Origin of the sequence: Pseudomonas sp. NPDC087346 (genome assembly GCF_044744235.1) — a bacterium.
In the GTDB taxonomy this organism is placed as follows: domain Bacteria; phylum Pseudomonadota; class Gammaproteobacteria; order Pseudomonadales; family Pseudomonadaceae; genus Aquipseudomonas.
The window spans coordinates 5,366-62,024 of the sequence record NZ_JBIUXX010000028.1; the positions used below are offsets into that span (position 1 = coordinate 5,366).

At 60.0% G+C, this 56,659-nt stretch carries 50 protein-coding genes and 2 pseudogenes (2 of these 52 cut by a window edge); 27 read left to right on the forward strand and 25 right to left on the reverse strand.

Annotated features, from left to right (window positions below; all coding sequences use genetic code 11):
• The 3 genes and pseudogenes from aroQ to gcbA all read right to left on the reverse strand — a co-directional run.
• Positions 1-409, reverse strand: a pseudogene (gene aroQ / locus ACIOZM_RS17505) (type II 3-dehydroquinate dehydratase); its annotated part reaches 29 nt to the left of the window's first position; the annotation flags it as partial.
• Between the two features lie 241 nt (positions 410-650).
• Positions 651-1,157, reverse strand: a pseudogene (locus ACIOZM_RS17510) (methyl-accepting chemotaxis protein); the annotation flags it as partial.
• A 1,491-nt stretch (positions 1,158-2,648) separates the two neighbouring features.
• A complete protein-coding gene (gene gcbA / locus ACIOZM_RS17515) occupies positions 2,649-4,319 on the reverse strand; it encodes a diguanylate cyclase GcbA (RefSeq protein ID WP_401216060.1) in 1,671 nt (556 codons plus the stop codon).
• Between the two features lie 424 nt (positions 4,320-4,743).
• Between gcbA and ACIOZM_RS17520 the strand changes: the two genes are divergently transcribed.
• From ACIOZM_RS17520 to ACIOZM_RS17550, 7 genes are all read left to right on the forward strand, one after another.
• The gene (locus ACIOZM_RS17520; protein ID WP_401216061.1) at positions 4,744-5,811 is read left to right on the forward strand and encodes a DUF2333 family protein; all 1,068 of its coding nucleotides are present in this window, start codon (positions 4,744-4,746) and stop codon (positions 5,809-5,811) included.
• A gap of 3 nt (positions 5,812-5,814) precedes the next feature.
• A complete protein-coding gene (locus ACIOZM_RS17525) occupies positions 5,815-6,372 on the forward strand; it encodes an NUDIX hydrolase (RefSeq protein WP_401216062.1) in 558 nt (185 codons plus the stop codon).
• A gap of 179 nt (positions 6,373-6,551) precedes the next feature.
• Positions 6,552-6,923 (forward strand): translation initiation factor Sui1, encoded by a 372-nt coding sequence (locus ACIOZM_RS17530; RefSeq protein WP_401216063.1) that lies wholly within the window; start codon positions 6,552-6,554, stop codon positions 6,921-6,923.
• Positions 6,924-7,142: 219 nt separating this feature from the next.
• On the forward strand, positions 7,143-9,056 hold the full coding sequence (gene speA / locus ACIOZM_RS17535; RefSeq protein WP_401216064.1) for an arginine decarboxylase: 1,914 nt from the start codon (positions 7,143-7,145) through the stop codon (positions 9,054-9,056).
• A 233-nt stretch (positions 9,057-9,289) separates the two neighbouring features.
• A complete protein-coding gene (locus ACIOZM_RS17540; protein ID WP_401216065.1) occupies positions 9,290-10,621 on the forward strand; it encodes a type VI secretion system Vgr family protein in 1,332 nt (443 codons plus the stop codon).
• Positions 10,618-11,412, forward strand: a complete 795-nt coding sequence (locus ACIOZM_RS17545) for a DUF4123 domain-containing protein (protein WP_401216066.1) — start codon at positions 10,618-10,620, stop codon at positions 11,410-11,412. Before ACIOZM_RS17540 ends, ACIOZM_RS17545 begins: the two co-directional genes overlap by 4 nt.
• A gap of 18 nt (positions 11,413-11,430) precedes the next feature.
• Positions 11,431-12,348 (forward strand): alpha/beta hydrolase, encoded by a 918-nt coding sequence (locus ACIOZM_RS17550; protein ID WP_401216067.1) that lies wholly within the window; start codon positions 11,431-11,433, stop codon positions 12,346-12,348.
• Here ACIOZM_RS17550 and ACIOZM_RS17555 read toward each other — a convergent pair.
• Complete coding sequence (locus tag ACIOZM_RS17555; RefSeq protein WP_401216068.1) at positions 12,301-13,650, reverse strand: MATE family efflux transporter; 1,350 nt, start codon at positions 13,648-13,650, stop codon at positions 12,301-12,303. The genes ACIOZM_RS17550 and ACIOZM_RS17555 overlap by 48 nt on opposite strands.
• 160 nt (positions 13,651-13,810) lie before the next feature.
• On the reverse strand, positions 13,811-14,104 hold the full coding sequence (locus ACIOZM_RS17560) for a hypothetical protein (RefSeq protein ID WP_401216069.1): 294 nt from the start codon (positions 14,102-14,104) through the stop codon (positions 13,811-13,813).
• A gap of 244 nt (positions 14,105-14,348) precedes the next feature.
• Here ACIOZM_RS17560 and ACIOZM_RS17565 point away from each other — a divergent pair, with 244 nt between their 5' ends.
• From ACIOZM_RS17565 to ACIOZM_RS17585, 5 genes are all read left to right on the forward strand, one after another.
• Positions 14,349-14,651: a MazG-like family protein gene (locus ACIOZM_RS17565; RefSeq protein WP_007951009.1), complete on the forward strand. Its 303-nt coding sequence runs from the start codon at positions 14,349-14,351 to the stop codon at positions 14,649-14,651.
• Positions 14,651-15,400, forward strand: coding sequence for a methyltransferase domain-containing protein (locus tag ACIOZM_RS17570; protein ID WP_401216070.1), 750 nt, complete (start codon positions 14,651-14,653; stop codon positions 15,398-15,400). The genes ACIOZM_RS17565 and ACIOZM_RS17570 overlap by 1 nt, the downstream gene beginning before the upstream one ends.
• 12 nt (positions 15,401-15,412) lie before the next feature.
• Positions 15,413-16,024 carry a DUF4136 domain-containing protein gene (locus ACIOZM_RS17575; protein WP_401216071.1) on the forward strand — a complete coding sequence of 204 codons (612 nt, stop codon included), beginning with the start codon at positions 15,413-15,415 and terminating at the stop codon, positions 16,022-16,024.
• A 52-nt stretch (positions 16,025-16,076) separates the two neighbouring features.
• Positions 16,077-16,634, forward strand: a complete 558-nt coding sequence (locus ACIOZM_RS17580; protein WP_401216072.1) for a DUF4136 domain-containing protein — start codon at positions 16,077-16,079, stop codon at positions 16,632-16,634.
• A gap of 257 nt (positions 16,635-16,891) precedes the next feature.
• Positions 16,892-18,892 carry a pilus assembly protein TadG-related protein gene (locus ACIOZM_RS17585; protein WP_401216073.1) on the forward strand — a complete coding sequence of 667 codons (2,001 nt, stop codon included), beginning with the start codon at positions 16,892-16,894 and terminating at the stop codon, positions 18,890-18,892.
• Here ACIOZM_RS17585 and ACIOZM_RS17590 read toward each other — a convergent pair.
• Positions 18,889-21,642, reverse strand: coding sequence for a PAS domain-containing protein (locus ACIOZM_RS17590; protein ID WP_401216074.1), 2,754 nt, complete (start codon positions 21,640-21,642; stop codon positions 18,889-18,891). The genes ACIOZM_RS17585 and ACIOZM_RS17590 overlap by 4 nt on opposite strands.
• Positions 21,639-22,100, reverse strand: coding sequence for a TadE/TadG family type IV pilus assembly protein (locus ACIOZM_RS17595; RefSeq protein WP_401216075.1), 462 nt, complete (start codon positions 22,098-22,100; stop codon positions 21,639-21,641). The genes ACIOZM_RS17590 and ACIOZM_RS17595 overlap by 4 nt, the downstream gene beginning before the upstream one ends.
• Positions 22,101-22,175: 75 nt before the next feature.
• Here ACIOZM_RS17595 and ACIOZM_RS17600 point away from each other — a divergent pair, with 75 nt between their 5' ends.
• From ACIOZM_RS17600 to ACIOZM_RS17610, 3 genes are all read left to right on the forward strand, one after another.
• Complete coding sequence (locus ACIOZM_RS17600) at positions 22,176-22,646, forward strand: prepilin peptidase (protein ID WP_401216076.1); 471 nt, start codon at positions 22,176-22,178, stop codon at positions 22,644-22,646.
• Between the two features lie 126 nt (positions 22,647-22,772).
• On the forward strand, positions 22,773-23,561 hold the full coding sequence (locus ACIOZM_RS17605) for a response regulator transcription factor (protein WP_401216077.1): 789 nt from the start codon (positions 22,773-22,775) through the stop codon (positions 23,559-23,561).
• 612 nt (positions 23,562-24,173) lie between these two features.
• On the forward strand, positions 24,174-24,536 hold the full coding sequence (locus ACIOZM_RS17610) for a DUF6124 family protein (RefSeq protein ID WP_401216078.1): 363 nt from the start codon (positions 24,174-24,176) through the stop codon (positions 24,534-24,536).
• 99 nt (positions 24,537-24,635) lie between these two features.
• Here ACIOZM_RS17610 and ACIOZM_RS17615 read toward each other — a convergent pair whose 3' ends face one another.
• Genes ACIOZM_RS17615 through cpaB form a run of 8 tightly spaced genes read right to left on the reverse strand, consistent with a single transcriptional unit; the run spans position 24,636 to position 32,083 of the window.
• The gene (locus ACIOZM_RS17615; protein WP_401216079.1) at positions 24,636-24,908 is read right to left on the reverse strand and encodes a DUF3613 domain-containing protein; all 273 of its coding nucleotides are present in this window, start codon (positions 24,906-24,908) and stop codon (positions 24,636-24,638) included.
• Positions 24,909-24,918: 10 nt separating this feature from the next.
• Positions 24,919-25,641 (reverse strand): hypothetical protein, encoded by a 723-nt coding sequence (locus ACIOZM_RS17620; RefSeq protein ID WP_401216080.1) that lies wholly within the window; start codon positions 25,639-25,641, stop codon positions 24,919-24,921.
• 22 nt (positions 25,642-25,663) lie between these two features.
• A complete protein-coding gene (locus tag ACIOZM_RS17625) occupies positions 25,664-26,548 on the reverse strand; it encodes a type II secretion system F family protein (RefSeq protein ID WP_401216081.1) in 885 nt (294 codons plus the stop codon).
• Positions 26,549-27,433 (reverse strand): type II secretion system F family protein, encoded by an 885-nt coding sequence (locus tag ACIOZM_RS17630; RefSeq protein ID WP_401216082.1) that lies wholly within the window; start codon positions 27,431-27,433, stop codon positions 26,549-26,551.
• 18 nt (positions 27,434-27,451) lie between these two features.
• Complete coding sequence (locus ACIOZM_RS17635; protein WP_401216083.1) at positions 27,452-28,720, reverse strand: CpaF family protein; 1,269 nt, start codon at positions 28,718-28,720, stop codon at positions 27,452-27,454.
• Positions 28,717-29,907: a CpaE family protein gene (locus ACIOZM_RS17640; protein WP_401216084.1), complete on the reverse strand. Its 1,191-nt coding sequence runs from the start codon at positions 29,905-29,907 to the stop codon at positions 28,717-28,719. Before ACIOZM_RS17640 ends, ACIOZM_RS17635 begins: the two co-directional genes overlap by 4 nt.
• Positions 29,904-31,127: a type II and III secretion system protein family protein gene (locus ACIOZM_RS17645; protein WP_401216085.1), complete on the reverse strand. Its 1,224-nt coding sequence runs from the start codon at positions 31,125-31,127 to the stop codon at positions 29,904-29,906. Before ACIOZM_RS17645 ends, ACIOZM_RS17640 begins: the two co-directional genes overlap by 4 nt.
• A 20-nt stretch (positions 31,128-31,147) precedes the next feature.
• The gene (cpaB, locus tag ACIOZM_RS17650; RefSeq protein ID WP_401216086.1) at positions 31,148-32,083 is read right to left on the reverse strand and encodes a Flp pilus assembly protein CpaB; all 936 of its coding nucleotides are present in this window, start codon (positions 32,081-32,083) and stop codon (positions 31,148-31,150) included.
• A gap of 340 nt (positions 32,084-32,423) precedes the next feature.
• Between cpaB and ACIOZM_RS17655 the strand changes: the two genes are divergently transcribed.
• The 4 genes from ACIOZM_RS17655 (at position 32,424) to ACIOZM_RS17670 (ending at position 36,498) form a co-directional block, all read left to right on the forward strand.
• A complete protein-coding gene (locus ACIOZM_RS17655) occupies positions 32,424-32,633 on the forward strand; it encodes a Flp family type IVb pilin (protein ID WP_401216124.1) in 210 nt (69 codons plus the stop codon).
• Between the two features lie 121 nt (positions 32,634-32,754).
• The gene (locus tag ACIOZM_RS17660; protein ID WP_401216087.1) at positions 32,755-32,967 is read left to right on the forward strand and encodes a Flp family type IVb pilin; all 213 of its coding nucleotides are present in this window, start codon (positions 32,755-32,757) and stop codon (positions 32,965-32,967) included.
• 69 nt (positions 32,968-33,036) lie between these two features.
• On the forward strand, positions 33,037-33,447 hold the full coding sequence (locus ACIOZM_RS17665; protein ID WP_401216088.1) for a response regulator: 411 nt from the start codon (positions 33,037-33,039) through the stop codon (positions 33,445-33,447).
• Positions 33,448-34,104: 657 nt separating this feature from the next.
• Positions 34,105-36,498, forward strand: a complete 2,394-nt coding sequence (locus tag ACIOZM_RS17670; RefSeq protein ID WP_401216089.1) for an autotransporter outer membrane beta-barrel domain-containing protein — start codon at positions 34,105-34,107, stop codon at positions 36,496-36,498.
• Positions 36,499-36,584: 86 nt separating this feature from the next.
• Here the strand turns inward: ACIOZM_RS17670 and ACIOZM_RS17675 are convergent, their stop codons facing one another.
• The 4 genes from ACIOZM_RS17675 to ACIOZM_RS17690 all read right to left on the reverse strand — a co-directional run bounded on the left by ACIOZM_RS17675 (position 36,585) and on the right by ACIOZM_RS17690 (position 42,641).
• A complete protein-coding gene (locus ACIOZM_RS17675) occupies positions 36,585-38,255 on the reverse strand; it encodes a ShlB/FhaC/HecB family hemolysin secretion/activation protein (protein WP_401216090.1) in 1,671 nt (556 codons plus the stop codon).
• A gap of 134 nt (positions 38,256-38,389) precedes the next feature.
• Positions 38,390-39,982: a collagen-like triple helix repeat-containing protein gene (locus ACIOZM_RS17680; RefSeq protein WP_401216091.1), complete on the reverse strand. Its 1,593-nt coding sequence runs from the start codon at positions 39,980-39,982 to the stop codon at positions 38,390-38,392.
• Positions 39,983-40,431: 449 nt separating this feature from the next.
• Positions 40,432-41,286, reverse strand: a complete 855-nt coding sequence (locus ACIOZM_RS17685) for a MaoC/PaaZ C-terminal domain-containing protein (protein ID WP_401216092.1) — start codon at positions 41,284-41,286, stop codon at positions 40,432-40,434.
• A gap of 2 nt (positions 41,287-41,288) precedes the next feature.
• On the reverse strand, positions 41,289-42,641 hold the full coding sequence (locus ACIOZM_RS17690) for a 3-oxoacyl-ACP reductase (protein ID WP_401216093.1): 1,353 nt from the start codon (positions 42,639-42,641) through the stop codon (positions 41,289-41,291).
• Positions 42,642-42,914: 273 nt separating this feature from the next.
• Here ACIOZM_RS17690 and ACIOZM_RS17695 point away from each other — a divergent pair, with 273 nt between their 5' ends.
• The 3 genes from ACIOZM_RS17695 to ACIOZM_RS17705 all read left to right on the forward strand — a co-directional run bounded on the left by ACIOZM_RS17695 (position 42,915) and on the right by ACIOZM_RS17705 (position 46,725).
• Positions 42,915-44,192 (forward strand): acetyl-CoA C-acetyltransferase, encoded by a 1,278-nt coding sequence (locus ACIOZM_RS17695; RefSeq protein ID WP_401216094.1) that lies wholly within the window; start codon positions 42,915-42,917, stop codon positions 44,190-44,192.
• 252 nt (positions 44,193-44,444) lie between these two features.
• The gene (locus ACIOZM_RS17700) at positions 44,445-45,341 is read left to right on the forward strand and encodes a PA4780 family RIO1-like protein kinase (RefSeq protein ID WP_401216095.1); all 897 of its coding nucleotides are present in this window, start codon (positions 44,445-44,447) and stop codon (positions 45,339-45,341) included.
• A 169-nt stretch (positions 45,342-45,510) separates the two neighbouring features.
• Positions 45,511-46,725, forward strand: a complete 1,215-nt coding sequence (locus ACIOZM_RS17705; RefSeq protein WP_401216096.1) for an MFS transporter — start codon at positions 45,511-45,513, stop codon at positions 46,723-46,725.
• Here the strand turns inward: ACIOZM_RS17705 and cueR are convergent.
• From cueR to ACIOZM_RS17720, 3 genes are all read right to left on the reverse strand, one after another.
• The gene (gene cueR / locus ACIOZM_RS17710) at positions 46,679-47,092 is read right to left on the reverse strand and encodes a Cu(I)-responsive transcriptional regulator (protein ID WP_401216097.1); all 414 of its coding nucleotides are present in this window, start codon (positions 47,090-47,092) and stop codon (positions 46,679-46,681) included. The genes ACIOZM_RS17705 and cueR overlap by 47 nt on opposite strands.
• Positions 47,089-49,482, reverse strand: coding sequence for a heavy metal translocating P-type ATPase (locus tag ACIOZM_RS17715; protein ID WP_401216098.1), 2,394 nt, complete (start codon positions 49,480-49,482; stop codon positions 47,089-47,091). Before ACIOZM_RS17715 ends, cueR begins: the two co-directional genes overlap by 4 nt.
• Before the next feature lie 197 nt (positions 49,483-49,679).
• Positions 49,680-50,063, reverse strand: a complete 384-nt coding sequence (locus tag ACIOZM_RS17720; RefSeq protein ID WP_401216099.1) for a hypothetical protein — start codon at positions 50,061-50,063, stop codon at positions 49,680-49,682.
• A gap of 148 nt (positions 50,064-50,211) precedes the next feature.
• Here ACIOZM_RS17720 and ACIOZM_RS17725 point away from each other — a divergent pair, with 148 nt between their 5' ends.
• Both ACIOZM_RS17725 and ACIOZM_RS17730 read left to right on the forward strand, forming a co-directional pair.
• Complete coding sequence (locus tag ACIOZM_RS17725; protein WP_401216100.1) at positions 50,212-50,409, forward strand: cation transporter; 198 nt, start codon at positions 50,212-50,214, stop codon at positions 50,407-50,409.
• Positions 50,410-50,521: 112 nt separating this feature from the next.
• Positions 50,522-51,724 (forward strand): multidrug effflux MFS transporter, encoded by a 1,203-nt coding sequence (locus tag ACIOZM_RS17730; protein WP_401216101.1) that lies wholly within the window; start codon positions 50,522-50,524, stop codon positions 51,722-51,724.
• A 3-nt stretch (positions 51,725-51,727) separates the two neighbouring features.
• Here ACIOZM_RS17730 and ACIOZM_RS17735 read toward each other — a convergent pair whose 3' ends face one another.
• From ACIOZM_RS17735 to ACIOZM_RS17745, 3 genes are all read right to left on the reverse strand, one after another.
• A complete protein-coding gene (locus tag ACIOZM_RS17735; RefSeq protein WP_007914687.1) occupies positions 51,728-51,901 on the reverse strand; it encodes a hypothetical protein in 174 nt (57 codons plus the stop codon).
• A 161-nt stretch (positions 51,902-52,062) separates the two neighbouring features.
• The gene (locus ACIOZM_RS17740; RefSeq protein WP_401216102.1) at positions 52,063-53,076 is read right to left on the reverse strand and encodes a zinc-binding alcohol dehydrogenase family protein; all 1,014 of its coding nucleotides are present in this window, start codon (positions 53,074-53,076) and stop codon (positions 52,063-52,065) included.
• Between the two features lie 43 nt (positions 53,077-53,119).
• Positions 53,120-53,413: a putative quinol monooxygenase gene (locus tag ACIOZM_RS17745; protein ID WP_401216103.1), complete on the reverse strand. Its 294-nt coding sequence runs from the start codon at positions 53,411-53,413 to the stop codon at positions 53,120-53,122.
• A gap of 130 nt (positions 53,414-53,543) precedes the next feature.
• On the opposite strand from ACIOZM_RS17745, the gene ACIOZM_RS17750 reads away from it, so the two are divergent.
• The 3 genes from ACIOZM_RS17750 to ACIOZM_RS17760 form a co-directional block, all read left to right on the forward strand.
• A complete protein-coding gene (locus tag ACIOZM_RS17750) occupies positions 53,544-54,473 on the forward strand; it encodes a LysR family transcriptional regulator (RefSeq protein WP_401216104.1) in 930 nt (309 codons plus the stop codon).
• A 316-nt stretch (positions 54,474-54,789) separates the two neighbouring features.
• Positions 54,790-55,521: an ArsR/SmtB family transcription factor gene (locus ACIOZM_RS17755; protein ID WP_401216105.1), complete on the forward strand. Its 732-nt coding sequence runs from the start codon at positions 54,790-54,792 to the stop codon at positions 55,519-55,521.
• A gap of 129 nt (positions 55,522-55,650) precedes the next feature.
• Positions 55,651-56,659 carry the 5' portion of an MFS transporter gene (locus ACIOZM_RS17760; protein WP_401216106.1) on the forward strand. 374 nt of this gene lie beyond the right edge of the window, so 1,009 of the gene's 1,383 nt are visible here — the first part of the coding sequence; it begins with the start codon at positions 55,651-55,653; the stop codon falls past the right edge of the window.

Genomic DNA, 56,659 nt, shown 5'->3' on the forward strand with positions numbered 1-56,659 from the left:
GGGCCAGACGATAACCTCTGGCGCCAAGGCCGCAGATCACTCCCACCGCTACGTCGGAGAAGTAAGAGTGATGGCGGAAAGGTTCGCGTTTGTGCACGTTGGACAAATGCACTTCGATGAATGGGATGCTCACCGCCAGCAGCGCGTCACGTAATGCGACACTTGTATGCGTAAAAGCTGCTGGATTGATCAGAATGAAGTCCACGCCTTCATCGCGGGCGGCGTGGATACGGTCGATCAATTCATACTCGGCGTTGCTTTGCAGGTACAGCAGATGATGGCCGGCTTCGCGGGCGCGGCGCTCCAGGTCCTGATTGATCTGCGCCAGGGTCGTCGACCCATAGGTACCCGGTTCACGGGTGCCGAGCAGGTTCAGGTTGGGGCCGTGCAGCACCAGTAGCGTTGCCATCTGCGTTGTCCTTGTTATGGGTGAGCAATGTTCAGAATCCGGCGACTATGCCGCAAAGACTTTGTGACTGTCCAGTTCTATGCAATAGCCAGCACGATGGCCGATGTTTGCGCGAAATATGTGACCAAGCAATTAAATCCGGTCATTTGAAGTGCCGGGGCTGTCGCCTTCGCGAGCAAGCTCGCTCCCACAGGGGGATGCATTCCAATGTGGGAGTGAGCTTGCTCGCGAAGGCGACTTGTCAGACGCGGAAGGCCTGAACGGCTGTATGCAGTTGCCCGCCCAATACCAGCAGATTCTCCCCCTGTTCCCGACCTTGGCCGATACGCAGCAAGTTATCCCCACCCAACTGGTGAATCCGCTCGCTGTGATCACGAATCTCACTGACCGCGCCACTTTGCTGGGCGGTGACATCGGCAATACGAATCGCCGTATCGGAAATGGTCTGAATCGCCCCGACGATTTTATCCAGCGCACCGTCCGCCGCCTGCGCCTGATTGGCCGTGGCTTCGGCATGTTCGACCTGCGCCCGCATGCCCTCCACCGACTGCCGGGCTGCGGTTTGCAGGCCGGCAATCAGCGTCTGGATTTCTGCGGTCGCACCCGCCGTGCGCTGTGCGAGTGAACGAACCTCTTCGGCGACTACGGCAAATCCCCGACCCATTTCCCCGGCGCGAGCCGCTTCGATGGCGGCGTTCAGCGCCAACAGATTGGTCTGGTCGGCAATCGAGCGAATCACCGTCAGCACACCGCCGATGGTTGCCGACTCTTCTGCCAGATGCTCGATCATCTGCGCATTGCCTTGCACCTCGCCCACCAGTGCGTGCAGTCCGGTGAGGCTCTGGCCGATCACGGTTTGCCCGTGCTCGACGGCGAGCCCGGCGTGGCGGCTGGCATCGGCCGCTTGCCGCGCGTCGCCGGCCACTTGCTGAATGGTTGCCTCAAGTTCGCCGAGGGAATCACGAATCAGCGCCGTATCACCGGCCTGATGCTCGGCGCCGCTGTGCAAGTCGTTGCTCAGTTCGGCGAGGGTGCGGCTGCTGCCCGCCACTTGTTCGGCATTGCCGCGAATGGTCCCGACCAGATCCACCAGATAAGCACGCAGACGATTGAGCGAAGCTTCGATGTCATGCAGTTCGCGGTTGGTCTTGCCCAGGTGAATGTCACGACTGAAATCACCCTCGGCCCAGGTCGACAGCGCTGGTGCGAGGTTGGTCAGGGTACGGGCCAGACGTCGCTGCAAGGTGTCGATCAGCAGCGCGATCAGCAGAATCAGGCCGATCATCAGGCCTTGCATCAGTCGCACTTCGCTCTGGATTTGCCCGTGCTGGGCGCGCACCACTGGCTCCAGGCCGGCAATGGCTTGCTGCACGGCGGCGATTTTCAGGTGGGTGGCGGTGCTCAGCTCAGTGCGTTTCTCGATCTGCTCACGGGTGCGCGCCAGCTCCGCCGGGTAACGCCCGAGCAGGCTGTTGAGTTCACGCTTGAGGCCGACACCTGCATCTTCGGTGGCGGCTTTTTCCGTGCTTTCGATGCCCATCATCGCGGCGAAATCATCGCTGCTCGATTCATTGCTGGCGACCACGCCAAGCAAGGGCAGGGCGTCGATCACTTGGGCCTGAGCGCGGATGTTGGTCACCTCGCGCTCAACGTCGGCGGCCAGTTCGCTACGCCCACTGCTGACCAGTTTGTCCCGCGCAAGCGACAGTTTGCCGAGATGCTGAGAGGCGGCGAGCAGTGGCGTCAGGTAGCTGGCATTGCCGTTGGCGTAAGTGCTGAGCTGGTCGAGACTCGCGCTCAATTCACGCTCGGCCTGCAACAGCAATGCCTGTGGATCGCCGGCGAGTTTGCCGGCGGCCAGCAGGTCGCTTTTGCTGAACTCTCCGAGGCCGGAAAGGCTAGGGCGCAAAGTGTCAGCGAGGGCTGGCGGCAGCTCGCCGAGTTCCTTTTGCAAGCCATCGATGGCCTGGCTGGCGCTGCTCAGGCGCAGAGCGTCGCCGCTGGCGAGGTAATCCTCGACGTTGCGTGCCACGTCATTCTGAAATTGCTGCGACAGCCCCAGGTAACGCTCCATCAACAGATACGGGCGTTCCAGGGCTTTTTGCGACCACCACAATGTGGCGCCGAGGGCCACGCAGACGGCGACCAGCAGGAGAGTATTGAGATTGGTGAGCAACTTCAGGCGCATGACGGCTACCAACGGCAGAAATGGTAAGCGCCTGAATTTATTGCGGTTCTGTTACAGGGTTATGACCGAATCAGTGGAATCCGATGAAAAAGTGGCACTTTGCTTTGAGTCGCGCGCGGTCTGCACCCGATTGCGTCCACCATCCTTCGCACGGTACAGCGCCTCGTCAGCCTGGCTGGCCATCATCAGGCTGTCGCAGTCATCGCGCATCTCCACCACGCCGGCGCTGAAGGTGCACCACAAGTCCTGCGGCTGGGCCGGGTAGTGGATTTCGGCAAAGCGCTGACGGATTTCGTCGAGCACCTTGTGCGCGGCATCTATATCAGTGTCAGGCATGACGATGGCGAACTCTTCGCCGCCGTAACGGCCGATGAAGTCGGTCTTGCGCAAGCGCTGCTTGAGGAACAATGCCAGGCTTTTGATTACCCGGTCGCCCATCGGATGACCGTGGCTGTCGTTGACCCGTTTGAAGTGGTCGATGTCGAGCATGGCAAAGCTCAACGGCTTGTTCTCGCGGCGGGCGCGGAACGAGCAGTCTTCGAGCAATTGCAGAATATGCGTGTGGTTGTAGAGACCGGTGAGGCTGTCACGGACCATCCGCGCTTTCAGATTGCGGGCGCGGGCAGCGCGATTGCGCACCGTGGTGATCAAGTGTCGCGGCTTGATCGGCTTGGTCAGGAAGTCGTCGCCGCCTTCGCTCATGGCGTCGAGCTGCTTGTCCAGATCATCTTCGGCCGACAGATAAATGATCGGCACGCTGACATAGCGGTCGTTGTGGCGGATCACCTTGGCCAGTTCAGTACCGGTGCAGGCCGGCATGTACATGTCGAGGATGATCAGGTCCGGCTGAAAATCCGCCAGCTCGGCCATCGCCTGAATCGGTTCGATCAAGGTACGGGTGACGATCCCGGCGCTGTTGAGCAGGCGTTCGGTGTGCAAGGCCTGGGCGCGAGAGTCATCAATGATCAGCACTTTATAAGGTTCGTACTGGGCGACGCAGGTCAGGACTTCGATCTTCTCCAGCAGGCTCGAAGCTTCGAGGGTGCCGGTGAGGAATTCCTGGCCACCGGCGCGCACTGCGGCGAGACGGGTCGGGGTGTCGGTTTCGTGCAGGCTGAAAAACAGCAGCGGTAGTGGTTCTTCCAGACCCACTTGGGCTTCGGCTGCCAGTTTCAGGCCGATGCCGGCACCGCTGAAGTCGACGTCCATCACGATGGCGGCAGGCAAGCGCTCGACCATCGACGAACGAAACGCCGCGACACTGTCCAGCGCCTGCGCCGAAAGGCCGAAGAACTCCAACTGCTTGGCCAGCCGTTCGGCACGGTCGTGGTCTTGCAGCATCACGTAAATCGGTTTGCGCAGGGGTGGCAGAAAGGTCTGGTCGAGTTGGTCGCCATGACGCAGGCCGGTGCGCGACAGGCGCTGCATCAAACGATTGAGGTCAGTAATCAGACCACTGCTCAGGCGTCCGCGATTGGCGTCCACCGCTTCCAGCGACTGGCTGATGTGACGGGCCAGATGCGTGTGCTCGGGCTGTTCGAAACGCTCGGCAAAACGCAGCAGGCGCAGGTTGGCCTCGCTCAGTTCGGCGAGGTCGGCGGTGGACCACTCACTGCGTTGCAGGCGCTGCCATATCTCAAGAATCTGACGTGCCTGATGAATTACCCGCTGGGCAAAGTGGTGCTTGAGACGCTCACGGCTGGGGTCTTCTGGCTCGGTCATATCCTGACTACTAGTTAGGCTGCATGCTGAGATCGACTGGTGGCTCTATGCTAGCACCTCTTTTCCCTTAGACGAGTGTCATGCATCAATAATCTGCGGTGCGACACAATTCAGTTTCTGACCGAGCGGTTTTGTTTTTGACCTTGTCGTCGTGGATGTCCCCGTGAGCCGGGGACATGGTCATGCTCGAAGACGTTTCATCGAGGCTCGGCGCGGGTCAGTGGGTTGCAAGGGACAATCTTCGATTGATTGATGTGATTCGACTTTGTCGGAGCGCAGACTCAGGGAATCCCCTAGAGTCATCACGGATGAATGCGGCATCATCGATTTGCTGCTTCTATTGAATGGCGGGTGCCCGGCCTTGGCACGTTGTTGTATGGTTGTGGTCGAACCGTTGAACCCAAGTGATTGAAAGGATATCGCCATGCTGGACTGGAAGAACCGCGCGGGCAGCGCGCCTGAACGTGCCGCCGAGCCCAAGTCGGCCGCTCGCAGCTATGTGGGCGGGCTTTTGTTCAGCCGTGCGCTGGCGACATTGGTCGGCATTTACCTGCTGGTGACCATCGGTCTTGGCTGGTACTGGAGCGAAGAACCGGCGCTGTTCCCGGTCGCGCAAAACGCCCAGCTCGCTGCCGAGAAAGAAGGCAAGCAGATGGTCGTCGGCTACACCACCGTCGAAACCCTCAAGACTGTCGCTGGCACGCTGCTGGACAAACCGGGCGGCTACATTTCCAACGACCGCTTCCCGCCGGGCTTGTGGATGGACAACATGCCGAGCTGGGAATACGGCGTGCTGGTGCAGGTGCGTGACCTGACTCGCGCATTGCGCAAAGACTTTGCCCGTTCGCAGTCGCAATCGGCTGAAGACGCTGATCTGGCCAAGGCCGAGCCGCGTTTCAACTTCGATAACAAGAGCTGGATTCTGCCGTCCACCGAGTCGGAGTATCAGGAAGGCATCAACTCCCTGAGCCGTTATCAGGCGCGTCTGTCTGATCCTACACAGAAAAACGCGCTGTTTTATGCCCGCGCCGACAACCTCAACAACTGGCTGGGCGACGTCGGTACCCGTCTGGGCTCGCTGTCGCAACGCCTGTCGGCGAGTGTTGGCCGGGTCAAGCTCAACACGGCGCTGAAAACCGAAGTGCCGGCCGTTGGCCAAGTGCCGCAGGTTGATGAAGAAGTCGTCGAGACTCCGTGGATGCAAATCGACAACGTCTTCTATGAAGCTCGTGGTCAGGCCTGGGCTCTGTCGCACTTGTTGCGCGCCATCGAAGTCGACTTCGCCGATGTACTGGCGAAGAAGAATGCCACGGTCAGCGTGCGCCAGATCATCCGTGAGCTGGAAGCCTCGCAGGAACCGGTCTGGAGCCCGATGATCCTCAACGGTAGCGGCTTCGGCGTGCTGGCCAACCACTCGCTGGTCATGGCCAACTACATTTCCCGGGCTAACGCGGCAGTGATCGATTTGCGTCAACTGCTCAATCAGGGCTGATACATGAGCCAAAACGCCAAAGAGGCGGCGCACCGTGCCGCCTCGGATGCCGAACACATCGCCTGGGTCGACGAGCAGGACAACCTGCTCGGCGCTCTGGTGCGCTCCGATTTGCGCGAACGCGGGCTGATCGGCCGCGGCACTTACATCATGCTGTTCAACTCTGCCGGTGAGCTTTGCGTGCATCGGCGCACGTTGAGCAAAGCGATCTATCCCGGTTACTGGGATGTGGCGGCGGGTGGCATGGTGATGGCCACTGAAACCTACGCCGAGTCGGCGGCCCGTGAGCTGGAAGAGGAATTGGGCGTCAGTGGCGTTGAGCTGACCGCTCATGACCATTTCTTTTTTGAAGACACCGGCAACCGTCTGTGGTGTTCGGCGTTTTCTGCGGTGTGGGACGGGCCGTTGATCCTGCAACCGGAAGAAGTGCTCGAAGCACGCTTTATTCCCGTCGAACAGGTCATGCTCGAAATCGAGCAGAAGCCTTATTGCCCGGACTCTCTGGCAGCCCTGAAGCGCTATCTCAAGGCTCAGCAAAGCGACGTCGCAAAGAAGGCATAAATTGGCGCTGATTGGCTCTTAGCAATTGCGCTTTTTGCCGTTACACTGCGCGACCTTTTCAAGCTGCGCCTGGACAATGTGTCGGGTGCAGTAGCGCTGCCCCTGCCTGAGTGGGGCTTCGCGGTCGATAACCTTGCCCAAGGTTGCGATCAGTCTTTGTCCTCCCAAGAGGATTGCCGGTGGCCAAAAAAGCCGCATCCTTCGCCGCCCTTGGTGGCCTGGTATTTTCCACCGACGCAGGTCGTCATTGCCCGGAATGCAGTAAGCCGGTGGACGCCTGTATCTGCAAACAAACCGTGATCCCTGCCGGCGACGGCATTGCCCGCGTACGCCGCGAGAGCAAGGGCCGTGGCGGCAAGACGGTGACCACCATCACCGGCGTGCCATTGGCCGAAGAGCCGCTCAAGGAGCTGGCGACAACGTTGAAGAAACGTTGTGGCACTGGCGGGGCGCTGAAAGACGGGATCATCGAAATCCAGGGCGATCATGTCGAGCTACTCTTGGCTGAGCTGATCAAACTCGGTTTCAAAGCGAAGAAGTCCGGCGGCTAGCAGCCTCTGTGAAAACCACCTGCGGCTTGATCCGGCTCTGCACAGTTGCACATCCGGCGTCGTCTCCATGGTTTTCACAGAGCCTGTTCATGACCGGTTTCTAAACTCAACGCTGTCAGCGCGGTCTACCGCCCCGCTGACGAACCGTCATTTTCATTCTTTAGACTGCGCCGGCCTGAGATCAGGCGACGCACTATGACTTCTTTATAGGGGACTTCTATGTCAGTTCGACGAACACTTAAATACGATGGAAGCCAATGGACAGTTGCGGACAGCCGCAGTGTTTACGGGATTCGCCATTGGGGGGCCGGATATTTCGCGATCAATGAAGCCGGTCGCGTCGAAGTTCGTCCGAACGGTCCGAGCAGCTCGCCTATCGACCTGTTCGAGCAAGTTGACCAGCTGCGCAAAAGCGGCTTGTCCTTGCCATTGCTGGTGCGTTTCCCCGACATCCTGCAAGACCGTGTCCGCCAACTGACCGGCGCGTTCGATGCGAATATCGAGCGTCTGGAATACCAGAGCAAGTACACCGCGCTGTACCCGATCAAGGTCAACCAGCAGGAAGCAGTGATCGAGAACATCATCGCCACCCGCGACGTTTCGATCGGTCTGGAAGCAGGCTCCAAGCCTGAACTGCTGGCAGTGCTGGCACTGGCGCCGAAGGGCGGCACCATCGTCTGCAACGGTTACAAGGACCGCGAGTTCATCCGTCTGGCACTGATGGGCCAGAAGCTCGGCCACAACGTGTTCATCGTGATCGAGAAAGAATCCGAAGTCGGTCTGGTCATCGAAGAAGCTGCCTCGCTGAAGGTCAAGCCACAGGTCGGCCTGCGCGTGCGTCTGTCGTCGCTGGCATCGTCGAAGTGGGCGGATACCGGTGGCGAAAAATCCAAGTTCGGTCTGTCGGCGGCGCAGTTGCTGTCGGTGGTCGAGCGTTTCCGCGCTGCCGGTCTGGATCAGGGCATCCGCCTGCTGCACTTCCACATGGGTTCGCAGATTGCCAACCTGGCCGACTATCAGCACGGCTTCAAGGAAGCGATCCGTTACTACGGCGAACTGCGCAATCTTGGTCTGCCGGTCGATCACATCGACGTTGGTGGCGGTCTGGGCGTGGACTACGACGGTACGCACTCGCGTAACGCCAGTTCGATCAACTACGACATGGACGATTACGCCGGTGTAGTGGTCGGGATGCTCAAGGAGTTCTGCGACGCGCAGAGCCTGCCGCACCCGCACATCTTTTCCGAGAGCGGCCGTTCGCTGACCGCGCACCACGCCATGCTGGTGGTGCAGGTGACCGACGTCGAGAAACATAACGACGACGTGCCGCAGATCGAGAACAAGGAAAACCTGCCGGAAACCGTGCAGTGGCTGGTTGACCTGCTGGGTCCGACCGACATTGAAATGGTCACCGAAACCTACTGGCGCGCCACTCACTACATGAGCGACGTGGCTTCGCAGTACGCCGACGGCAAACTGACCCTGGCCGAGAAAGCATTGGCCGAGCAGTGCTACTTCGCTGTTTGCCGCCGCTTGCACAACTCGTTGAAGGCGCGTCAGCGTTCGCACCGTCAGGTGCTCGACGAACTCAACGACAAGCTGGCCGACAAGTACATCTGCAACTTCTCGGTATTCCAGAGCCTGCCGGACACCTGGGCGATCGATCAGGTACTGCCGATCATCCCGCTGCACCGTCTCGACGAAGAGCCGCTGCGCCGTGCGGTGTTGCAGGATCTGACCTGCGACTCCGACGGCAAGATCAACCAGTACGTCGACGAGCAGAGCATCGAAACCAGTCTGCCGGTACATGGTTTGAATGAAGGCGAGGACTATCTGCTGGGCGTGTTCCTGGTCGGCGCCTATCAGGAAATCCTTGGCGACATGCATAACCTGTTCGGTGACACCGACTCGGTGAACATCTACCAGAACGCCGACGGCAGCGTGTACCACGCCGGTATCGAGACCCACGACACCATCGAAGACATGCTGCGTTACGTGCACTTGTCGCCGGAAGAACTGATGACTCACTACCGCGACAAGTGCGCCAGTGCCCGCATCAGCCCTAGCGAGCGCACCCAGTTCCTCGATGCGTTGCGCCTGGGCCTGACCCGCTCCTCCTACCTGTCTTCCTGAGGCACGGTCTATGCCGAATCGGGTTGTCTGAAATTGTTCCGCACACTGCGGAAATTTCGGACAACCCGGTGCGACATTTCTGTTTTTTCCTGCGAAACGACCTGACTTGCTGGCAAGTCTGGCGAAGTGGTCTGCTTTTCGCGTAGGTCATTTCCTAAGTTGTACTTGGGCACTCTACTCGGCCATGCCTCTCGGCGAGAATCCCCGGCCGCCCCTCCTGTAGAGATCTGCCCATGTTCGATTCCGTCAACGAGCCCTCGTTTCGTCTCGATGTAGCGGGTCAGCCCGACTCCTTCGAGGTGCTGGCTTTTACCGGCAGCGAGGGCATCAGCGAGCCCTTTGCATTTGATATCGATCTGTTGATCAGCGACCCGCATCTGGATCTTGACGGCCTGCTGTACCGCTCGGCGTTCCTCCAGTTCGGCTTGCCACAAAACGGTCTGAACGGGCAGTTGCACAGCCTTGTCCAGCATGAGCATGGTCTTGGTTCGCGCTTGTGTCGTGTGCGCTTGGCGCCGAAGTTGAGTTGCCTGGAGCTGCGCTTCAGCCAGAGGATTTTCAGCGGCCGTTCGGTGCCGCAGATTCTGCTGCAGGTGCTCAAGGAGCACGGGATTGTCGAGGCGCAACGGCGGTTTGATCTGCGGGATGATTATCCACTGCGTACCTTTTGTACCCAGTACCGCGAGTCCGACCTGCAGTTTGTTCAGCGTCTGTGCGCGCAGTCGCACATCCACTATTACTTCGAGCATGGCCGCTACGGCCATTGCCTGGTCTTCGTCGATGATCCGGCCCGCATGCCGAGGGCCGATGTGGCGAACTTCGAGCGTGCGGGCGACTTACCGGCCATTCGCCGCTGGAAAATGCAGATGGATGCATCGACGGTCAGCAAGGCACCCACGGCTGATGGGCACACAGATTTGTCGAACTTGCGCAGCGGTCAGTGGCTTTCGTTGACCGGTCATCCGCTTGCCGAATGCAACCGCAACTGGCTGTTGAACCGGGTCGAACATCGCGCCGATCTGTCCCTTGAACCGTCTTACAGCAACCGGATCTGTGGCGCCGCGCAGATGCCGACAATGTTGCCGGCCAGCACTTGTGCACGGCCGCGCATGCACAGTCTGCAACGTGCCTGGGTGGTGACAGTCGACGAGCCGCGTCCCGATCAATCGCGGCCCGTGGCGGTGCAGTTCGACTGGTTGTATCAGGGCGAAGGTGCCGCCCCCAGCCATTGCTGGCTGCCCCTCGCGCCGACGCTGACCGATACGCCGCTGACGTCGCTGCAAGAAGGCGTCGAGGTGGTGGTGAGTTTCCTTGAGGGTGACCCCGATCAGCCAGTGATCAGCGGTGTATTGCAAGAGTCTGCGGTCATTGCAGATATTGACGATCACCAGGAACATGAGCTTCCCGACCCGCTGGCAAGCGCCGGTTTTGCACAATGGCTCACGTCTGCCGAACCGCTATTGCTGCTGTGCCTGCTACCTGGTGGCGGCAGTTACAGCCATTGCGCGGAAGCGGTTTGCAGTTGCCGACTGCTCGCGGCGCTGGATCAGAGCGGCGCAGCATGAGCCGCGCGGCGCACGAACTAGACGCGCAGTGGCTGTTGCTCGATGCTCCCGAAGCCCCGCAAGCCCTGAGCGCATTGCATCAAACCTTTGCCGATGTGGCTTGTTGGCGGCTGTTCGATGCAACCGAGTTTCAGCCGGTCAGTGAACATGGTCCGTTACTTGTCGATTTGCGCGGTTGTCCGGGATTGGCAGCACTGTGTCTGAGCGATCCGCACACCTGGCGCGGCTTGTTGCTCGGCAGCCAGGCCCCGGCGCAGACATTGCTGAAGCATTTGCGGCGCATGCTCACGGTCTCATTCGGACTCAATCACCGCGCCTTGCTCGGTTACTACAATCGTCAGACCGCGAGCTATTTCTTCGATGCCTGCGATGCCGAACAGTTGAGTCGCTGGCTCGGCCCGATCCATCAGTTGCGCTGGTTCGGCGGCACCTGGAGCGACCGGGCCATTGGCAGCCAGGGCTGGCAGCAACTGCGCAATCCGCAGCGGACAGTCGAGCCGCTTGGCATCGAAGAAAGTCTTACCTGGCGTCAGCGTGAACGCCTGCAAGCCTGCGTACTGGAGCGACATATCTGGTGCTGGTGCCAATCGATGGGAACCGACTTCACGCGAATGTCCTCACATGCTCAACAAGGACTGGCGCTGGGTTTCAGCGAAAGGACAGTGCTGGATGACTGGTTATGGCTACGCTTGCAGCATCCCCGGGCGTTGCTGGTGCAAACGCCGGACGGTCTGACCCAGCAACAGCGACTCGAGCATTTGCGTCGACACTGGCAGAACAATCACCCTTGAAATAGAGAACAGACACCTATGGCGGGCGCGTTGCGGCAATGGTTCGGGGCAGTGTTCGGTGGGCTTTTGCTGCTCGGCGTCAGTGCCTGCTCGCCAGTGAAAATCCTCAATGCGGTGACACCTGACAGTACCTTCGATAAAACTGCCGGGATTGCCTATGGCGAAGATCCACGGCAGAAACTCGACGTTTACGTGCCGCGCCATCCGCTGGAAGATGCGCCCGTGGTGGTGTTTTTCTACGGCGGGAGCTGGAACAGCGGCGCCCGCGAGGATTACACCTTTGTCGGCGAGGCGCTGGCGTCGCGAGGGATTTATGCGGTGCTGGCGGATTATCGGTTGTACCCGCAGGTACGTTATCCGCTGTTTCTCGAAGACGGTGCCCGGGCCGTGGCGTGGACCAAGGCGCACATCCGCGAATACTCCGGCAACCCGCAGCGTCTGTACCTGATGGGCCACAGTTCTGGCGCCTACAACGCGGCAATGTTGGCACTGGATGCGGATCTGTTGCATGCGGTGGGAATGTCACCGGCGGATATCAGCGGCTGGATCGGTCTGGCCGGGCCTTACGATTTTTTGCCGATCAAGAATCCCGATGTGCGTCCGGTGTTTTTCTGGCCGGATTCGCCGCCGCAATCACAGCCAATCAACCACGTCAGTCGCGGCGCGCCACCGGCCTTGCTGATCGCGGCGAATGAGGATGATCTGGTCAATCCGGTACGCAATACCGGCGGCCTCGCGCGCAAATTGCGCGAATACGGGGTGCCCGTGCAGGACCTGTATTACTCGCGCCCCAGTCATGTGACGCTGGTCGCGACCCTGTCACGTCCGCTGCGGCGGCTGGCGCCAGTGCTCGATCAGGTGGTGTCGTTCGTCAGGCACACCCCTGACTCAGTGAACGCCACCGCTGAACCAGCCATCGTTGCGCCGCAGCCATAGGGCCAGTGCGCCGAGGGTCAGGCTGCGCAACACCATGAACAGCAGGAAAGTTATCCACAAGCCGTGGTTGCCAAGCCCTTGCAGCGCCCAGGCGAAGGGCGCCAGCAGAAGTACCGTCAGCAGCATGCCGTTGCGCATTTCCCGAGCGCGGGTGGCGCCGATGAACAGACCGTCGAGCAAGTAGCTCCATACCGCAATCAATGGCAGTACGGCCAGATAAGGCAAGTAGATGAATGCCGTATCGCGCACGCTCTGGATGTCGGTCTGCATCTCGATGAACAGATGCCCGGCGAACAAGAACAGTGCGGCAAACCCCAGACTTGCCAGCAGCGACCAGCCACCGGCGACAACCAGAGAACGGCGCAAGGCCAGACGATCACGCGCACCGATGGCATGCCCGCACAACGCTTCGACCGCGTGAGCCAGACCATCCAGCGCATGGGCGGTCAGCAGCAGACCGTTGAGCAGCAGCGCATTGGCCGCGACCGTGGCATCACCCAGCCGCGCACCTTGCACGGTGATCAGGAAAAACACCGATTGCAGTGCGAGGCTGCGGATGAAGATGTCGCGGTTGACCGCCAGTAACGGGCGCCAGCTCTGCCACAACTTCAGCGCGGCCCAGGCGATGTGCCCCGGATAGGCGCGCAAGGCCTTGCGCGTCAGCAAGAGGCCGAGGAGGGCGCCGCTCCACTCGGCAATCACCGAGGCACGCGCCGAACCGACCACGCCCCAGTCCAGCCCGAGGACAAACCACAGATTGAGAACGATGTTGATCAGGTTGGTGGTCAGCAGAATTGCCAGCGGTGCCCGCGCATTCTGGGTGCCGAGAAACCAGCCGACCAATGCATAACTGGCCAGCGCGGCGGGCAAGCCGAACAGGCGCGTGTGGAAGAAATCGCGGGTCAGTTGATCAAGCTCTGCCGATGGCTGCATGAAGTGCAGCGCGACCCCGCTCAGCGGTACGCCCAAAGTGCCGAGTACCAATGCCAGCCCCATCGCCAGCAGCAGACCTTGCAACAGAATTTGCCGCAACGCCGCACCATCACTGCGCCCGGCAGCCTGGGCGGCGAAGCCGGTGGTGCCCATGCGCAGAAAGCCCATCGCCCAGGCGAGAAAGGTATACAGGCTGGCGCCGACCGCCACCGCGCCCAACTGATGGGCGTGCGGCAAGTGACCGATGACGGTGCTGTCGACCAGCGCCACCAGCGGCACGGAAATATTGGAAAGGATCATGGGGGCGGCAAGCGCCCAGACCCGACGGTGAGTCGGGCGGTCGCGCCAGTCGGCGATCAGGTTGGACATGCGGGCTCCTTGGGAGCGGGCATTGTAGCGGCAGATCCGAGCCACGCAGCGGTTCAATTGTGGGAGCGAGCCTGCTCGCGAAGGCGGTGTGTCATTCAAATTTCAATTGACTGACACGACGCTTTCGCGAGCAGGCTCGCTCCCACAGGGAATGGTGGTGTCAGTGAATGATCCAGCTCAACAACCACAACCCCAGCAACAGCCAGATGATCCCGGCAATGATCGAAGCGTTCATAAAGGCGCGGATCGCCGACCACAGCAGCATCAGCCCGACGATCAGCGCGATGATGCTGATGATCGACGTGTCCATGCCCAACGTCTTGGCCAGCCCGTCGACAAAATTGCCGCCCGCGTGGCTCAGAATGCTGAACAGACCGCTGAGCCCATCGACGATAAAACGGATGACCGAACCGAGCGCCTGCCCGAGCCATTCGAAAAAGCTTTCTACCTGCATGTGTGCATCCTGATGAAAGAGCTGAGCCTTGGGCCGCAACAATGCTGGCCGAGTTCCCTGCAACTATAGAGGTTTTACCTCAACCCTGTGGGAGTGAGCCTGCTCGCGATGACGGCCGTACATTCAACATCTTCATTGCCTGACACCGCGCAATCGCGAGCAGGCTCACTCCTGCAAAAGATCAGCCGCGCTGCTTGCCTTCGGCTGGCTTCCCCCCGAAGCTATACCCCTTCAGGAGAGCCCGATGAACCTTGTTGAACTGACCGAACGCCTGCATGCCATTCGCGACCGCAATGACTGGCGGCAATTTCACAGCCCGAAAAACCTCGCCATGGCTGCCAGCGTGGAAATGTCCGAGCTGGTGGAGATCTTCCAGTGGCTGACCGAAGACCAGTCGCGCCAGTTGCCCGCAGACAAATTGGCGCATGCCGGGCAAGAAGTCGGCGACATCGTTCTGTATCTGTTGCTGCTGTGCAGCGAACTGGGGCTGGACATGAATGAAGTGGTGCGCAGCAAACTCGCCGACAGTGAACGGAGATTCAGCTGATGAGTGACCGTCATTTCGATCAGTTGGCGACGCGTTTCGCCGAAAAAATCTACGGCGGCGCCAAAGGCGCGATTCGCCTCGCGGTATTGCAGGCCGACCTTGCCGAGGCGCTGCCGGATCGGCCGTTGCGCGTGCTGGATATCGGCGGCGGTCTGGGCCACATGTCGCTGTGGCTGGCCGAACGCGGGCACGACGTGACCTTCAGCGAACCAGCCGAACCGATGCTTGAAGGCGCACGCCAGCGCTTCGCCGAAGCCGGGCAAACCGCAACGTTCATTCAGGCACCGTGGCAGGAGCTGCTCGGCCAGCTCACCGAGCCCTACGATCTGGTGATCTGCCACGCCGTGCTCGAATGGCTGGCCGAACCCCACGCGATCCTGCCGGTTCTGCATCAATTGACCAAACCCGGCGGCTGGCTATCGTTGGCGTTCTACAACCGTGATGCGCTGATCTACCGCAACCTGCTCAAAGGCCATTTCAAGAAAATGCGCAAGAACGACATGGCCGGCGAGAAGCAGAGCCTGACCCCGCAGATGCCACTTGATCCACGGGAACTGGCGACGCAACTCGAAGGAATGTGGCAGGTCGAAAGTCAGAGCGGGATACGGGTTTTCCACGACTACATGCCAGTGGAATTCCAGGCCCGCGCCGAACTCGTGGATTTGCTGGAGATGGAACTTGCTCACCGTCGTCACCCAAGCTTCGCCGGACTTGGGCGTTATTTGCACTGGATCTGTCGGCCGGTCTGATCGGAGCACCACATGAAAGCTCAATCCGGGTTACTGCTGATCTGTCTGGGGCTGGCCGCCTGCGAAGGCAGCAACCCGTATGTGGCGCAGTCGCTGCCGTTGCCGCCAGCGCCGCCGCAAGCCGCGAATACCTTTGATCGCAGCGCGTATCCGGCGCCACCGCGTGATTATGGCCGCTACCGCAGTTGGGCCTGGCTCAACGGGCAACTGCCACCGGGCACGGCATGGGCGGATTCGGCGCAAGTGGCCGAAGCGGTGAGCAACGCCCTCGACCAGCGCGGCTTGCGTCCGTTGCATGACAATCGCCCGGCCGATCTGTTGGTCAGCGCCAATCTGCGCTTGGAAACCCGTTTGCGTCAGATTCAGGACGACTCCGGCTATTACGGCGGATACAGCGGCTATGATCGTTATGGCCGGGGTTACGGGATGTACAACAGCGTGCCCGTGGTGCGCACTTATCAGGAGCAGGTTGTGGTGGTGCGGGTCGATCTGTTCGATGCCGGCACCGGGCAACCGGTCTGGAGTGCCAGCGCCGAAACCGGCAACAAGGGCAGCGAAATCGATCGCACCGATGCGATTCGGCAGGCTGTGGAAAAGGCCATGTCGGCGTATCCTCCGGGTTAGTTTCCTGCAAATGAAGCTGCCGCAGGTTCATGTCTTCAACCGGAGAAACCCCATGTTCCGCCGTCTCGCTTTAATCGCCATGGCCGCATTGCTCAGCGCTTGTGCGGCCAATCAGGTCAATCATGACTTCGATGCCAGCCGCGACTTTGCCGCTTATCGCAACTGGAGCTGGAAAGACCCCGCCCTGCAATATCGCCCCGATGATCCACGGATCAAGAGTGACCTGACCGAGCAACGCATCCGTCAGGCCGTCACCGATCAGCTTGATCAACGTGGCCTGCGTCCCGCCGCTGCGGGCGCCAAGGGTGATTTGAGTGTGCAGACTTACTTGATTGTCGAGGATCGCCAGCAGCAAGTGACCACCAACTATGGCGGCGGCTGGGGCGGCCCATGGAACGGTTATTGGGGCGCGCCGATGTACAACGAGACTCGCAACATCACCTACAAGGTCGCGACCATTCAGATCGACCTGCTCGACGGCAAGGACGGCAAACTGGTGTGGCGCGGCAGCGATGAACAAATGCTCAGCAGCACGCCGAACCCGACGGACCGCAGCAACGCCATCCGCGAAACCGTGACGCGCATCCTCTCCAACTATCCACCGCGCTAACGCGGTTTGAAAACGGGGGCTAATGAGCTCCCTTTTTTCGCCTCTCCGTTTCCTTTGTAAGAGTGAGCCTGCTCGCGATGGCGTCGTTTCAGCCAAATTAGTATTGGATGACACATCGCTATCGCGAGCAGGCTCACTCCTACAGGGGAATGTGCTGTGTCGGTTGGTGTGTTACCAGCAGTCCCGCCCGACCGTGTCTACACTCAATCTCACCAATGGAGGTAGCGCTCGGCAGTGCGCCGGCAAAGGAGTGCGCCATGTCGCCTCGTTCGCAGTTCAACGACCCGACCCGGCAACGCGGGGCTATCGGCTTGATGGCGGCTGCCACCCTCAGTCTGGCGCTGGTGTTGATGTTGCTGGTGGTCGACACCGGCCGGTTGTACCTGGAACAGCGCAAGTTGCAGCGTGTGGTGGATAACGCCGCACTGGAAGCCATCAGTCGCGGGGGTAATTGCCTGCCCGGCCTGACCGCCGCCACTTATGTGGGCCAAAGTGCGGTGCGCAATGGCTTCACCGTCGATACCAACAATACCCTCGTCACCACCTGCGGCACGTTAGTGACAGCGGCCACCGGGCTGCGCAGTTTTACCGTCGATGCGACCCAGGCGGTGGCCGTAAAAGTCGTCGCCAGTCGTACGGTGACCACCAGTTTTGCCGGCGGTGTGCAGGCGTTATTCACTGGCGCACCGGTCAGTCTCAACACCACGCTCAACGCTTTTGCTGTCGCGGGCAAGCCGCAACCGACGGTCGCGCAATTGAACATCCGCAGTACGCTGGTGAACATCAGCACGGCTCAATCAAGCATTCTCAACTCGGTTTTTTCCGGGCTGCTCGGAGGCAGCGTCAACCTCTCGGCGCTGGGCTGGAACGGGCTGCTCAATACCGATGTCAATCTGCTCAGTTACTTGAACCAATTGGCGATCAATCTCAACGTGGCCGCCGGCAATTACACCCAGTTGCTCAACACCCAGGCCACGGTAACGCAACTGATTCAGGCAGCGGCGACGGTGGTGCAACTCAACGGCGCGACGGCAGATGTGATGACTGCGCTGGGCAATCTGCAAATAGCTGCGATCAACGCGGCGCCGATCAAGCTCGGTGACATTCTGCAATTGCAGACCGGCACCATAGCGGCGGGGCTGGATGCCAACCTGCAATTGCTGCAACTGATTCAGGGCGTGATCCAGTTGGCCAACAGCAAAAGCGCAGTGGCGGCGACGCTACCGATCAACGTGCTGGGGCTGGCGAATGTCACGGTGCGGGTCAAAGTGATCGAGCCGCCGCAGTTCTCCGCGATTGGTGATCCGGCATTGGCCAAGGCCAACCCCACCGGGCCGAATCAGATCTATGTGCGCACGGCGCAGATTCGCACGCTGCTTTCGGTGAACCTGCCAGTGCTGACGGGCGTGACCGGGCTGGTCAACGCCGTACTCGGACTGGTCGGCACATTGACTCCAACCCTGAACGCATTGCTGAGCCTGAACCTGGTCGCCACGCTGAACTCGGTCGGTTGCCTGCTCGGTGCCGGTTGCGAACAACTTGATCCACTGTTGCTGCCGTCCCCGGAAATCGATATCGCTCTGGATGCCGGTGGCGCCATCAGCTACGTGACCGATTACAGTTGCCCGACGACCGCAACCACCGGCACCAAAAGCCTGACAGCCCACACCATCACCTCCATCGCCGACCTCAAGGTCGGCAAGATCGACCCGACCAACGCCTTTTCTTCGGTTGCCGAGCCGACAGTCACGCCGCTGCCGCTGGTCGATCTCGGCACGGTCACCTGTCACAAGATTCTGGGGATCGGCAGTTGCGATGAGTCCACGCATGTTCAATACGGCGCCGGGGGCATTGCGATCATGGTCAATACCAGCGTTGCGCAAAACACTCAGGACCTGGTGTATTCCAGCAGCACCCCATTCGCTACGCCGGCCAATCTCAAACTGCCGCCGAGCGTGATCTCTGCCGCCCCCAGCAGCAATATCGTTAATAGCCTCGCAAACACGCTGGCTGGCATCAATCTGATTGTTTACAAACCGCTGGGCAGCAATCCGTTGGGGTCTATCGTGGCCGGCGTGGCGGGTTTGATCAGCGCAGTCACGACGATTCTTCAGCCGCTGATCACCAACCTGCTGAGTCCGTTGCTCGACCCGTTGCTGAACAATCTGCTCAATCTGCTGGGTATCAACCTGATGGACGTCGATGTCGGCGCCAACATGACCTGCGGCCAGACCGGCAAGGCTTATCTGGTTATCTAAGCGTCCGGCGCGATGGGCAATTCGATGCAGAAGCGTGCGCCTTCCACCGAGTTGCGCACGCTCAACAATCCGCCCATGTTCTCGATGATCCCGTAGCTCACCGACAGCCCCAGCCCGGTACCGACGCCCACCGGTTTGGTGGTGAAGAACGGCTCGAAAATCCGCTCCAGCAATCGCGGGTCGATACCGCCGCCATTGTCCTCGACCCACAGCCGCACCTTCTGCTCATCACGTTCGGCATAAATCGAAATCCATGGCTTGAACGCCGAATCATTCTCGCGTTTACCGAGCAGCGCATCGCGGGCGTTGACCATCAGGTTGATCAACACCTGCTCCAGTTGATCGACATAACCACGCACCTGCACCGCAAATCCGGTCTCGCTGATGCGCAGATCCACGCCTTTGCCGCGCATGCCTTCGGCCAGCAGTGACAGCGTGCCTTCGATGGCCGAGGCCGGGTTGAACAGTTGCTGCTCGATCTCCGAGCGCCGTCCGAACACGCGCATGTGATCGACCACTTTCGCCGCGCGTTGCACCTGGGCGTCGATGCGATTGAGTTTGTCGGTCAGGTAATCGATCTGCACATCGCCGTTGCCCAGGCGCTTGAGCACGTTGACGATGGCCATGCGCATCACGTTCAGCGGTTGATTGATCTCGTGGGCCAGACCGGTGGCCATCTCGCCGAGGGTGGCCATTTTTGCGCTTTGCGTGAGCTGTTGCTGCGAGCGGCGCACTTCGGTGTTGTCGCGGCCGACCGCTTGCACTTCGATCAGTTGCCCCTGTTCGTCAAACACGCCGCGATCCGACCAGACCCACCAGGCATGTTCGCGTCCCGGTAATTGCAGGCTGATTTCCGCAGTGCTTACCGGCAACTCAGGCGTCAGCAACGACAGGCGCTGCACGAACGCGGCGCGCTGCTCATCGGACATCCAGCTGCCCAGATCGACCCCCGGTAATTCTTCGGCAGTGCATTCCAGATAAGTCGCCAACGGTTTGTTGCCGAAGGTCAGGGTCAGGTCCGGGCGATAACGACAAATCATCGCCGGCGAATCTTCCACCAGAATTCGATAGCGTTCTTCGCTCTGCTTGACCTGTTCGGCGGCCAGCGTTGCTTCGGTGACGTCCAGCCACAGGCCGACCGCTTCCACCGGGATGCCGAGGTCGTTGCGCAGCAAGCGCGCCTCATCAAGTAGCCAGTGATAGGCCCCGGAGCTGTCGCGCAGCCGATAACGTGCGCGCACCGAGCCTTCGCGCAGTAACTGGCGAGTGCGCTCGAAATACAGATCGCGGTCATCCGGATGGACCAACTGCACCAGCGCGCCGGCAGCGCAATCGGCGAGGCTCCAGCCGAGCAAGGGTTGCAGGCTGGCGCTGAAGAATGTCGGGAGCAATGCACCCTCGACGTAATGCTGCACATAAATTACTGCCGGCGAACTGGCGATCAGATTATCCAGGCGTGCATGGGCAGCGGCGGCGAGTTGCTGTTGATTCTGGATGTCGCTGATGTCGAGCATGAAGCCGACGAGTCGCCGCTGACTGCCACTGCCAGCGACTTGCCCCTGCACGCGATACCACACGGGTGCCTGCCCGGCGTCTGGCTGGTGCAGGCGTACGCTCAGGGTCAGGGTTTCGCCCTGTTGTTGCAGCGCATGCAAGCGGCTGCGCAACTCTTCACGGTCGGCGGGGTGGATCAGTGCGAGCCAGTCTTCGAGCGTTTGCGTCGAAGACTCCAGATGCAGGGCTGTGGTCAGCGACGGTGCCAACTGGATGTGCTCGCCCGTAGCGAGAATTTCCCACCAACCGGTGTCCAGCAGAAACTGCAGCGACTCCAGACGCTCCATTTGCTGATGATGCTGTTGCTCGCGCAAGCGCGCGAGCAGCGGCCCGGCCAGCGCGCCGGCGAGCAGCATCCAGTCGCGATCAGCCAGATACGACATGGCGTGATCCGCCGGGTAAAAACCACACAGCAACCAGGCCACCACACCGCGATCATCGCTGTAAGGCACGGCAAAACCGTCGGAGCTGCCGAACAGGCTCTGTACCCGTGTGTGCTCATCAAGGCCATGATGCGCGCCTACACGTTGCGGCGCGCTGCCGTTCAAACTGTCGAGTGGCGTGCCCAGTTGCTGGCCGTCATGCCACAAGGTCGGTGCATCGTGGGCGCGGAACTGGCGATAAATCTGCCAGCCTTGTTCCTCTTCATCGAGCAGCGCCAGGGCGATACACGGGATATGCCAGCGCTGGGCAAGCACCTGCAATTGTTCACTGACCACCACGGGCAAGCGACTCTGGCTGCAAGCACGCAATTGCTCGCTGATCTGCCCGGCGATCAATTGGCAGGCTTCACGATGGCGTGATTGCTGGCGTTCGAGCAGCAGGTCACTTATATCGAGCAATTGCAGCAGCCAGCCATTGCCCGAGGGCAACACCCAGCCGCGCAGGTGCAAGGTCTGCTCGCCGAGGCAGGGAAAATCCAGATCGAGCATTTGCCCTTGCCAGTCCAGCGGGCGACCATGAATCGCCAGTGTGCTGTGAGGGCGTAAATAGGTGTTCAGCGGCAAGGGCTGACCGTGTGGCTTCTGTTGCACCAACAGATGCCGCAAAGGGCCGGCCATTTGCAGGACGCCGCCGTCGCTGTCCATGAAAATGCTCAACCCCACTGGCGGCGAACCGAGTGCGTCGGGCAGGTCGAATGCCGCAGTGTGCGTGCGTTTGAGCAGGCGCCCGAAGAGGTTGTCACCCGCCGTCAAAATTGCAGGCTCGACGTGGCGGTCAGGGTGGTGGGCAGGCTGGGCACGCTACCGATTCCCGGCAGTACCAGAAACGGTATGACTTGATTCAGTTTGCTGACCGGGTAGTTCACCGTCACGGTCAATGTGCCGTTCGGGCCGTTGGTTCCCCCGGTGGCGAATACCGTGCTGGTGTCTGTGCCGATCACCAGATTGAACACTGGCGGCACCCACGACAATTGCTGGGTCAGGGCGGCGTTCGCGGTGCTCACCACCACGGTTGAATAGTTGGGGATCGTCGGGTCGACCGCCACGCTGCGGCGTATCGCTTCGGATGTGGCTTCGTTGAACGATTGCATCATCACGAATGGCAAGCTGTAGCTGACCAAGCCGTAAAACACTGCAAAAAAGATGACGAACACCAGTGCGAACTCAATCGCTACCGCACCTTTTTGCGACTTCCGAAAGCCGGTTTTCATGAGTGCGTCTACCCTGACAGTCACTGCGTACTCTCAGCATAGAATCATTCAGCAAAAACGGACGGTTTTTACCGGATGCAGAGCTTTATCCTCCTGACCTGGCTGGCCCTGTGCGCGGCGCAAGATGCCCGCCAACGGCGAATTTCCAATCTATTGACCTTCGGCGCTGGCGCACTCGCGCTGGTGTATTTGCTGTGGACCGGCACTACCTGGCTCGGTGCTCCGGCGCAGGAGGGCGGCTGGGCCTGTCTGATTGCGTTGGCGCTGACACTGCCGGGGTTTTTCATGGGCCGAATGGGCGCCGGTGATGTGAAATTAATGACAGCAATAGCCCTTGCGACGGACGGTCTGTTTGTTCTGTGCGCGTTTATCGGCGCGGGTGTCGCGAGTTTGCTCTGGTGGCTGCTGGCGCCAAGACTCTGGCTGCATATGAGTCAACGACTTAGAGAACATCTTCGATATCTGGAACCTGGAGTGTCAAAAAAGCTGCCATTTGCACCGTTCGTGTTGATCGGTGTATTGCTCTCGATACATTGGATCCACTAGTCGCCAGGCGCCACTAGTCCTATGTACATAGTCGGAAAGTGCGTCTACTTTCAAAGTGAGCGGGTTATACAGCCAAAGGCTGGCAGTACAGGAACGGTCAGCTTTGGCCTAAGCATGGAGTGGCACGTGAACAAGCCTACATCTGCGGTAAAAGTCCTCGTAGTCGATGATCAACCCTTGATCGTCGAGGAGTTGTGCGAGTTCCTCGAAAGCAGCGGTTATCGCTGTGTTCCGTGCGAGTCCAGCCAGGAGGCTATCGAGCGTTTCAGCGAAGATCTCGAGATCGGGCTGGTGCTGTGCGATCTGCACATGCCGGGTCTGGATGGCATTCAACTGGTGCAGGAACTGCAACGGATTTGCGGCAAACGACGGGTGTTCGAAGCGATCATGCTCACCGGTCGCGCCGACAAGCAGGATGTGATCAAGGCATTGCGTGCCGGGATTGCCGATTATTATCAAAAGCCGATTGATCTGGATGAGTTGCTCGAAGGTGTGCAGCGTCAGGAAGTGGCGTTGCAGGAGCGGCACAAGAATGTTCAGTTGGGGCATTTGAATCAGAAGTTGCAGTTTCTTTCCGAGTCGATTGATGACATTTATCAGGATCTGGACAGGGTGCGGCGTAGTCCTTCGGTCATTGTTCGGGATGTGATGGGGGGGGATGCGCCTCAGACTGAGCAGCAGGATATGCCGGAGATTTTTCATCAGTTGTCGCCGCGGCAGTTGGATGTGGCGCGGTTGGTGGGGAAGGGGCAGACCAATTATCAGATTGCCTGTGAGTTGGGGATTACCGAGAACACAGTGAAGCTTTATGTGTCGCAGGTTTTGCGGTTGACGCATATGCATAACCGGACGCAGTTGGCGCTTGCTCTGTCGCCTGGGGCTTCGGCGGCTCGGCAGCGGGTTACGGCGCACTGAGGGTTTTTGGGGTTTGGGTGTTTATCCTGCCGATGGGCGCTCTCAGATCAAGAGCTGCAGCCGAGCTAACGCTCATCCTGTTGAGTGGTGAAGAGCAACGCGGTTGGCTTTTGCTCTTCTGTAGGAGTGAGCCTGCTCGCGATGGCGGCCTGACAGTCGACCGGTTTTGATGGGTATACACGTTCCCCTGTAGGAGCTGCCGAAGGCTGCGATCTTTTGATCTTGCTCTTAAAAACAGATCAAAAGATCGCAGCCTTCGGCAGCTCCTACATGGGCGTATTTCAATTTTTAATGTTTAAGCGTGTTGATAAATTACAGAACCTTCCCACAAGGTTTTCAGGTTGTCCGTCGGACGTCTGCTCTCTAGTCTTTGGCTGTCGCTGCCAATTCAGCGGCCGGGTGTGGAAACCTGTATCAAGTAGTTGCATTGCATCGTTACCGTAATCATTGTCGGCGTCTTCTTTCGTCTGCAAACTGTGTCGCGGCGGCTGTGCGTGGGCAGACTTCGGTCTGGCCGGTTGCCTACTATCGGTTTTCCACCCTGCGTACAGCTGCCACCTTTTGTTGTGTGGAAACGACAAAAGATGGCTCCTCAGCCAAGTAGGAGTTTTCATGGACAAACTGATCCCCGATCCACCCCTCGATGCCACAACCCCACCCACCGACCCCACCCGCGCCGAAGAACTCATCAAAGACCGCGAAGCGATCAAGCGCGCGCTCGACTTCTACCTGAGCCCGGATGTAGAAAAACGCAGCAATCCCAGCACGATGTTCATGGTCGCGCCCAACATCGATACCGAAACCCTGCTCGCCCACGCTTACGAATCGTTGGCCTCAGCCAGTGCCCTGGCGAGTAATTTCGCTGGTGAGTTGAGCGGTTTGCAGCGCAGCACGGCGCTGGCGATTCAGCAGGTTGTCATGCTGGCCGAGCTGGCGGTGAATCGGGCGCTGGATCGGGTTGATCCGCAAATCTGATCGGCGGGTTTATCGCGTCATCGTTCTTCGCGAGCAGGCTCGCTCCCACAGTTGAAAGGCATTCTCCTGTGGGAGCGAGCTTGCTCGCGAATGCTTCGGCTAATTCTTGGTCTCGATCTTCCCACCCGCATCCGGGTCGTAGAAGTCCGGGATTTCGTATTTGTATTTTTTCAACCAGCGCTGCATTGCCAGTTCCCGTTCGGTCGCGGTGGACGCTTGTGGTTTTGGCGAGGCGACTTTGTTGCGGCTTTGCAGGACCAGCCAGCCTTCGGTTTCCTGTTGCTGCGCGGATGCAGGCCCCGCGTCGATGGCCATCGCGCTCAATGGCAGACTCAGCAAACTCAGATAGCACAGGCCTTTAAGGGCGTTCATGGCGGTCTCCTTATTTGATCGTCGACGGTTGCGGATCTGCGACTACGGCTACCTGATTACCGTGTACCGGTTTGGCCGGCACCGGGGCCTTGAGTTTTTCTGCGCGCTCCTGGGCTTCGGTGAATTGCTCCGGAGTCAGTTTTGAGCGGCTGACGATTTCCCCGGCCTGTTGCCAGTTGTTTTGATACAGCAGCAACGACACCAGATTGAGCGTTGCCAATTGGTTGTTTTGCTTCAGCTCGATGGCGGTGAGGAATTCGAAACGGGCATCTTCGAGGCGCAGTTGATTGAGGTAGACCAGGCCCAGGTCGTTGCGAATTTTTTCGTCGGTCGGTGCCAGTCGTGCGGCGCGTTGCAGGTGAGCCTGGGCCTGGCCGTTGTCGCCACGGGCGGCATAGAGTTGGCCAAGGCCATGTTCGGCCTCGGCGGTCAGGCAGGTGTTGAGCAGGCTGCGATACAGCGGCTCGGCTTCGCTGCGGCCGAGCAGGCGATAGACCTTGGCTTTGCGCAGGCGTACTTCGCTGAGGTTGTCCGGCAGGCTTTGCAGGTTGGCCAGGCTGGCGTGCAGTTTGCCGTCGTTGGCCAGGTCGTCGGCCAGGTTCAGGGCCAGTTCCTGTTCCGAAGTCATCTTGCTGCAACTGGACGGTGACAACATGCTCGTCCACGGCGCCTGATCGCCGGTGGCGCAACCGCCGAGCATCAACAGACTTGCTAAAACAATCAGTACTTTCATCAAACGCTCTCCATGAGCCACGTCAGTTTGCGAACGCTCGGGTAATTGCAGTAAAGCCGGGGCCGGCCAATACGATCAGCAAGGCTGGAAACAAAAACAGCATCATCACCACGGACATCTTTGCCGACATTTTCGAAACGTATTCCTGCAACCGTGTCAGGCGCCGGTCATCGAGCAGTTGCTTGAGCGCCAGCAGCGATTTCATCGCGCCGCCGCCCTGTTGAATCAGTTGCTGGAGGATCACGCAGGTGTCAGTGAATTCCTCTACGGCGAGCATCACCGAGGCTTTGTTGAGTTCCTGGCCAAGCTCCAGACCCGAATCGACACGGGCGAGGATCAGGCGCAGTTCGCTGGTCAGTTCCGGCAGCAGTTTCTGCGCTTCGATGCTGAGCACGCGCAAGGCTTGTTCGACCGCCATACCCGACTCGAACAGGATGCGCAGCAGCGGGATGAACGTTGAGATTTCCACCGCGATAATTTTTTGCCGACGACCCGCAGCGTAGGCCAGCAGTCTTTTGGGCAGCAGGTAACCGGCGCCGGCGGCGAGCATCGGCATCAGCCAGGGATGCGCCGCCTGCGGGAAGAAAACTTCTTGCAGAAATATCGCCAAACCCAAAGTCAGCAGCGGAGTGCCGATCTGAAACGCGGCGTACAGCGAGCGCTCGCTGGCGCGGCGCCAGCCGAGGCGGCTGAGCAGGGTCTGGGTTTCGCTGTCGATGCTCACCGAACGCTGGCCGAAGCGGCTGCCGCCCAATGCGCGCAACCAGTTGCCGAAGCGGTTTTCGCGCACCAGATGGCCTTGCAACCGCTGGTTCACCTGACGCACCCGGCGCCGTTCGGTCAGCAGGTGGTTGACCACCAGCAACAGGGCGCCGAGCAATAACATGAGGGCGGCGAGATAGACCATTCAAACACTCCGCAACATGCGCCACAGCGCCAGGCATCCGAGCACCTGCAGCACCACCGCGATGATCAACATGGTCTGGCCACCCGAGTCGTGCCACATGCCGAGCATGTAGCCGGGATTGGTCAGCATGAAGTAGCTCACAACGATCACGGGCAGAGCGCCGAGGACCCACGCGGTCATCCGTGTTTCGCCGGTCATCGCGGCCAGTTGGCGGGCGCCCTGATCGCGTTCGCGGATCAGTTTGATCAGGTTTTCCAGCAGCTCACTGGCGTTGCCGCCATAGCGATGATTGACCTTCAGACCGAGGGCAAACATGCGCAGTTCGTCTTGTTCATAAAGCTCGGCAAAGTCGCTGACCGCGTCCGGCAGATTGACCCCCAGTTGCACGTTGCGCTGAATTCGGCCCATGGCTGCTTTCAGTGGATCGTCGCTGGTTTCGATGCCGCCCATGACCGCGTCGCTCAGGGTGCGCCCGGACTTGAGACTGCGCACGGTGTGGTCGAGCAGCTGCGGCAATTGCTCGATCATGCGTTTCAACCGGCGTCGATACAGCAAGGAAATATACAGCCGCAAAATCAGCGGCGGCGCCAGCACCATGGTGATCAAACCGACCCATTCGAACAGCAGATAACCGAGGCCGATGGCCACGGCCCACAGGCTTAGCCAAAGTCCGAAGCGTTCGGTCGGGCGGCCCAGTCCGGCGCGCAGAAACATCCGTTCCAGGCCTACCCACTTGGTCTTTTCCGCCACCAGTTGCGGTTGACCGGCGGCCAGTCGGTTGAGTACGCGCTCGTTGGCGGTCTTGTGGACACCGTGCAGAAACAGGCGGATCGACAGCCCCAGCAGGATCAGGCAAATGATGATGAGAATGACCGGACCAATCATGATGAATGCCCCATGCCGTCAGCCCAGATGTGCGTCGTGCCGCAACTTGTCACCGGCCGGGTTAACCGCTTCCCGCAGGAAGCCGAAACCGGTGCGGCGATCGAGGCGGAACAGCGTGTTGGTGACGTAGACGTCTTCGCGAATACCGACCACTTCCACCACTTCGCTGACGCAGCGGCGGCCATCGGGCATGCGCGTCAGCTGGATGATCACGTCGAGCGCTGCGCAGATCATCTGGCGCAGGGTGCGTTCGGCGATGGCGCGGCCGGTCAGGCCCACCAGTGTTTCCAGGCGCAGCAGTGCATCCTGCGCGTTGTTGGCGTGTACGGTGCTCATCGAACCGTCGTGGCCGGTGTTCATCGCGGTGAGCACGTCGACCACTTCGACGCCGCGAATCTCGCCAAGGATGATCCGGTCGGGACGCATCCGCAGGGCGTTGCGGATCAGGTCGCTGGCCTTCACTTCGCCGTGACCTTCGGCATTCGGCGGCCGGGTTTCCAGACGCACGACGTGCGGGTGACCGAGCTGCAATTCGGCAACGTCTTCGATGGTCACCAGACGTTCATGGGGATTGATCAATTGGCTGAGGATGTTCAGCAACGTGGTTTTGCCGGTGCCGGTACCGCCGCTGATGAGGATGTTGCAGCGCTTGCCGACGGCATCCTGAAAGAACTCGAAAATCCCCAGATCGATGGTTTGCATCGCCATCAGGTCGCTGCTTTTGAGCATGTCCTTGCGAAACTTTCGAATCGACAGGCATGGGCCATCGAGGGCAATCGGCGGAATGATTGCGTTGACCCGGCTGCCGTCGGGCAGGCGCGCATCGACCATTGGCGAAGACTCGTCGAGCCGCCGTCCGAGTGGTGCAAGAATCCGCTGCATGACCCGTTCGACGTGGTGTGCATCGATAAACCGCAGGTCGCTCTGATGCAGCACACCGTCGCGCTCGATGAACACCCGATGCGGGCCGTTGACCAGAATTTCGGTCACCGACTGATCGCGCAACAACACTTCCAGCGGGCCGAAACCGGTAAGCTCGTCGACGATTTCTTCGGCCAGACGCTCCATTTCATAGCGTGAAATAGCCAGATGCAAACGGGCGATGTATTCGGCGACTTTGTCGGTGACAAACTGCGCCAGAAGCTGGCGCGAGCCCTCCAGCAGGTTTTTCCCCGACTCTTCGATGGCGTCGATGATGTAGCGGTGCAGCACCAGTTTCAGGCCTTCGTGGTCCGTGTTGCCGACCGCTGAACGTTGCGCTGCGCCGAACAGTTTTTCTGCGCTCATGAGGTGCCTCGCAAGCGGTCGAACCAGGTGACTTTCGGTTTGGCCAGACCTTCCGAGCGTTTGGCCAGTCGTTCGCCGAGGGCACGCAGGCTCTGTGTGAGTTTCTCGCGGGGCGCCAGTTCAAACAGGCTCACGCCTTGGTTCTGTGCGTTCAAACGCACTTCGGCGTTGGCCGCCAGTACGGCGATGACTTCGAGGTTGAAGGTCTTGCCGAGGGTTTCCGAATTCGGCGCGACGTTGCTCAGGTAGCGGTCGATCAGCAGGCGCGCGTGATCGAGTTTCATGCCTTTCTCGCGCCACTGATTGAGCACGGTGAGGTTGCGCCGGCAGTTCAGAACATTCTGATCGGTGTACCACAGCAGCTTGTCGCAGTGGCTGACAAAGGTGCGCAACGCTTCGCTGTCGCTCTGTCCGGTGAGGTTCACCACGATGTGCTGGAAGTGCTGGCGCAACGCGCTGAGGAGCATGAACAGTTCGGCGGCGCTGGTGCTTTCCAGCGGCTCGTCATTGCTCGCGTAAGCAAGAATCCGCAGACCGGCTTCGGCGCTGGTGAAGGCGCTGTCGATCAATGTGGTGTCGAGACGGCGCAGGTGGCGCAAGGCATCGCCGAAGTGGAACGAACTCTCCAATCCCAGCAAGGCAAGGCTGTCGCCGCGCGGTAATCCCAGGTCGAGCAGCAGGGTTTGCTGGCCGCTTTTCTGCACGGTCAGCGCCATGTGATTGGCCAGCAACGCGCCGTCCGAGCCGCTCTGTACACCGTACATCACGGTCAGGCCACCCAACTGCGTGTTGGATGCGACGGGTGGCAGGCGTTTGCTCAGGCGGCGCACCAGCCCGGCGACTTCGCTGGAGCGTGAGCCATAGGCGACGAAGTCCCGTGCGCCGGCACGCATCGCATTCAACACCAGTTGATTGTCCATACCGTCGCCGAGGGCGACGATCGCCAGCATCGGTTTGGCTTCCAGCGCACCTTCGATCAGTGCGCTCTGGGCGACAACATGCTCGCGGTCGAGGCCGACGAACACCAGACTGGCGAATGTCACGTCAACTAGCGCGAGCAGTTCGTCGAGGCTGCCACCGCCGGCGCTGACCACTTGGCCGAGCGGCGCCAGGGCGCTTTGCAGCCATTCAAGATCGGTGCTGTTGCGGGTGATCGCGAGAAACGTCTGGCTCAGATTCTGGCTCATTGGGACAGCCCGCTACGCTTGTCGAAGTTGCCGTTTTCGAGGAAGAACATGCGATAGAAATTCGGGTCGTAGTTGCGCAGTTTTTCGCCCGGCAGCGACGGCAGTTGTGCGTCGGCTGCCAGTGGCTGCACCAGATGCGGAGTGACGATCATCAGCAGTTCGCGCTCTTCGCGCTTGATCTGCGAACCCTTGAAGAATGCACCGAGTACCGGAATATCGCCCAGCCCCGGAAACTTGTTTACCTGAGAGCTGTTGGTGGTGCTGATCAATCCGCTGATGACAAAACTTTCGCCATCGGCCAGCGAAACGCTGGTGTCAGTACGGCGGATAGTCAGGGCCGGAACGGTGGTGCCGGCGATCTCCACAGCGTTGCTGTAGTCGAGTTCGCTGACTTCCGGTGCGACCTTCAACGAGATGCGATCGTGACTGATGACGGTCGGCGTCAGTGTCAGGCGAATGCCGAACTCCTTGTACTCGATGGACACGTTGTCACTGCCGGAACTGGGTACCGGAATCGGAATTTCACCACCGGCCAGGAAGCTTGCACTTTGCCCGTTCAGGGCCACCAGACTTGGCCGCGCGAGGGTGTAGGCGAAGCCGCTGGTTTCCAGCGCATTGATGATCGCCATGGTCTTGCCGCCAATCCACGAAAAGTTGAACAGCGAGTTGTCCACCGGCAGTCGTGGCTGAGGAACACCGTTGATGGGCGGCAGTGTGCCGGGGGAGCCGAACAGGAAGTTGCCCCGGGCACCGATCAGCGAAGCGGTGGCTTCCTTGAGTTTGGTGCGACTGACTTCGACGAAGCGGATGTCGGTCTGTACTTGCGACGGCAGCGTCGGATCATCCGAAGGAACCCGGCCGAGGTTGGTCATGGCGGCGGTGGCGGCGCCCTGAACAAACACCATGCTCTGACGTGGCTCACTTGAGCATGAAGTCCAGACCATCAGGCTGGTCGCGCCCGGCGCTACACCCGTCAGCAGAAACGACGAACTGCCGGTGTCGTGCACGTCGGCGATTTTCGGATCGCCAATCGCAACGCGGGTGATCGGCACCGGCGATTGAATGTCCTGTTGAAAGCCCTGGCCGATCTCGATCACTGGCGACATGCGACCGAGTGCCGAGCAATTGCCGGTGGCCGCAAAAGCTGCGTTGATCGACAGTCCCATCAGTATCAAGGCCCGGAGCACAGGTTTTAATGTCGGCCGGAATCGACTCTGCATGCACTTGAATCCTTGCTCAGTCATGGGGTTTGTTGGGAAATCTGATTGCCGCGAATCACTTCCATCGCCCGCCGCACGCCACCTCCAGTGGACGGCGCTTTCGGGCCGCTGCCCAAGGCCAGTTGAGTGAACTGGAAGAGCTGGCTGTTGGCATTGTCCAGATGGGTTGGCGACTGGTTTTCGCCCGCCCAGTACTTGGCCAGACGCTGCTCGTCGCTGCTGCGTACCGCCAGGCGCAAGGTGCCGACCTGGGTGGCGAGCATCATCCGGCTCAGCAGTTGTTCGGGCACCGCCAGCACCACGGTGCGCGCGGCGACCCTGCGTTGATCCTGTTTGATCTTGTCGTCGCCGCTCAGGGCCGGTGTGGCGGGCTGACCATCGTTGGTCAGGCCGTATTGGTCGCCGACACCGAGGACACGCATGGCGGGCACGACAATCTGTGCTGACTGCTGCAAGTTGCTGGCGTCCTGACGCAGGTACAACAGCACATCGACGTAGTCACCGGGAATCAGTTGCCCGGCTGCGCCGATCACTTCGTCAACCGCTACGGTAAGGGCACGTTCATCGCTGTGAATCATCCGTGCCAGTGCGCCACCGGCCTCGAAGCTTTCGTCGTTGAGCCAGGTGCCGGCACTCAGGTGCCGCCAGGGTTTGCGGCCAACCGCCTGATCGACGCTGCTCAAACTGCCGGCGGGCGCATTGCGCAGTTTTTCCACAGCGACATCGGCGGCGGTAAGAGGGGTGAAGGGCTGCACGTCGTGGATCAGTACAACCACCGGTTGGCGGGTCTGGTCTTCGGCGGTGGCAATGGTTTTATCAACGCTGGTGATCGGCGCGGCAGGTGCCTGGGCAACAGGTACCGTCGGTTGGCGACTGAGTACCAGCCCCCAGTAACCGACAAAAATTGCCCCAAGCAGAAGCACCGCTGCAAGACCCATGGTGACGCGACTGTTCATGACGGCTCTCCCTTTCCTGCTGCACTGACTACCGCATTTCCTGACGAGAGAATTTCGCAAGCGGGCAGCTATGAACATGCAACTATTTCGCTATTTCCAAGCTAGCTGATCCGCACCAAAACGCCATTACTGACAGGAAAATAACTCACTAAAGTATGGGTCTTGGCCAATTAACAGTTGAATCATTGCGAGTCACCAATGGATTAATTCTTTGTGATTAATCCGTTCTTACAGTTGTTGACCGGGGGTTTGTTGACAATGCTTTGATAGCACGGTGGAACCTTGCCGCTGTAGCGTTACATCGGCGCCAGAGGCGCGAAGGAGTAGACGTATGTTTCGTATGATTCTTGACTATTTAGTGGCCCGGGTTCGGCTTTTCCTCAAGAGTGACGAAGGCGCATCGGCGATTGAGTACGCAATTGTGGTGGCGATGGTCGCGGTGGTCGTCGTGGTGTTCGTGACACCGGTCGGCAACAAGGTTCTGGGCATCTTCAACAACGTCCTGACCGCTCTAGGTGGTACGGCGGTCACCAGACCGACGCTGCCTTAAACCGAATCATCCATCCCCTCCATCAATGCCTGTTTGCGGTCGCTGAAAAGCGCGCGCAGGCATTGCCCGGGTCATTGGATTTCTGCTGCCGGGGTGAAGACCGGTACGAAGGAGAACTTCCATGCTCTTTGAATACCTGATGTTGCGTGCACGGTTGTTCCTGGCGAGCACCGAAGCCGCGTCGGCCATCGAGTACGCGATTGTGGTGGCGATGGTGGCGGTTGTGGTGGTGATATTCGTGACGCCGGTGGGCGCCAAGGTGCTGGGGATTTTCAACAACATTCTGGTGGCGTTGGGTGGCACCGCGCAGACGGCTCCGGTGCAGACGCCTTGAGCGCATTCGGTCGCGCATGACGAATGTCCGGCTACACTCGGTTCCACTCTCAGTTTTCAGGTATTGCCCATGACTGCTTCCTCGCTACCCCGCCAACAGCTGCTTCTGGTTGACGATGAAGAGGACGCGTTGCTGGAGCTGGCGGAGTTGCTGGAGGGTGAGGGCTTCACCTGTTTCACCGCGACGTCGGTGAAGCTCGCCTTGCATCATCTGACGCGCAATCCTGATATCGCGCTGGTGATTACTGATCTGCGGATGCCGGAGGAGAGTGGCATGTCGTTGATCAAGCGGTTGCGTGAGCATACTTCGCGTCAGCATTTGCCGGTGATCGTGACGTCAGGGCATGCAGACATGGAGGATGTGAGTGACATGTTGCGGTTGCAGGTGCTGGATCTGTTTCGCAAGCCGATTTATCACGTTCGGTTGTTGGAGACTCTGGATAATTTGTTTCCCAAGGTTAAGGATCATCGGGTTGGTTGATCCTTTGTTTTTGGGGCATATCCGGTGCTGCGGTAATGGCTTCTGGTGGTTCCGCCCTTACGGCGGGTCACTTTTTCCAGACGCCGAAAAAGTAACCAAAAAGGCTTTGTCCTGGCGTTCGGCCCTCGCTGTGGCTCGGGTTCCTTCGCTCCGGGACTCATCCGGGGGGATCGCCTACGGTTTGCTGCGCTGCACCTCCTCTCGATCTGTTCGACTTCGTCGAACGGCGCTTCGCGCCCACCCCCGAATGAATCCCTCCACTCAGCCTGCCGACGGACCTTGCAGATCAAGATCAAGATCAAGATCAAGAGCACAGCCGAGCTAACGCTCATCCTGTTAGTGGTTAAAAGCGACGCGGCGGGCGGTTGATTTGCTTTTCTGTAGGAGTGAGCCTGCTCGCGATGGCGACCTGACAGCTGACCAATTTCGATCTGATCACTCAAATCCTTGTGGGAGCTGGCCTGCCAGCGATGGCAATTTCCCTTTTTCAAATAAACCAATATCTGACGCCATCTCTTTGACATTTTAATGGTGTCGAAATGATGGCTCGTGTAAATTCCCCGCGCCCGCACTTGATGACTCTGACGGGACGGTAGGGATGCCTGATTGACATGTGACCCTGCTGAAACTGCTTTTATGTTTCGGAAGGGAATCTCATTGAACACTGCTCGCTTGCGCCGCTCGTTGCTGGCGCTTTCCATTACTGCCGCCGCTCTTGACTCTTCAACCGCTTTGGCTGATTTCAATTACGACATCAGCAGCGCTCCGTTGAACAGCAATCTGCTCAACACGACCAATCTGGTCGACCTGCACGGCAATTTGAACGCTACGCCTGTCGCGGCTCCAGGCCTGACTTATGGCGCGCAGTTCATGGGGCTGAGAGCGCGGCAATTGCGTAACAACGACAGCATCCGTATCGATGGCGCCACGAATGGTGTGGGGCTGAATATCGGCGCGTCCGGTGTAGTGGACAGCAATATCACGCTGGGTCTGATCAACGCCGGCTCGATTTCGGTTCATGGGTTGGCAGCAACCGGCAGCTCGACGGGTATTTCCATCCTGGGAAGTACGCTGGGCAGTTCGGTTATGAATGACGGTCTGATCGATGTCAGTGGCGCCACCGCCACCGGTGTAATGGTGGTGCATTCCCACACGAACGGGATCAGCAATACAGGCTCTGTCACCGCCAGCGGTACGGATGCATTGGGCGTGTTTCTTGACGGTGCCACGCTCAAGGGCGGGATTTACAACCCCGGTACCATTCGAGCCAGCGGTGCCGATGCCGAGGCTCTCACCATCGAGGGAGTGACTTTTGATCGATCGTCCGGCTCGAACAGCTTCATGCTCAGCAACTACGGCACGATTTCCGGCGAGTCCATCGGCGTGCACGTCAGTGGCCAACCGGCGGCTGGCAACCCCTTTTCCATTTACCAACTGACCGGTCTGATCGAGGGCGGTAAGGCGGCTATTCAAGTCGATGATGGCCAAAGTTATTTCGACTTTTTCGGCGGAACGGTGAGGGGCGACATCCTCGGGCTGTCCGGCGTGAAGATCGATGGCGATGCCACCTTCGACGGTTCGATCATCAAGTCCGGTTACGTCACGATTGAAGAAGGCACGCTGACCCTGGTGCGTCCGCACACCACCATCATCGGCGACTTCGACATGGAAGAATCCAATTCCGTGCTGGAGATGTACCTGGGCAACGACACCAATCCGGCATTGCCGGTGTTGAAAGTAACCGGCACCACCGACATTGCGCCGGGTGCGCAGTTGCGATTGTTGGCACGTTCCAGCGACTTCCGGGTGTCCCCGGGCGGTACGCGTTACACCTTGATCAGTTCGGGGAATCTGATCGGTGGCAGTAATCTGACCGTGACCTCTACTTCCGCACTGCTCGATGTGAAGAGTTTCGGTGTTACAGGCAACGACATCACGACGGTGGTCACGACCAAGTCGGATCAGGTGCTGGCCGACAACACTCTGGCGGTTGGTGGCAGTCGTAACGCCGCGACGGCGGTGGGGCGTTTTTCCAGTGTGATGTCGCGGATTGACGAGCAGGACCCGGTTTTCCAGGCCTTCGCCAATGCTTCCACCGATGTTGAGCTGGCGCGTCTTTCCGAGTCGCTCAGCCCGGATGTCAGTCGTGGTGTGCTTCACGCGGCGACCAACAGTCAGACGCTGGTCTCGGGTGTCATCAATGATCGTTCCAGCCGTGCACGCTCGACCGCAGGCTCACCGGAAAAAGGTGTCTGGTTGCAAGCGCTGAGCAGTGATGCCAATCAGGATGAGCGCCGTGGCGTTGCCGGTTATGACGCGGACAGCCACGGGATCGCGGTGGGTGCCGATGGCCAGTTGAACGCCGATACAACCCTGGGCCTGGCGTACAGCTACCTCGATACCGATGTGAAATCCGATCTCGGCAGCAAAACCAAAGTGACCGGCCATGCGCTGACGGTTTACAGCAACTGGGTGCATGACAATTGGTTTGTCGATTCGTCGTTGATGTACGGCTGGAACGACAACGAGTCGAAACGCTACATCGCCGGTACCCGCGCCAAGGGTGATTACGACAGTGACGTTTTTGGTGTGAGTGCACTGGCGGGTTACAGCCTGCGACTGGCGCCTGATGTTGTGCTTGAACCGCAGGTCGGTGCCCGGTACGCAAACGTAGGCATGGATTCGTATCGCGAGAAGGGCAGTTCGGCTTCGCTGAATGTCGGCAGCCAGCGTTATGAAGTCGGTGAGATGGGGGTGGGTGCGCGCTTGGCGGCTGTATTCGATGTTGGCGCCGGCAGTCTTGAGCCAGAGGCAAAACTGATGGCCTGGCATGACTTCATTGGTGACAAGGTCGCGACCACTTCATCGTTTGTACTGGGTGGCGATTCGTTCACTAGTCGTGGCACCACACCGGTACGTGACAGCTATGAACTGGGCCTGGGTGCGAATTACCGCATGGGCGCCTGGAGCGTTGGCGGTTCGTATAACTATGTGACGTCGACCGGTTTTGACTCCGACAGCTTCACGGCGAAAGTGCGTTACGCGTTCTGATCGACGTTGAGACCGCGTTATCGTTCATCGCTGGCAAGCCAGCTCCCACAGGGCTCTCTGTGAGCCTGTGGGAGCTGTCTTACACCCTACAACTGATAACTGAAACTGATGCTGTAACGCGGACGGCGATTGAGGGTGTCCAGTGCTTCGTCGGACATCGGCTTCGCCGCTTCCAGTGCGATGTTGTAATACTTGGCATCGCCAAATCTCAAGCCGACGGCTGCCGAGGACAGGTCGCTGTCTTGAATCGGCAGTTTGTTGAACCAGGATTTCGAACGATCCAGCACCACATACGGTTGCAGGATGCGCACCCAACTGCCGTCACGATTGAAGCTGTAGTTGACCTCGTAAGCCACCCCCCAACCCTTGTCGCCTGAAGCCTGATCGTCGGGATAACCACGTCCGAAGTTCTGTCCGCCGAATACCGCGCGTTCGCTGTCAGGCAGGGTGTCGTCGGTCCAGTACAGCGCGCCCGAAAGCACGCCTTGCCAGTTGTCGAAGAACTTGTCGCTCTGCACGCCGGACAGGCGCGCGCGGAAGAAGTTGAGGTCGATGGCGCTGTTGTTGGTTTTCGCCCCCATGCTGTCGAGGCCTTGATAGATCCCGCCGCTGATAATCCGCAATTGCCGGGCATCAACCTTGCGCCAGTCGCTTTCGAAGGCGAGGGCGCGGATGTCGGTGCGTTCTTCGACGCTGAGCGGGTAACCGATGACGTTGTAGCGGGTCTTGTCGTTGACCGCATACAAGCGCGTGCCGACGTTGAGCAGTTCGGTGGATGAGGCAATCAGCGGCAGGCTGACGCCGATCGAGTAGCGGTCGTTCTCGCGATGCGGTTTAAGTTCCAGGCCGTTGTCGAGCTGGACATTGGTGCCCGGATCGGCGCGATAGCGTGAGGCGGACAACGCCAGTTGCGTTCCTTCGGCATCGAGGAACTGGTTGTAGTCCAGACGGTAGTAGTGCTCTTTGTCATCCCCCGGCGGGAACAGGCCGCTGAGGCTCAACTGTTCGCCCATCGAGGTTTGCGAGTTACTGCTGACACCGATTAAGGCCTGGGTGCCATTACGGTTGTCTTCGGTGGTGCTCAGTGTGCTGGTGAACGGTTTGCGGCTCGCCTCGGCGACCAGTGTGGTGGCGCCGTCGGTGGTGCCCGGTGGCGGCACCTGGGCCTGGATCGTCACGCCGGGAATACGCGTCATCAGCGTGGTATATCGCTCGAACGTTTTGCGCGTCAGTGGCCGCTCGGCCTGGATCTTAGCCGCCAGTTTGTCGAGCAGGCCTTTGACCCGGCCAACATCGCCCTGCATCTGCACATCACGCACGTACCCTTCCACCAGAACCACGCGGGCCACGCCGTCATCGAATTTCTGTTGCGGCAGGAAGGCGTAGGACAGCAGATAGCCGTCTTGCTGGTAACGGCGGGTGATGTTGCGAGTGGCTTCGATCAGGTCGGCGAGACTGGTTTCATGGCCGATCAGCGGTTTGAAATTGTCGGCCAGTTCGTTCAGCGGATAGATTGTGCCGCCTTCGATCTGCACGGTCTTGAGTTTGATTTTGGTCGCCATCATCAACGGTTGCGCGGCAGCTGCGCCGGGGTCCGGTACTTGCAGCGGTGCCACGTTCGGGCGATAGGCGTCGGCCGGAAGGTTCGGCACTGGCAGATTGCGGATGGTTTCGTTGCTGTTGAGGAAACTGGGCAGGGTGTCGGCGAGGGCGGCGGAACTGAGGCTGAGGCACAGCAGGGATGCCAATACGCGCATAGGACACTCCATGGTCAGGTCGCAGCTCTAGGCTGTCTTTTCCCAAGAAAAAAAGCGGAAGACTCGTGGGAATCTTCCGCCCTCAACCAAGCGTAGGCGCTGTAGGTGAGGCCGTCGAATCGGCCAGGTGCAATTTAGCGTTTGTTGCCTCCAAGAGCGCCGGTCAGACCACCAAGTACTCCGCCCAGACCACCTGTTGCGCCAGTGCCAGTGCCGGTACCGGTGCCGCCGTTGACCAGGCCACCCACTGCGGCGACGGTGCCACCGACGTTGCTGACCAGGCCGCCGACCGCGGTGGTGACCGGATTGTTCGTTGCCGCAATGGCGCCGCCCAGGTTGCTGACGGCTGCGCCTGCCTGACCGGTGAGGCCGGCAACCGGCGCACCGAGACCGGTCGCGGCACCGACGTTTTGAGTCAGGCTGGTAACTGCGCTGGTGGCTGGGTTGAGCGCACCGCCCAAGCTATTACCCAATGCTGCCAGCGGTGCAGTCGAGCCAGTGATCGGTGTGCCGGAACCACCAAGGACTGTGTTGAGCGAGGCAACCACATTGCCCGCCGATACACCGGTAACGCCACCTGCACTCACCACGCCATTGGTGTTGCCGGCGTTCAGGCCAGAACTGACGTTGACCACTGCGCCACCGACGGTTTGCAGCAAGCCAGTACCACCCAGGCCGCCGCCGAGACCGCCACCCAGGCCACCACCTGTACTTGTGCCGTTGGACACCAGACCGCCCGCTTTACCGACTGCTGTGCCAGCATTGCTCAGGGCGCCGCCAAGAGTATTGGTCAGCGCGTTGCCATTGCCGGCATCGGTGACTTTGTCGCCCACACCGTTGACGGTATCGCCAACTTTCTGGATCACGCCTTTGAGTGGATCACCCAGGCCTGTTGCATCGCCGATTTTGTCGGTGGTGCTTTCAACCATCGAGATCACTGGCACCAGACCATTGCCGACGCTTTTGGTCACTGAACCCAGTGGCCCGGTGGTGGTTGCAGTGCTGAGGGTATCGCCGAGCATGGTAACTTTTTCGCCGACGCCGTCGAGTAACGGCGCGACTTTGGTGACCACACCGCCAACCACGGGAACGCTGCTGGTGGCGGTAGCAAGTTTGCCACTCAAATCGGAAACGCCATTGCCAACATCGGTCACTACGCCGCCGACTGCCGAAGCGGTCACTCCCAGGCCATTGTCGGTGGTACCCAGTTTGCCGATGCCGTTGGCCACACCATCACCCAATGTGCTGACCACGTTACCGGTGGTGTTGACTGCACTTTGTACGACACCACCTACAACCGGTACGGTGCTCAGTGAGTCGCCTACCTGACCAACGCCGTCGCCGACACCGCTGACGGTTTTGCCGACATCCTGGACCAGCGTGGTAGTCACCAGCGGAACAGGCGTTGTGGGATTAGTCGGGTTGGTTGGATTGGTTGGGTCTGTCGGATTGGTCGGATTGGTTGGGTCCGTTGTGCCACCGGTTCCGCCCGTGCCACCTGTACCGCCAGTTCCGCCGGTGCCTGCGGTATCTCCAGTGCCACCAGTGCCACCAGTGCTTCCGGTGCCGCTTGTTCCGCCCGTACCGCCAGTTCCTGCTGCGGGGGTCGAGCTGCTGCCGGAGCTGCTGTGATGACCGCCACCGCCACTGCTGCAACCGGCGGCGAGGCCGAGGGAAAGGATCAATGCCAAAGCTGTTGCCGATTTGCACCACACTTGAGTTTTCATGATTGAGATTCCTGCACCTGACGCAACGTTCGTTGCCTTCGATGGCCCGCCGATCTGTTGTCGGTGATGCCTCGTCCGTGGTGTCAATCTCAGTCCCGGGGCCGGGTTCACGCCATTCTCAAGTTGGTATTAACGCCTTTATATATAAGGCGTTGCGCAGTGCCTAACGACTAATACCCAAGATATAGAAGGGCAAAAAAAAGCCTTGAAAATCAAGGCTGGTTTTTTTGCGGGGAAGAGAAGGCAGTGCAGAAAAACTTAAGTGATATATACACAATTTACAGCCCTGCTAAATCCCTGTGGCGAGGGAGCTTGCTCCCGCTGGGTTGCGAAGCGACCCCAAAAACCGGTAGTCGCGGTAAGTTTGCCAAACTGTGTGCTCAGGTTTTACGACTGCTGCGCAGCCGAGCGGGAGCAAGCTCCCTCGCCACAGGGGTAACAGGTGGCAATCACGCAATTGGCTGCCACTGCCCGACCATATGCTCCAGATCCCCGGCACCGATCAATCGCAATTCACCTCTCGACCCCGGCGCACTCGCCAGCAACGTCACCTCACTCGGCAACCGCACCGGTTTGCGGAATTGCACAAAGATTTCAAGATTGGCTTTAGGCAGATGCTCGCCCAGCGCCGCGAGCGTGCGCGCCTTGTTCCACAACCCGTGGGCGATGGCCGTGGGGAAGCCAAACAGCTTGGCGCTGGCCGCGCTCAAGTGAATCGGGTTGTAGTCCCCGGCAACCTTGGCGTATTGCCGGCCAATATCTGCCGGGGCTTTCCAATGCGCCACTTCGCTCAGCGATAGCGACGGTTCCCAGGTTTGCTCGACCGGCTCGCCGTCGAGTTTGACCCCGCGACAGAGCATCTGGCTCTCTGCTTCCCACAACGGCCCGAGCTGATCATCCAGCGTGGTCAGCAGATCGAACGTCGCGCCTTTCGGATGCGGTTGCAGGTTGTGCACGCGGACGCTGACCTGCGCCCGCGTGATCCCGCCCAGTGGTCGCAACACACGAATGCGATTGCTCAGATGAATCAGCCCCAGCAGCGGAAACGGAAACTCCTTCGCCGTGAGCAACTGCATCTGCAAGGCAAACGCCAGAACGTGTGGATAAGTCGGTGGCAGCAGACCGTCATCGGCGAACCCGCAGACTTTGCGATAGTTCGCCAGACGTTTGCCGTCGATATCGACCCAGCAGCGCAAACCGCTGTCGGGCAGGGTGGTGCCGGTGATCTTGCGGCGCGTGGCGGCCCGGACATACAAGCCGGGCAGACTCGGTTCGCGATCCAGCGTGTGCCATTCGATGCTCATGCCTAGGCCCCCAGAACACTTTGTCCACAGACCCGCAGCGCCTGCCCGGTGAACGCGCCAGTGCCCGGTTGCGCCAGCCAGGCGACGGCTTCGGCGACATCTTGCGGCAGGCCGCCCTGGCCCAGCGAACTCATGCGTCGCCCGGCTTCACGCAGGGCAAACGGAATGTGCGCGGTCATCTGCGTTTCGATGAATCCCGGCGCAACCGCATTGATGCTGATGCCACGCTCCAGCAACGTCGGCGCCCACGCCTGCGCCAGACCGATCAATCCGGCCTTGCTCGCGGCGTAGTTGGTTTGCCCACGATTACCGGCAATGCCGCTGATCGAGGCGAGCAAAATCACCCGCGCGTTGTCATGCAGCGTGCCGCTGTCGAGCAGCGCTTTGGTCAGCACTTGCGGCGCATTGAGATTGACCGCCAGCACCGCATCCCAGAATTCCGGGGTCATGTTGGCGAGTGTTTTGTCGCGGGTGATCCCGGCGTTGTGCACCAGAATGTCGAGGCCATCCGGCAACTGTTCGATCAGTTGCGCACCCGCGTCTTCGGCGCAGATATCAAGGATGATGCTGCGTCCGCCGAGGCGTGCGGCGAGGGCTTCCAGATCAGTTTTGGCTGGAGGCACGTCGAGCAGAATCACCTCGGCACCATCGCGGGCCAGGGTTTCGGCGATGGAGGCGCCGATCCCGCGTGCCGCGCCTGTCACCAGCGCCTTGCGTCCGGCCAGCGGCCGCGTCCAGTCGGTCACCGGGGTTTCGCACGACGTCAGGCGAATCACTTGTCCGGAGACGAATGCGCTTTTCGGCGAAAGGAAAAACCGCAGCGGGCCTTCGAGTTGATCCTCGGCGCCGTCGCCGACATAAATCAATTGCAGGGTGCCGCCGCTGCGCAGTTCCTTGGCCAGCGAGCGCGAGAACCCTTCAAGCGCCCGTTGTGCGCTGGCGGCGAACGGTTCTGTAAGGGTTTCCGGCGCGCGGCCAAGAATCACCAGATGCGCACTGGATTCAAGGTTTTTCATCAGTGGCTGGAAGAATTCACGCAGTTGCTTGAGCTGATCGGTGTGTTGCAGATCACTCGCGTCGAACACCACGGCTTTGAGTTTCGGACCGTGGCCGGGAATCCATTCGGTGGCGGCTGCCGGTTGCTCGCCGTAGCGGTAAATCGCATCGGTCAGCCGATTGGCGAAGGTCGCGACGTGTTGCGCCAGCGCCCCGCCGCCGATCAGCAGCGCACCTTCCACCGGCCGCAGGCGCCCGGCCTGCCAGCGTTCCAGGCGAACCGGCGACGGCAGGCCCAATGCCCCGACCAGACGATGGCCGATGGACGAGTTGGCGAAGTCGATATAGCGGTCTGACATGGAACGCTCTCCAGAAGATGGGGTTCAAAGTGTGGACTACCAACGGCAATCAATCGTTCGATCCACGCAATAAGGCCTACGCTTGATCAGCAGAGTAGTTTGCCTCTGGGATTTAGCAGGTCTTTGGGCTGAATGTATTACCTGTGGGAGCTGGCTTGCCAGCGATGGCGGAGTGTCAGCCACTGAAAATTCTGGATGTGCTGGCCCTATCGCTGGCAAGCCAGCTCCCACAGGTTTTTGGGTGAATTTCGATTATTTGAAAAGGAGCTTTTCATGAGTCAGCTGCGCCGCGTCGCGATCATCGGCGGTAACCGAATCCCTTTCGCCCGCTCCAACGGGCCGTACGCCACCGCCAGCAATCAGGTGATGCTCACCGCCGCCCTCGAAGGCCTGATCGAACGCTACAACCTGCACGGCCTGCGCATTGGCGAAGTGGTGGCGGGTGCGGTACTTAAATTGTCACGGGATATGAACCTAACCCGCGAATGTGTGCTCGGCTCGCGACTGTCACCGGCCACACCGGCTTATGACATCCAGCAGGCCTGCGGCACCGGTCTGGAAGCCGCGCTGCTGGTGGCCAATAAAATCGCCCTCGGCCAGATCGATTGCGGCATTGCCGGTGGTGTTGATACCACCTCCGATGCGCCGATCAGCGTCAGCGAAGGCCTGCGCAAGATTCTCCTGCAAGCCAACCGCGCCAAGACCACCGGCGACAAACTGAAAACTTTCCTGCAACTGCGCCCCAAACACCTGATCCCGGAGTTTCCGCGCAACGGCGAACCCCGTACCGGGCTGTCGATGGGCCAACACTGCGAACTGATGGCGCAAACCTGGAACATCCCCCGCGAAGCCCAGGATCAACTGGCACTCGAAAGCCACCAGAAACTCGCCGCTTCCTACAGCGAAGGCTGGCACAACGACCTGATGACACCGTTCCTCGGCCTGACCCGCGACAACAATTTGCGCCCCGACCTGACCCTGGAAAAACTCGCGACGCTGAAACCGGCCTTCGAGAAAAGCGCCAAGGGCACGCTGACCGCCGGCAACTCCACACCGCTGACCGATGGCGCCTCGGTGGTGCTGCTCGGCAGCGAAGAATGGGCGAAAGAACGCGGCTTGCCGATCCTCGCTTATCTGCGTGACGGCGAAGCGGCGGCGGTGGATTTCGTCAATGGCGCCGAAGGTCTGTTGATGGCCCCGGTGTACGCCGTGCCACGCTTGCTGGCACGCAACGGCCTGACGTTGCAGGACTTCGATTACTACGAAATCCACGAAGCGTTCGCGGCCCAGGTGCTGTGCACGTTGAAAGCCTGGGAAGACCCCGAATACTGCAAAACCCGACTGGGACTTGATGCGCCGTTGGGCTCGATTGATCGCAGCCGTCTCAATGTGAAGGGCAGTTCGTTGGCGGCGGGTCATCCTTTTGCGGCGACGGGGGGGCGAATTGTCGCCAACATGGCGAAGTTGCTGGACGCGGCGGGGAAGGGGCGAGGATTGATCTCGATCTGTGCAGCGGGGGGGCAGGGTGTCACCGCCATCATCGAACGCTGAACGAAATTTCGCCGGGAATGCATCGGCATGTCAGATCCTGTCGCAAATGCCCTCCAATCCAGTTGCCAACAATTGGCACTGGCTCGGCTATGATTCGCAGCGATCCGGCAGCGTTCAATGGCGTCGATTAATCCGGCATAGTGTGTGCATCCACAGGTTCACAGGTCGGCAACCCCTCCCCGTGACGCGAGGATTGCCGTATAACGAGTGACATTCGCGTGTTTGGTAATAAAGGACCCACAATAAAAGCTGATGAAGACTCCAAAACGCATTGAACCCCTGATCGAGGACGGTCTGGTCGACGAGGTGCTGCGCCCACTCATGAGTGGTAAAGAAGCAGCTGTTTATGTGGTGCGCTGTGGCAACGAGTTACGTTGCGCGAAGGTTTACAAGGAGGCGAATAAACGCAGTTTCCGCCAGGCGGCCGAGTATCAGGAAGGTCGCAAGGTCCGTAACAGCCGACAGGCGCGGGCGATGGCCAAGGGCTCCAAATTCGGTCGCAAAGAGACCGAAGATGCCTGGCAAAACGCCGAAGTGGCTGCGCTGTTCCGTCTGGCCGGTGCCGGGGTGCGAGTGCCCAAGCCGTACGACTTCCTTGAAGGCGTGCTGCTGATGGAACTGGTGGCCGACGAATACGGCGATGCCGCACCGCGTCTGAACGACGTGGTGCTGGAACCGGATCAGGCCCGTGAATATCACGCGTTCCTGATTTCGCAGATCGTGCTGATGTTGTGTACCGGTCTGGTGCACGGTGACCTTTCCGAGTTCAACGTGCTGCTGACACCGACCGGCCCGGTCATCATCGACTTGCCTCAGGCGGTTGATGCGGCGGGCAACAACCATGCGTTCAGCATGCTTGAGCGTGACGTCGGCAACATGGCTCTGTACTTCGGCCGCTTTGCGCCGGAGTTGAAGAAGACCAAGTACGCGAAGGAAATGTGGGCGCTGTACGAAGCCGGCACCTTGCACCCGGCCAGCGTGCTGACCGGTGAGTTCGATGATCCGGAAGAGCTGGCGGACGTTGGCGGGATTCTGCGCGAGATCGAAGCAGCGCGTCTCGACGAAGAGCGCAAGCAGGCGATCCGTGCGGCTGACGACGAGCCCAACGGCAAGTCGGAAGAACCGCCTCCACCACCGTGGATGCAGTGATCGACTAACAGAAACCCGGCTTCGGCCGGGTTTTTCGTGCCCGCCCCCCATTTTCAAATACACCGAATATTCCCTTGTAGGAGCTGCCGAAGGCTGCGATCTTTTGATCCTGTTTTGAAAGGCAAGATCAAAAGATCGCAGCCTCCGGCAGCTCCTACAAGGATCGTATGTGAGTCACTCGCGCAATGCCCATCTGATCATCACCGCCCGACTGATCTCCGATTTCGGCGCCTTCCTCAACATGGTTGCGCTGGCCACCTACGTCTATCTGCTGAGCAACAGCGCCATGAGCGTCGGGATCTTTCTCGCCAGTCGTGTCGGCGGGGGGATTTTCGCCAGTCTGATCGGCACCCGGTTCTACCGGCGCTGGAGCGGGCGTTTGCCGTTGGTTGCGTTCGATCTATTGCGCGCCGGGGTGCTCGGTCTGTTGCTGATCGTGCCGCCCAGCCAGCAGGCGCTGATTTTGCCGCTGATTGCTTTCGGCCTGGGTTTCGGCAATTCGATGTTTGCCATCGGCCTCAACAGTCAGTTGCCAAGGCTGATCGAGCCCGACCAATTGCTGAAAACCAACGCGTGGATCACCTCGGCGTCATCGGCGGCGATGGTCGGCGGCAGTCTGGTTTCGGGGTTGCTGGTGGCGGGATTTGGTTTCGAAACGGTGTTTGCCCTGAATGCGCTGACCTATCTGCTGGCAGCCATGCTGATCCTGCCACTGCGCTTCAAGGCACCTGAAGCGAAGGCCGGGTCGGATACTGAAAGCGGCGAATGGTCGGCCTTGGTTCAAGGCCTGCGCAGTGCGCCAGTGGTGGCCGCGATGCTCGCGGTGTCGATGGCCGACACACTGGGCAGTGCCGCGCACAACGTCGGTTTCCCGATTATCTCGAAACTGCTGACACCGGACTCCGCGAGTACCACCCTCGGCCTGATGCTGGCGGTGTGGGCCAGCGGCAAACTGCTCGGCGCAAGGATCGCCAGTCGCATGAGTGGCTCGGAAAACATCAATCTGGAGCGGCGTTTTTTCTACGGCGTGATGCTGATGTCCTGCGGCTTCATCCTGATGTTTCAGCAGCACAGCCTCTACGGACTGCTGTTGTTTTCATTGCCGGCGGGCTTGGGCGACGGGTTTTCCGAAGTCGGTCTGATGTCGCGCTTGCAGCGTGAGCCCGAGCACTTGCGCCTGCCGATCTTCAGTTTTCTGACCCTGCTGCAAATGACCGGATTCGGCGTTGGCATGCTGATCGCCGCGCCGTTTTACGCGTGGTGGGCGCCGGGTGCCGTGGTATTGCTGTTCCACGGCATTCCGCTGGCGACCCTGCTGACGGTGAAAGTATTGGCTATCAGGCGCGGGCGGGTTGTGCGCAGCAGCCCGACGCCAGCTCCTTGAGAATCGGGCAGTCGGGGCGATGGTCGCCCTGACAATGTTCGACCAGATCCTGCAAGGTGTCGCGCAACTGCCCAAGTTCGCGGATCTTCTGATTCAGATCGTCGATGTGCTGACGGGCCAGGGCCTTCACATCGGCGCTGGCTCGCTGGCGATCCTGCCAGAGCGTCAGCAGCTTGCCGACTTCCTCCAGCGAAAAGCCCAGATCCCGTGAACGCTTGATGAACGCCAGCGTGTGCAGATCATCATCGCCATAGACCCGATAACCGCTGTCGGTGCGATGCGCGGCCTTGAGTAGACCGATCGACTCGTAATAACGAATCATCTTTGCGCTGAGGCCACTTTGGCGGGCTGCTTGGCCGATGTTCATCGATGCTCCTCCAGATCCTTGGGTTTCCAGGTTTTCAACAGTAGCGCATTGCTCACCACGCTGACGCTCGACAGCGCCATCGCCGCGCCCGCCAACACCGGGTTGAGGAAACCGAATGCCGCCAGTGGAATGCCGATCAGGTTATAGACGAAGGCCCAGAACAGGTTTTGGCGGATCTTCGCGTAGGTCTTGCGACTGATCTCCAGTGCCGCTGGCACCAGCCGTGGATCGCCGCGCATCAGCGTAATCCCTGCCGCGTGCATGGCGACGTCGGTGCCGCCGCCCATGGCGATGCCGATGTCGGCAGCGGCCAGCGCCGGAGCGTCGTTGATGCCGTCGCCGACCATTGCCACTACGCCGGTTTTTTTCAGTTCGGTGACGGTCGCAGCTTTGTCGGCGGGCAGCACTTCGGCGTGGACGCTGCTGATGCCCAAGGCTTCGGCGACCACTTTGGCGCTGCCGCGATTGTCACCGGTCAGCAGATGGCTGTGGATACCGCGTGCGGCAAGTTGTTGCACCGCTTGCAGCGCGCCGGGTTTGAGCGTGTCGCCGAAGGCGAACAGGCCGAGGACGCGCGGCTCGGGGCTTTGCTCGATCAGCCACGACAATGTCCGGCCTTCGGCCTCCCAAGCCTTGGCGGACTCGGCGAGAGTGCCGGTACTCAACGTGCTTTCATCGAGCATGCGCCGATTGCCCAGCGCCAAACGGCGGCCCTCTAACGTGCCGGCGATACCGCGTCCGGTCAGGGACTGGCTATCGATGACATCGGGGACTTGCAGATTGCGTTCGGCAGCCGCGTCCAGCACCGCTTTCGCCAGCGGGTGTTCGCTGCCGCGTTGCAGTGCGCCGGCCAGTTTCAGCAGGTTGTCTTCGTCGCCATCAAGGGCGGTGAAGTGGGCGATACGTGGGGTGCCGGAAGTCAGGGTGCCAGTCTTGTCGAAGACCACAGCGCTGACTTCATGCGCACGTTCCAGCGCTTCGGCATCCTTGATCAGAATCCCGTGACGTGCGGCGACGCCGGTGCCCGCCATGATAGCAGTCGGTGTGGCGAGGCCGAGGGCGCACGGGCACGCGATCACTAATACGGCGACGGCATTGATCAGTGCAGTTTCCAGCGGTGCGCCGTACAGCCACCAGCCAATCAGCGTGGCGAGGGCCAACACCAGCACGGTCGGCACGAAGACCTGGCTGACTTTATCCACCAGTTTTTGAATCGGTGCTTTCGCTGCCTGCGCGTCTTCTACCAGACGAATGATCCGCGCCAGCACGCTTTCCGCGCCGAGGGCGGTGGTGCTGACCAGCAACCGACCTTCGCCGTTGATCGCGCCGCCGGTTACTTTATCGCCGGGTTGTTTCGGCACCGGCAGGCTCTCGCCGCTGATCAGCGCTTCATCGGCGTGGCTTTGGCCTTCGAGGACTTCACCGTCCACCGGGAAGCGTTCGCCGGGTTTGACCAGTACCAGATCGCCCAGGCGCAAGGCACTGATGGCGACGTCTTGCTCGCGGCCTTCGATCACTTGAATCGCCCGCTCCGGGCGCAGGGCTTCGAGGGCGCGGATGGCGCTGGCTGTCTGGCGTTTGGCCCGGCTCTCCAGGTATTTGCCGAGCAGCACCAGAGCGATGACCACTGCCGAGGCTTCGAAATACAGGTGCGGCATACGCCCGGCAGCGGTCGCCCATTCGTACAGGCTCAAGCCATAACCGGCGCTGGTGCCGAGGGCGACCAGCAAATCCATGTTGCCAGCCCCCGCACGTACGGCTTTCCACGCGGCCACATAAAACCGCGCACCGAAGATGAATTGCACTGGCGTGGCGAGGGCGAATTGCGCCCAGGCCGGGAGCATCCAGTGAATGCCGAACGGTTGCAGCAACATCGGCAGCACCAACGGCAAGGCGAGGACGATGGCGCAGATCAGCGCCCAGCGTTCACGTTGCAGGCGTTGTTGCTGGTTGTCGGTTGGCGGGTTTTCGGCTTGCCAGACACTGGCTGAATAGCCGGCCTTGCTGACCGCGTCGGTCAGGGTTTGTGGATCGACCTGACCGAGCAATTCGAGGTGCGCGCGTTCATTGGCGAGATTGACGCTGACGCTTTTCACCCCCGGAACTTTATTCAGCGCTCGCTCGACGCGACCGACGCAAGAGGCGCAGGTCATGCCTTCGATGCTCAACTCGACAGTTTGCTGCGGCACGCTGTAACCGGCGCGCTCGACGGCTTCCATCAACGCCGGCAAGCTGTCGCCGGGCGCCTCGACGCGGGCCTGCTCGGTGGCCAGATTGACACTGACGGCACGGGTGCCGCTGACTTTGCTCAAGGCGCGCTCGACCCGCCCGGCGCAACTGGCGCAGGTCATGCCGGCAATCGGCAGATCGAAAGTGATGGAATCGGACATCGGTCTTACTCCCTGTAGAAGATACCTACAGGATCAACCTTGCCATGCGGGCAAGGTCAAGCGCCAATCCGCAACGTGTCGCAGGGCAAAAAAAATGTGGGAGCCAGCCTGCTGGCGATAGCGGTGAGTCATTCAGCATTGATGCTGACTGACACATCCCATCGCTAGCAGGCTAGCTCCCACAGTTCTGGCTATGTTCAGTATTCGAGGGCGGCGGGTCTCAGGTACAAGCCTTTTGTAGACAAGGCAATCCGGTACTTCACCACGTCGCCGGCCTTGAGCGAGATTTCCTGTGCCGGCGGTGCCAGCATCCCCGGCTCGCAACCCTTGACCTGACCGGGTTCAAGTTTCAGACGCACGGAAACTGTGCCGTGGGGCAGGTTGAACGCGGTGGTCTGCTCTTGCAGCAGGCGCCCGACAAACTGGTCCTGGATGTACACGCCGATTTCGCAGGAGGTCGCCACTTCGAGGCGCTCGCGCGAGATGATCAGAACGGCGTAATCCTCGCCGGTCGCGTTGGCCTGAGGCAGGACGGCAAAGAGGCTGAGGAAGCCAAACAGGCTGATAGCTGACCAGCGCATGGCTGAATCTCCTGAGTTCGAGTCATTGATGCACGCAGCTTGGCCGAGCGCGACGCCGAATGCCAGCCCGGCAGTTTCTTTCATAACTTGACCTTGCCATCGTGGCAAGCTCCAGAGTGTTGGCAACCTCACTCAAAGGAGTCATTCCATGCAAGTGTTCAACGTTCAAGGCATGTCCTGCGGTCACTGCGTCAAAGCCATCACCAACGCCGTGCAGGCGAAAGACCCCGCCGCCAGCGTGCGGGTCGATCTGGCGGCGAAAGAGGTTGGCGTCGAAAGTGCGCTGAGCGCTGATCAAGTGATTGAGGCAATCAGCGAAGAAGGCTACGCCGTCAAACTCGCCTGATCACCTCGGAACATGCTGATTTTTTAATAGTTAGCGACCTATCGGAATGTTCAAGGCGTCCCGGCGCGGCTAGACTGTTGGGCTGCCGACTCACGCCACTCCTGGATGCCTGATGAACTTCCGTACCATTCTGATTCTCGGTGCCTTGACCGCTTTCGGTCCCTTGGCGATCGACTTTTATCTGCCAGCGTTTCCGGCCATGGCGCTGGCGTTCGGCACCGACGAGAAACACGTGCAGATGACTCTGGCCGCGTATTTCCTCGGTCTGTCGATCGGGCAACTGGCTTACGGCCCGGTAGCGGATCGCTTCGGACGGCGGATTCCGTTGCTCGTTGGTCTGGCGTTGTTCACCCTCGCGTCATTGGCCTGCGCCTATGCGCCTAATCTGGAATGGCTGATCGGCGCACGCTTCGTGCAGGCCTTGGGCGGTTGTGCTGGGATGGTGATTTCCCGGGCAGTGGTCAGTGACAAATGCGACGCGGTGGGTTCGGCCAAAGTCTTTTCGCAACTGATGCTGGTGATGGGCCTGGCACCGATTCTGGCGCCGATGCTCGGCGGTCTGCTGGTCAACACCACGGGCTGGCAGTCGATCTTTCTGGTTTTGACCGGGTTCAGTGCCCTGGCCGGTCTGGCGGTGGCGCTCGGCTTGCCGGAAAGTATGCCGGCGCATATGCCGCGCCAGCCATTGTCGGGGGCTTTGCGCCAGTACGGACGGTTGCTGGCTGATCCGGTCTATCTGGGCCATGCCCTGACCGGTGGCATCGCTATCGCCGGGATGTTTGCCTACATCGCCGGTTCGCCGTTTATCTTCATCAAACTTTACGGTGTGCCGGCCGAGCATTTCGGCTGGCTGTTCGGCACCAACGCGGCGGGGTTCATTCTGGTGGCGCAGGTCAACGCGCGACTGTTGGCCAAGCGTGGTCCGGCGTTTCTGCTGGCGCGGGCGGTCTGGGTTTATCTGGGCGCCGGTCTGACATTGCTAGCCGTCAGCTCGCTGCACACCGAAGCATTGTGGCCGCTGCTGATTCCACTGTTCATCTGTGTCGCCAGCCTTGGTTGCATCAGCCCCAACGCCGCAGCCTGCGCGATGAACGGGCAACGAGGCCGGGCTGGCAGCGCTTCGGCGTTACTCGGTTGCATGCAGTTCAGCGTCGCCGCCGGTGCTTCGGCACTGGTTGGGGTATTGCACGACGGCACCGCCGTGCCGATGGCAATAGTCATCAGCCTGTGCGGTGTATTGGTGGTGAGCGCGGCGCTACTCACCCGGCGTCTGCAAAATGCCCGGGCATTGGCACAAGCTCAAGCCGAGGCGTAAGCCTCAGCCGGCAGCGCGTTGCTGGCTGCGGTCGGGGATCTGATGGGGCGCGCAAAGTCGCGCTTCGAGGGTGCGGGTGAAAGCCAGAGCCTCGGCTTCACTGCGGAACGTCACGGCGTGTTGATCGAGTCGAACTTGCCACTGAGACTTTGCCACTTCTTTTATCAGGATCTTCATTGCTGACCTCCCTAACGTAAAAGATGTATCGCAGAGGTTTCGATTGTAGACCCGAATACGATCGCAATTGTGACAACGGTCAAGCATCTGACTGACGGCAAAAAGCTCCCAGTCAGCGCCAATCCTTGCGGGAGCTGGCGCTGGCTGGGACCGTCAGATCCTTAGAAACTTTCTAATACAATTTTCCCCTTGGCTTTGCCGCTTTCCAGCAATTCATGCGCCCGACGCAGGTTGGCTGCATTGATTTTGCCGAAGTGCTCGCCGACCGTGGTCTTCAAGGTTCCCGCATCAATCAGCTCGGCCACCCGGTTGAGCAGTTTGTGTTGCTCGATCATGTCCGGGGTTTCGAACAGCGAGCGGGTGTACATGAACTCCCAGTGCAGCGACAGGCTCTTGCGCTTGAGCTTGCTCACATCGAGCGCCTTCGGATCGTCGATCAACGCCAGTTTGCCCTGCGGTGCCAATGCTTCGACCAGTTGATCAAGGTGCTGATCGGTCTGAGTCAGGCTGGCGACATGGGTCACGCTCTCGATGCCGGCGCGTTTCAGTTCTTCGCTCAACGGCTGGCTGTGATCGATCACCAGATCGGCGCCGAGTTCAGTGACCCAGTCGCGGGTTTGAGTGCGGGAAGCGGTGCCGATCACCTTGAGCCCGGTCAACTGGCTGGCCAATTGAGTGAGGATCGAACCGACCCCACCGGCAGCGCCGACGATCAGCAGGCTCTGGCGCTCATCGGTTTTGCCTTCGCGCACTTGCAGGCGCTCGAACAGCAATTCCCACGCGGTAATCGCGGTCAGCGGCAGGGCGGCGGCTTCGGCGAAACCCAGGGACTTGGGCATATGGCCGACGATGCGTTCATCGACCACGTGCAGTTCACTGTTGCCGCCAGCGCGGGCAATCGAGCCTGCATAGAAAACCTTGTCGCCAGCCTTGAACAACGTCACTTCGCTGCCGACAGCCTTGACCACACCGGCCACATCCCAGCCCAGCACTTTGGCGGCGCCATTTTCAGGCGCTACGTTCTGCCGCACTTTGGTGTCGACCGGGTTGACCGAAATCGCTTTGACCTCGACCAGCAGATCGCGCGGGCCGGCGACCGGCTCCGGCAGTTCGATGTCTTGCAGGGACTTTTCGTCGTTGATCGGCAGGGATGCGTAATAGGCGATGGCTTTCATGTGTTGCTCCGAAAAAATTGGCGTAGCTATATAGAAGAAGGATTCAGGCAATGGCGCCCAGGCGCTTGAGCTCAAAGTGGGCGATGCTCTGCCCGGCAGCGGCCTGGAAGTTCTTGAAATGTTCGCTGGCGTTGTGAAGCTGGAGAATTTCTTCGCTGGCCCAGTGTTCGATCACATAAAAAGTCAGCGGATCGCTCAGGTCGCGATGCAGGTCGTACTGACTGCAACCGTCTTCGGCGCGGCTCGGTGGAACCAGTGCGCGCAAGCCTTGTTCGAGAGTGTCCTGCTGGCCGGGTTTGGCGATCAGGGTAGCGATAGCGGTGAATGCCTGGGACATGCTCGACTCCAGAAGTGGGGTGTAGAGGCGGATGAATTCGATGGGGCAGATGATTGGCTATTTCTCTGCAAGATAAAACCGGCTAAAAGAGCAGTCTCTTTCAATATTTTTTTGATAATCGAGGCTGAGAATGCTTCGTTTTGACGACTTGCAGTTGTTTGTCCGGGCGGCGGATCTGGGCAGCCTGTCGGCGGCAGCACGGGTGATGGACATGTCTGCGGCCGTGGCCAGCGCTGCGTTGAAGCGTATCGAACAGCAACTCGGCGCACGTTTACTGGCGCGTTCGACCCGCAGTCTGCGTCTGACCGCCGAGGGCGAAGGCTTTCTCGAATATGCCCGGGCCGCGTTGAGCAATCTCGACGAGGGGCGACGATTTCTGTCCACGGCACAGGATCAGGTCAGCGGGATCTTGCAGCTCTCGGCGCCTTCGGACTTTGGTCGCAACCTGTTGCTGCCTTGGCTCGACGAGTTTCAGCGCGAACATCCGCAATTGACGGTGCGCCTGCTGCTGGGCGACCGCATCGCCGACCTGTTTCGGCAACCGGTGGACATTGCGCTGCGCTATGGCGAGCCGGAGGACTCCAGCCTGGTCGCGCTGCCGATTGCTGCACACAACCGCCGTGTGCTCTGCGCATCCCCGGCGTACCTCGCGCGACACGGCGAACCGCGTCAGCTCGAACAACTGGCACAGCACAATTGCCTGCTGTACATGCTCGGCAGCCGGGTTCACGACCATTGGAGTTTTCACGACGGCAAACGCGAGGTTGGCCTGACCGTCAGTGGCGACCGCTTCAGCGATGACGCCGATGTCGTGCGGTTATGGGCGGTCGCCGGGGCGGGGATTGCCTACAAATCATGGCTGGATGTCGCCGCCGACGTCCTCGCCGGGCGCCTCAAGGTGTTGCTGCCGGAGCTGCTTTGCGAGCGTGCGCCACTGAATCTGCTGTGCGCTCATCGCGCCCAATTGAGTAAGCCAGTGAACCTTTTGAGGGAAATGCTCGCCAGCCGATGCGCTGAACTGAGTAGTCAATTTCCCTCTTTCCTGAAAGTCGATCATTAGTCGCAGGCAATTAGCGAAATTTCACTCAGGAACTATCACCCTTCGTGTCAGCCCTGACGCAGGAAGCGTCGGGCATCCCGCTTATACTAGCGCCCGCCAGATGCCTGCACCGACTACCGGCCAAAGCAGGTTCAAAGCGAATTTCCCGGGGCTTGATAGGTGTCGCTGAAGCATTGCATCCGATGAAGAGCAGTGTGCTGCACCAGCGGCTTGCCTTGCTTCTGTCCCCGGTGTTTTTCGCGTGTTGGCCGACGACTCATTACTGGTCAAGATATCTCCGAGCAGTAGACGATACGATTCCACAGGGAGTGAATACATGGAACATGCACCTTGCATCAGCCAGATCGCCACGCTGCTGGCCGATCCCAAGCGCAGTGCGATGATGTGGGCGTTGATGGATGGTTCGGCCCGGCAGACCGAGGAGCTGGCGTTGCTGGCAGGGCTGTCGCCGTCATCGGCCAGCGCACATCTGGGGCGCCTCGCTACTGGCGGGCTGTTGAAAGTCGAATCCCGTGGACGCAAACGTTTCTTCCGAATGGCCGCGCCGGAAGTCGCTGCGGCCATCGAAGCCCTTGCCAGCGCGACCATCGCCAGCGCACCCAGGGAAATCCCCCAAGTGTTCAAGCGCGCCGTGCCGATCAACAAACCCCAGGCCGCGCCGTCGTCACTGTTGCGTGCGCGTTTTTGCGATGACCATCTGGGCGGCACGCTGGCCGCCGATCTTTATCAACGTCTGCTCGACGCCGGCTGGATCGAACAGGTCGAACAACGGGTGGTGATCACCCTCAAGGGCTCGAACCAACTGGCCAATCGCGGCGTATTCATTCAGGCCCTGGCGCACCGCAAGGCCCAAGTGGCTTGTGCCTGTCCGGACTGGAGCGAACGTCGTCCGCACATGGGCGGTTCCCTCGGCGCAGCGTTGCTGCAATTGTTCATGCAGTCCGGATGGCTGACGCTGCCCAACGATTCTCGAGCGCTGCTGCTTACGGCGGCCGGGCAGCGGGAAATTCATCGCTTCGCCAAGGAAACCGAGCTGGAAATGGCGTAATAGAGCTTTCGCCAAGCGCCACCGCGAAGCCGGCGTCGTCTGTGGGTGCGAGCAGGTCGCATCCAGAAAAAGCGCCATGCCGTTATCGCGCACACTCGATCAGGGACTTACCGGATTGGGGGATTTGGCATGCAGACACCAGGCTTCAGCGCGGCCGAGCGGCTGGAACGGCTACCGCTCAGTGGATATCACCGAGTCATTTTCATCATCATTGCCTTGGCGTTTTTCTTCGACTCCATGGATCTGGCGATGATGACGTTCCTGCTCGGCTCGATCAAAACCGAGTTCGGCCTGAGCAGTGCCCAGGCGGGGCTGCTGGCCAGTTCGAGTTTTTTCGGCATGGTGCTCGGCGCTTCGCTGTCCGGCATGCTCGCCGACCGTTTCGGGCGTAAACCGGTGTTCCAGTGGAGCATCGTGCTGTGGGGCGTGGCCAGTTACCTGTGCTCTACGGCGCAGACGGTCGAGACGCTGACGCTGTTCCGCGTCTTGCTGGGGATCGGCATGGGCATGGAATTTCCGATTGCGCAGTCGATGCTCTCTGAGCTGATTCCGGCCAAGCGCCGTGGGCGCTACATCGCGTTGATGGACGGCTTCTGGCCGCTCGGTTTTGTCGCGGCGGGCGTGCTGTCGTACTTCTTGTTGCCGCTGATTGGCTGGCGCGACATCTTTCTGGTGTTGGCAGTGCCGGCGGTGTTCGTGTTGGCGATCCGTTTTTTCATTCCTGAATCGCCGCGCTGGCTGGAGCAGGCCGGCCGGCACGAGTCAGCGGACAAGGTGTTGAACGGGATTGAACATCGCGTGCGCGCCTCACTTGGTGTGGCGCAATTGCCGGAGCCGATTCGCTTGCCGCGCGCCGTGACGCCACCGGGTAATTTCTTCTCGGCGCTCAAGCAGATCTGGTCGCCGCAATACCGTCAGCGCACGACGATGCTCTGGAGCCTGTGGTTCTTTGCCTTGCTCGGGTTTTATGGCCTGACCTCGTGGCTCAGTGCCTTGCTGCAACAGTCGGGTTTCGCCGTGACGCAGTCGGTGTATTACACGGTGCTGATATCCCTTGGCGGGATTCCCGGTTTTCTGATGGCGGCTTGGCTGGTGGAGCGCTGGGGGCGCAAACCGGTGTGCATCGTTACGCTGCTAG

What these genes read in the sequence shown, in the direction of transcription:
- gcbA (WP_401216060.1), bottom strand. Translation starts at nt 4,319, where the DNA reads ATGACCGAGCCAGAAGACCCCAGCCGTGAGCGTCTCAAGCACCACTTT.
- ACIOZM_RS17520 (WP_401216061.1), top strand. Translation starts at nt 4,744, where the DNA reads ATGCTGGACTGGAAGAACCGCGCGGGCAGCGCGCCTGAACGTGCCGCC.
- ACIOZM_RS17525 (WP_401216062.1), top strand. Translation starts at nt 5,815, where the DNA reads ATGAGCCAAAACGCCAAAGAGGCGGCGCACCGTGCCGCCTCGGATGCC.
- speA (WP_401216064.1), top strand. Translation starts at nt 7,143, where the DNA reads ATGTCAGTTCGACGAACACTTAAATACGATGGAAGCCAATGGACAGTT.
- ACIOZM_RS17540 (WP_401216065.1), top strand. Translation starts at nt 9,290, where the DNA reads ATGTTCGATTCCGTCAACGAGCCCTCGTTTCGTCTCGATGTAGCGGGT.
- ACIOZM_RS17545 (WP_401216066.1), top strand. Translation starts at nt 10,618, where the DNA reads ATGAGCCGCGCGGCGCACGAACTAGACGCGCAGTGGCTGTTGCTCGAT.
- ACIOZM_RS17550 (WP_401216067.1), top strand. Translation starts at nt 11,431, where the DNA reads ATGGCGGGCGCGTTGCGGCAATGGTTCGGGGCAGTGTTCGGTGGGCTT.
- ACIOZM_RS17555 (WP_401216068.1), bottom strand. Translation starts at nt 13,650, where the DNA reads ATGTCCAACCTGATCGCCGACTGGCGCGACCGCCCGACTCACCGTCGG.
- ACIOZM_RS17560 (WP_401216069.1), bottom strand. Translation starts at nt 14,104, where the DNA reads ATGCAGGTAGAAAGCTTTTTCGAATGGCTCGGGCAGGCGCTCGGTTCG.
- ACIOZM_RS17565 (WP_007951009.1), top strand. Translation starts at nt 14,349, where the DNA reads ATGAACCTTGTTGAACTGACCGAACGCCTGCATGCCATTCGCGACCGC.
- ACIOZM_RS17570 (WP_401216070.1), top strand. Translation starts at nt 14,651, where the DNA reads ATGAGTGACCGTCATTTCGATCAGTTGGCGACGCGTTTCGCCGAAAAA.
- ACIOZM_RS17575 (WP_401216071.1), top strand. Translation starts at nt 15,413, where the DNA reads ATGAAAGCTCAATCCGGGTTACTGCTGATCTGTCTGGGGCTGGCCGCC.
- ACIOZM_RS17580 (WP_401216072.1), top strand. Translation starts at nt 16,077, where the DNA reads ATGTTCCGCCGTCTCGCTTTAATCGCCATGGCCGCATTGCTCAGCGCT.
- ACIOZM_RS17585 (WP_401216073.1), top strand. Translation starts at nt 16,892, where the DNA reads ATGTCGCCTCGTTCGCAGTTCAACGACCCGACCCGGCAACGCGGGGCT.
- ACIOZM_RS17595 (WP_401216075.1), bottom strand. Translation starts at nt 22,100, where the DNA reads ATGAAAACCGGCTTTCGGAAGTCGCAAAAAGGTGCGGTAGCGATTGAG.
- ACIOZM_RS17600 (WP_401216076.1), top strand. Translation starts at nt 22,176, where the DNA reads ATGCAGAGCTTTATCCTCCTGACCTGGCTGGCCCTGTGCGCGGCGCAA.
- ACIOZM_RS17610 (WP_401216078.1), top strand. Translation starts at nt 24,174, where the DNA reads ATGGACAAACTGATCCCCGATCCACCCCTCGATGCCACAACCCCACCC.
- ACIOZM_RS17615 (WP_401216079.1), bottom strand. Translation starts at nt 24,908, where the DNA reads ATGAACGCCCTTAAAGGCCTGTGCTATCTGAGTTTGCTGAGTCTGCCA.
- ACIOZM_RS17620 (WP_401216080.1), bottom strand. Translation starts at nt 25,641, where the DNA reads ATGAAAGTACTGATTGTTTTAGCAAGTCTGTTGATGCTCGGCGGTTGC.
- ACIOZM_RS17625 (WP_401216081.1), bottom strand. Translation starts at nt 26,548, where the DNA reads ATGGTCTATCTCGCCGCCCTCATGTTATTGCTCGGCGCCCTGTTGCTG.
- ACIOZM_RS17630 (WP_401216082.1), bottom strand. Translation starts at nt 27,433, where the DNA reads ATGATTGGTCCGGTCATTCTCATCATCATTTGCCTGATCCTGCTGGGG.
- ACIOZM_RS17635 (WP_401216083.1), bottom strand. Translation starts at nt 28,720, where the DNA reads ATGAGCGCAGAAAAACTGTTCGGCGCAGCGCAACGTTCAGCGGTCGGC.
- ACIOZM_RS17640 (WP_401216084.1), bottom strand. Translation starts at nt 29,907, where the DNA reads ATGAGCCAGAATCTGAGCCAGACGTTTCTCGCGATCACCCGCAACAGC.
- ACIOZM_RS17645 (WP_401216085.1), bottom strand. Translation starts at nt 31,127, where the DNA reads ATGCAGAGTCGATTCCGGCCGACATTAAAACCTGTGCTCCGGGCCTTG.
- cpaB (WP_401216086.1), bottom strand. Translation starts at nt 32,083, where the DNA reads ATGAACAGTCGCGTCACCATGGGTCTTGCAGCGGTGCTTCTGCTTGGG.
- ACIOZM_RS17655 (WP_401216124.1), top strand. Translation starts at nt 32,424, where the DNA reads ATGATTCTTGACTATTTAGTGGCCCGGGTTCGGCTTTTCCTCAAGAGT.
- ACIOZM_RS17660 (WP_401216087.1), top strand. Translation starts at nt 32,755, where the DNA reads ATGCTCTTTGAATACCTGATGTTGCGTGCACGGTTGTTCCTGGCGAGC.
- ACIOZM_RS17665 (WP_401216088.1), top strand. Translation starts at nt 33,037, where the DNA reads ATGACTGCTTCCTCGCTACCCCGCCAACAGCTGCTTCTGGTTGACGAT.
- ACIOZM_RS17675 (WP_401216090.1), bottom strand. Translation starts at nt 38,255, where the DNA reads ATGCGCGTATTGGCATCCCTGCTGTGCCTCAGCCTCAGTTCCGCCGCC.
- ACIOZM_RS17680 (WP_401216091.1), bottom strand. Translation starts at nt 39,982, where the DNA reads ATGAAAACTCAAGTGTGGTGCAAATCGGCAACAGCTTTGGCATTGATC.
- ACIOZM_RS17685 (WP_401216092.1), bottom strand. Translation starts at nt 41,286, where the DNA reads ATGAGCATCGAATGGCACACGCTGGATCGCGAACCGAGTCTGCCCGGC.
- ACIOZM_RS17690 (WP_401216093.1), bottom strand. Translation starts at nt 42,641, where the DNA reads ATGTCAGACCGCTATATCGACTTCGCCAACTCGTCCATCGGCCATCGT.
- ACIOZM_RS17695 (WP_401216094.1), top strand. Translation starts at nt 42,915, where the DNA reads ATGAGTCAGCTGCGCCGCGTCGCGATCATCGGCGGTAACCGAATCCCT.
- ACIOZM_RS17700 (WP_401216095.1), top strand. Translation starts at nt 44,445, where the DNA reads ATGAAGACTCCAAAACGCATTGAACCCCTGATCGAGGACGGTCTGGTC.
- cueR (WP_401216097.1), bottom strand. Translation starts at nt 47,092, where the DNA reads ATGAACATCGGCCAAGCAGCCCGCCAAAGTGGCCTCAGCGCAAAGATG.
- ACIOZM_RS17715 (WP_401216098.1), bottom strand. Translation starts at nt 49,482, where the DNA reads ATGTCCGATTCCATCACTTTCGATCTGCCGATTGCCGGCATGACCTGC.
- ACIOZM_RS17720 (WP_401216099.1), bottom strand. Translation starts at nt 50,063, where the DNA reads ATGCGCTGGTCAGCTATCAGCCTGTTTGGCTTCCTCAGCCTCTTTGCC.
- ACIOZM_RS17725 (WP_401216100.1), top strand. Translation starts at nt 50,212, where the DNA reads ATGCAAGTGTTCAACGTTCAAGGCATGTCCTGCGGTCACTGCGTCAAA.
- ACIOZM_RS17730 (WP_401216101.1), top strand. Translation starts at nt 50,522, where the DNA reads ATGAACTTCCGTACCATTCTGATTCTCGGTGCCTTGACCGCTTTCGGT.
- ACIOZM_RS17735 (WP_007914687.1), bottom strand. Translation starts at nt 51,901, where the DNA reads ATGAAGATCCTGATAAAAGAAGTGGCAAAGTCTCAGTGGCAAGTTCGA.
- ACIOZM_RS17740 (WP_401216102.1), bottom strand. Translation starts at nt 53,076, where the DNA reads ATGAAAGCCATCGCCTATTACGCATCCCTGCCGATCAACGACGAAAAG.
- ACIOZM_RS17745 (WP_401216103.1), bottom strand. Translation starts at nt 53,413, where the DNA reads ATGTCCCAGGCATTCACCGCTATCGCTACCCTGATCGCCAAACCCGGC.
- ACIOZM_RS17750 (WP_401216104.1), top strand. Translation starts at nt 53,544, where the DNA reads ATGCTTCGTTTTGACGACTTGCAGTTGTTTGTCCGGGCGGCGGATCTG.
- ACIOZM_RS17755 (WP_401216105.1), top strand. Translation starts at nt 54,790, where the DNA reads ATGGAACATGCACCTTGCATCAGCCAGATCGCCACGCTGCTGGCCGAT.